General features: G+C 63.8%; 44 protein-coding genes, 5 tRNA genes, 1 rRNA gene and 1 pseudogene. 19 read left to right on the forward strand and 32 right to left on the reverse strand.

Annotated elements, in window-relative coordinates; translation table 11 throughout:
• The 9 genes from G394_RS0112310 to ftsH form a co-directional block, all read right to left on the reverse strand.
• Window positions 1-164, reverse strand: a 16S ribosomal RNA gene (locus G394_RS0112310); the annotation flags it as partial.
• Between the two features lie 322 nt (window positions 165-486).
• On the reverse strand, window positions 487-1,869 hold the full coding sequence (gene asnS, locus G394_RS0112315) for an asparagine--tRNA ligase (protein WP_028577906.1): 1,383 nt from the start codon (window positions 1,867-1,869) through the stop codon (window positions 487-489).
• A gap of 23 nt (window positions 1,870-1,892) precedes the next feature.
• Window positions 1,893-4,202: a replication restart helicase PriA gene (gene priA, locus G394_RS0112320; protein WP_028577907.1), complete on the reverse strand. Its 2,310-nt coding sequence runs from the start codon at window positions 4,200-4,202 to the stop codon at window positions 1,893-1,895.
• A 64-nt stretch (window positions 4,203-4,266) separates the two neighbouring features.
• On the reverse strand, window positions 4,267-5,139 hold the full coding sequence (galU, locus tag G394_RS0112325) for a UTP--glucose-1-phosphate uridylyltransferase GalU (protein ID WP_028577908.1): 873 nt from the start codon (window positions 5,137-5,139) through the stop codon (window positions 4,267-4,269).
• Between the two features lie 61 nt (window positions 5,140-5,200).
• Entirely contained in the window at window positions 5,201-6,550 is a 1,350-nt protein-coding gene (gene glmM, locus G394_RS0112330) for a phosphoglucosamine mutase (protein WP_028577909.1), read from the reverse strand.
• 11 nt (window positions 6,551-6,561) lie between these two features.
• Window positions 6,562-7,479 (reverse strand): CdaR family protein, encoded by a 918-nt coding sequence (locus G394_RS0112335; RefSeq protein ID WP_028577910.1) that lies wholly within the window; start codon window positions 7,477-7,479, stop codon window positions 6,562-6,564.
• Window positions 7,479-8,234: a diadenylate cyclase CdaA gene (gene cdaA, locus G394_RS0112340; RefSeq protein ID WP_028577911.1), complete on the reverse strand. Its 756-nt coding sequence runs from the start codon at window positions 8,232-8,234 to the stop codon at window positions 7,479-7,481. Before cdaA ends, G394_RS0112335 begins: the two co-directional genes overlap by 1 nt.
• A complete protein-coding gene (gene folP, locus G394_RS0112345; protein WP_028577912.1) occupies window positions 8,228-9,103 on the reverse strand; it encodes a dihydropteroate synthase in 876 nt (291 codons plus the stop codon). Before folP ends, cdaA begins: the two co-directional genes overlap by 7 nt.
• A 3-nt stretch (window positions 9,104-9,106) precedes the next feature.
• Window positions 9,107-11,020, reverse strand: a complete 1,914-nt coding sequence (gene ftsH / locus G394_RS0112350) for an ATP-dependent zinc metalloprotease FtsH (protein ID WP_028577913.1) — start codon at window positions 11,018-11,020, stop codon at window positions 9,107-9,109.
• 216 nt (window positions 11,021-11,236) lie between these two features.
• Between ftsH and G394_RS0112355 the strand changes: the two genes are divergently transcribed.
• A tRNA-Sec gene (locus G394_RS0112355) sits at window positions 11,237-11,330 on the forward strand.
• A gap of 129 nt (window positions 11,331-11,459) precedes the next feature.
• Here G394_RS0112355 and G394_RS19100 read toward each other — a convergent pair.
• The 8 genes from G394_RS19100 to G394_RS0112410 form a co-directional block, all read right to left on the reverse strand.
• The gene (locus G394_RS19100) at window positions 11,460-12,569 is read right to left on the reverse strand and encodes an amidohydrolase family protein (RefSeq protein ID WP_043775807.1); all 1,110 of its coding nucleotides are present in this window, start codon (window positions 12,567-12,569) and stop codon (window positions 11,460-11,462) included.
• Between the two features lie 78 nt (window positions 12,570-12,647).
• The gene (locus G394_RS0112380) at window positions 12,648-13,610 is read right to left on the reverse strand and encodes an ABC transporter substrate-binding protein (protein WP_028577916.1); all 963 of its coding nucleotides are present in this window, start codon (window positions 13,608-13,610) and stop codon (window positions 12,648-12,650) included.
• 28 nt (window positions 13,611-13,638) lie between these two features.
• Window positions 13,639-15,303 (reverse strand): methyl-accepting chemotaxis protein, encoded by a 1,665-nt coding sequence (locus G394_RS19105; protein WP_051307166.1) that lies wholly within the window; start codon window positions 15,301-15,303, stop codon window positions 13,639-13,641.
• Window positions 15,304-15,312: 9 nt separating this feature from the next.
• Window positions 15,313-15,780, reverse strand: a complete 468-nt coding sequence (locus tag G394_RS0112390) for a cytochrome c family protein (protein ID WP_028577917.1) — start codon at window positions 15,778-15,780, stop codon at window positions 15,313-15,315.
• 596 nt (window positions 15,781-16,376) lie between these two features.
• Entirely contained in the window at window positions 16,377-17,777 is a 1,401-nt protein-coding gene (argH, locus tag G394_RS0112395; protein WP_028577918.1) for an argininosuccinate lyase, read from the reverse strand.
• Window positions 17,778-17,780: 3 nt separating this feature from the next.
• Window positions 17,781-18,992, reverse strand: coding sequence for an argininosuccinate synthase (locus G394_RS0112400; protein WP_028577919.1), 1,212 nt, complete (start codon window positions 18,990-18,992; stop codon window positions 17,781-17,783).
• Window positions 18,993-19,028: 36 nt separating this feature from the next.
• Complete coding sequence (argF, locus tag G394_RS0112405) at window positions 19,029-19,925, reverse strand: ornithine carbamoyltransferase (protein WP_028577920.1); 897 nt, start codon at window positions 19,923-19,925, stop codon at window positions 19,029-19,031.
• Window positions 19,926-20,100: 175 nt separating this feature from the next.
• Window positions 20,101-20,727 carry a hypothetical protein gene (locus tag G394_RS0112410; RefSeq protein ID WP_028577921.1) on the reverse strand — a complete coding sequence of 209 codons (627 nt, stop codon included), beginning with the start codon at window positions 20,725-20,727 and terminating at the stop codon, window positions 20,101-20,103.
• Between the two features lie 76 nt (window positions 20,728-20,803).
• Between G394_RS0112410 and G394_RS0112415 the strand changes: the two genes are divergently transcribed.
• Window positions 20,804-22,456: a YcaO-like family protein gene (locus G394_RS0112415; RefSeq protein ID WP_051307167.1), complete on the forward strand. Its 1,653-nt coding sequence runs from the start codon at window positions 20,804-20,806 to the stop codon at window positions 22,454-22,456.
• Here the strand turns inward: G394_RS0112415 and ybeY are convergent.
• Together ybeY and G394_RS0112425 are read right to left on the reverse strand one after the other, a co-directional pair.
• On the reverse strand, window positions 22,431-22,874 hold the full coding sequence (gene ybeY, locus G394_RS0112420) for an rRNA maturation RNase YbeY (protein ID WP_028577923.1): 444 nt from the start codon (window positions 22,872-22,874) through the stop codon (window positions 22,431-22,433). The two genes, G394_RS0112415 and ybeY, sit on opposite strands and share 26 nt — an antisense overlap.
• On the reverse strand, window positions 22,874-23,854 hold the full coding sequence (locus G394_RS0112425) for a PhoH family protein (RefSeq protein WP_028577924.1): 981 nt from the start codon (window positions 23,852-23,854) through the stop codon (window positions 22,874-22,876). The genes ybeY and G394_RS0112425 overlap by 1 nt, the downstream gene beginning before the upstream one ends.
• Before the next feature lie 224 nt (window positions 23,855-24,078).
• Here G394_RS0112425 and G394_RS19110 point away from each other — a divergent pair, with 224 nt between their 5' ends.
• Window positions 24,079-24,378, forward strand: coding sequence for a hypothetical protein (locus G394_RS19110; RefSeq protein WP_028577925.1), 300 nt, complete (start codon window positions 24,079-24,081; stop codon window positions 24,376-24,378).
• Here the strand turns inward: G394_RS19110 and moaA are convergent.
• The 3 genes from moaA to dksA form a co-directional block, all read right to left on the reverse strand.
• Entirely contained in the window at window positions 24,375-25,367 is a 993-nt protein-coding gene (gene moaA / locus G394_RS0112435) for a GTP 3',8-cyclase MoaA (RefSeq protein WP_028577926.1), read from the reverse strand. The genes G394_RS19110 and moaA overlap by 4 nt on opposite strands.
• A gap of 60 nt (window positions 25,368-25,427) precedes the next feature.
• Window positions 25,428-26,924 (reverse strand): NFACT RNA binding domain-containing protein, encoded by a 1,497-nt coding sequence (locus G394_RS0112440; RefSeq protein WP_028577927.1) that lies wholly within the window; start codon window positions 26,922-26,924, stop codon window positions 25,428-25,430.
• Window positions 26,925-27,002: 78 nt separating this feature from the next.
• Window positions 27,003-27,365: an RNA polymerase-binding protein DksA gene (dksA, locus tag G394_RS0112445; RefSeq protein ID WP_028577928.1), complete on the reverse strand. Its 363-nt coding sequence runs from the start codon at window positions 27,363-27,365 to the stop codon at window positions 27,003-27,005.
• Window positions 27,366-27,554: 189 nt separating this feature from the next.
• On the opposite strand from dksA, the gene G394_RS0112450 reads away from it, so the two are divergent.
• The 4 genes from G394_RS0112450 (at window position 27,555) to G394_RS0112465 (ending at window position 27,967) form a co-directional block, all read left to right on the forward strand.
• Window positions 27,555-27,629, forward strand: a tRNA-Gly gene (locus tag G394_RS0112450).
• Between the two features lie 7 nt (window positions 27,630-27,636).
• A tRNA-Cys gene (locus G394_RS0112455) sits at window positions 27,637-27,711 on the forward strand.
• 6 nt (window positions 27,712-27,717) lie between these two features.
• Window positions 27,718-27,792 (forward strand) — tRNA-Gly (locus G394_RS0112460).
• Between the two features lie 100 nt (window positions 27,793-27,892).
• Window positions 27,893-27,967: transfer RNA gene (locus G394_RS0112465), tRNA-Gly, on the forward strand.
• Between the two features lie 58 nt (window positions 27,968-28,025).
• On the opposite strand, the gene G394_RS0112470 is transcribed toward G394_RS0112465, so the two are convergent.
• Window positions 28,026-29,528: a helicase HerA-like domain-containing protein gene (locus tag G394_RS0112470; protein ID WP_028577929.1), complete on the reverse strand. Its 1,503-nt coding sequence runs from the start codon at window positions 29,526-29,528 to the stop codon at window positions 28,026-28,028.
• 180 nt (window positions 29,529-29,708) lie between these two features.
• Between G394_RS0112470 and G394_RS0112475 the strand changes: the two genes are divergently transcribed.
• Genes G394_RS0112475 through G394_RS0112485 form a run of 3 tightly spaced genes read left to right on the forward strand, consistent with a single transcriptional unit; the run spans window position 29,709 to window position 33,447 of the window.
• Complete coding sequence (locus tag G394_RS0112475; RefSeq protein ID WP_028577930.1) at window positions 29,709-31,436, forward strand: YcaO-like family protein; 1,728 nt, start codon at window positions 29,709-29,711, stop codon at window positions 31,434-31,436.
• 10 nt (window positions 31,437-31,446) lie between these two features.
• Window positions 31,447-31,809 (forward strand): molybdenum cofactor biosynthesis protein MoaE, encoded by a 363-nt coding sequence (locus G394_RS0112480; protein ID WP_028577931.1) that lies wholly within the window; start codon window positions 31,447-31,449, stop codon window positions 31,807-31,809.
• Window positions 31,810-31,824: 15 nt separating this feature from the next.
• Window positions 31,825-33,447 carry an OpgD/OpgG family glucan biosynthesis protein gene (locus G394_RS0112485; RefSeq protein WP_028577932.1) on the forward strand — a complete coding sequence of 541 codons (1,623 nt, stop codon included), beginning with the start codon at window positions 31,825-31,827 and terminating at the stop codon, window positions 33,445-33,447.
• On the opposite strand, the gene G394_RS0112490 is transcribed toward G394_RS0112485, so the two are convergent.
• From G394_RS0112490 to G394_RS0112500, 4 genes and pseudogenes are all read right to left on the reverse strand, one after another.
• Entirely contained in the window at window positions 33,444-34,175 is a 732-nt protein-coding gene (locus G394_RS0112490; protein WP_028577933.1) for a DUF4123 domain-containing protein, read from the reverse strand. The genes G394_RS0112485 and G394_RS0112490 overlap by 4 nt on opposite strands.
• Before the next feature lie 530 nt (window positions 34,176-34,705).
• Window positions 34,706-37,903, reverse strand: a pseudogene (tssI, locus tag G394_RS20305) (type VI secretion system tip protein TssI/VgrG).
• 15 nt (window positions 37,904-37,918) lie between these two features.
• Entirely contained in the window at window positions 37,919-38,359 is a 441-nt protein-coding gene (locus G394_RS21235; RefSeq protein ID WP_156902607.1) for a hypothetical protein, read from the reverse strand.
• A 287-nt stretch (window positions 38,360-38,646) separates the two neighbouring features.
• Window positions 38,647-39,471 (reverse strand): glycosyltransferase family 2 protein, encoded by an 825-nt coding sequence (locus tag G394_RS0112500; RefSeq protein WP_028577934.1) that lies wholly within the window; start codon window positions 39,469-39,471, stop codon window positions 38,647-38,649.
• Here G394_RS0112500 and G394_RS0112505 point away from each other — a divergent pair.
• The 4 genes from G394_RS0112505 to G394_RS19120 all read left to right on the forward strand — a co-directional run bounded on the left by G394_RS0112505 (window position 39,470) and on the right by G394_RS19120 (window position 43,364).
• On the forward strand, window positions 39,470-40,570 hold the full coding sequence (locus G394_RS0112505; RefSeq protein ID WP_028577935.1) for a glycosyltransferase: 1,101 nt from the start codon (window positions 39,470-39,472) through the stop codon (window positions 40,568-40,570). The genes G394_RS0112500 and G394_RS0112505 overlap by 2 nt on opposite strands.
• Window positions 40,567-41,670, forward strand: coding sequence for a glycosyltransferase family 4 protein (locus tag G394_RS0112510; protein WP_028577936.1), 1,104 nt, complete (start codon window positions 40,567-40,569; stop codon window positions 41,668-41,670). Before G394_RS0112505 ends, G394_RS0112510 begins: the two co-directional genes overlap by 4 nt.
• Window positions 41,667-42,701 carry a glycosyltransferase family 9 protein gene (locus tag G394_RS0112515; RefSeq protein ID WP_028577937.1) on the forward strand — a complete coding sequence of 345 codons (1,035 nt, stop codon included), beginning with the start codon at window positions 41,667-41,669 and terminating at the stop codon, window positions 42,699-42,701. Before G394_RS0112510 ends, G394_RS0112515 begins: the two co-directional genes overlap by 4 nt.
• 102 nt (window positions 42,702-42,803) lie before the next feature.
• Window positions 42,804-43,364: a hypothetical protein gene (locus tag G394_RS19120; RefSeq protein WP_051307170.1), complete on the forward strand. Its 561-nt coding sequence runs from the start codon at window positions 42,804-42,806 to the stop codon at window positions 43,362-43,364.
• A gap of 11 nt (window positions 43,365-43,375) precedes the next feature.
• Here the strand turns inward: G394_RS19120 and G394_RS0112525 are convergent, their stop codons facing one another.
• The 3 genes from G394_RS0112525 to G394_RS0112535 form a co-directional block, all read right to left on the reverse strand.
• A complete protein-coding gene (locus G394_RS0112525; protein WP_028577938.1) occupies window positions 43,376-44,986 on the reverse strand; it encodes a DUF3369 domain-containing protein in 1,611 nt (536 codons plus the stop codon).
• Complete coding sequence (locus tag G394_RS0112530) at window positions 44,983-46,956, reverse strand: sensor histidine kinase (protein WP_028577939.1); 1,974 nt, start codon at window positions 46,954-46,956, stop codon at window positions 44,983-44,985. The genes G394_RS0112525 and G394_RS0112530 overlap by 4 nt, the downstream gene beginning before the upstream one ends.
• 137 nt (window positions 46,957-47,093) lie before the next feature.
• Complete coding sequence (locus tag G394_RS0112535) at window positions 47,094-48,767, reverse strand: Na/Pi cotransporter family protein (RefSeq protein ID WP_028577940.1); 1,674 nt, start codon at window positions 48,765-48,767, stop codon at window positions 47,094-47,096.
• 312 nt (window positions 48,768-49,079) lie between these two features.
• Here G394_RS0112535 and ppsA point away from each other — a divergent pair, with 312 nt between their 5' ends.
• The 4 genes from ppsA to G394_RS21535 all read left to right on the forward strand — a co-directional run bounded on the left by ppsA (window position 49,080) and on the right by G394_RS21535 (window position 55,183).
• The gene (gene ppsA, locus G394_RS0112540) at window positions 49,080-51,491 is read left to right on the forward strand and encodes a phosphoenolpyruvate synthase (protein WP_211226272.1); all 2,412 of its coding nucleotides are present in this window, start codon (window positions 49,080-49,082) and stop codon (window positions 51,489-51,491) included.
• A gap of 220 nt (window positions 51,492-51,711) precedes the next feature.
• Window positions 51,712-52,425 carry a response regulator gene (locus G394_RS0112545; RefSeq protein ID WP_051307177.1) on the forward strand — a complete coding sequence of 238 codons (714 nt, stop codon included), beginning with the start codon at window positions 51,712-51,714 and terminating at the stop codon, window positions 52,423-52,425.
• A 1-nt stretch (window position 52,426) separates the two neighbouring features.
• Complete coding sequence (locus G394_RS0112550) at window positions 52,427-53,746, forward strand: HAMP domain-containing sensor histidine kinase (protein WP_028577943.1); 1,320 nt, start codon at window positions 52,427-52,429, stop codon at window positions 53,744-53,746.
• Window positions 53,747-53,851: 105 nt separating this feature from the next.
• Window positions 53,852-55,183, forward strand: coding sequence for an HD-GYP domain-containing protein (locus tag G394_RS21535; protein WP_051307171.1), 1,332 nt, complete (start codon window positions 53,852-53,854; stop codon window positions 55,181-55,183).
• 53 nt (window positions 55,184-55,236) lie between these two features.
• On the opposite strand, the gene G394_RS0112560 is transcribed toward G394_RS21535, so the two are convergent.
• The gene (locus G394_RS0112560) at window positions 55,237-56,151 is read right to left on the reverse strand and encodes an EF-hand domain-containing protein (protein ID WP_028577945.1); all 915 of its coding nucleotides are present in this window, start codon (window positions 56,149-56,151) and stop codon (window positions 55,237-55,239) included.
• Between the two features lie 397 nt (window positions 56,152-56,548).
• Between G394_RS0112560 and G394_RS0112565 the strand changes: the two genes are divergently transcribed.
• A complete protein-coding gene (locus G394_RS0112565; RefSeq protein ID WP_028577946.1) occupies window positions 56,549-56,854 on the forward strand; it encodes a putative quinol monooxygenase in 306 nt (101 codons plus the stop codon).
• A 27-nt stretch (window positions 56,855-56,881) separates the two neighbouring features.
• On the opposite strand, the gene G394_RS0112570 is transcribed toward G394_RS0112565, so the two are convergent.
• Window positions 56,882-57,523: a YqaA family protein gene (locus tag G394_RS0112570; protein ID WP_084435616.1), complete on the reverse strand. Its 642-nt coding sequence runs from the start codon at window positions 57,521-57,523 to the stop codon at window positions 56,882-56,884.
• Between the last annotated feature and the right edge of the window lie 148 nt (window positions 57,524-57,671).

Consider the following 57,671-nt stretch of genomic DNA (forward strand, 5'->3'; position numbering starts at 1 on the left):
AGCTCCACTTTCGCGGAGTTATTCCAAATCCAAGGGCAGATTACCCACGCGTTACTCACCCGTGCGCCACTCTACTCAGGGCCGAAGCCCCTTTCTCGTACGACTTGCATGTGTTAGGCACGCCGCCAGCGTTCATTCTGAGCCAGAATCAAACTCTCCAGTTACGTATACTAGTAGAGCAACCTTGTTGCTCATAAAACCTTATCTAGCGTTCTATATGCTCCAACTCGCTATTTATTTGTCAAAGATCCTTGCCCAACCGGCAAGAGGAAATCGTCTCTATCGACTCACCCACTCACCGTCAAGCGCTTTTTTCTTCTTTTTTCAACTTGGCCTTTCAGACTCGTTTGCATCATGGCCAAGCGCTCATCTTTCCGCGCTGCGGTTCAGCAGCGCAGAAAGAGGCTTCTATGTGCGCGGCACCCGAATGTCAACAAGAAACATAAAATTTCTTTTTGTCATTCAAGTTCGGCATGTTAGAGCGAATCAAAACTCCAGGTGCCTCGGCGTGCGCGGAAAGGGAATGACATCGCGGATGTTGGCGATGCCCGTGACCAGCATGAGAAGGCGCTCGAAGCCCATGCCGAAACCGGCGTGCGGCACCGTGCCGAAACGGCGCAGATCCAGATACCACCAGTATTCTTCCTTGGGCAGGCCCAGTTCATCGATGCGGCGCTCAAGGACGTCGAGGCGCTCCTCCCTGGCGCTGCCGCCGATGAGTTCGCCGATGCGCGGCACCAGCACGTCCATGGCACCCACGGTCCGTCCGTCGTCATTGAGGCGCATGTAGAACGCCTTGATCTCCTTGGGGTAGTCGAACACGATGACGGGCTGCTTGAAGTGCTCCTCCGTCAGGTAGCGTTCATGCTCGGTCTGCAGGTCGGTCCCAAAATCCACCGGGAACTCGAAATTCCTGGGCGCTTTCTTGAGAATCCCGACGGCCTCTTCGTAAGGCAGGCGCACGAACGGCTTGGCCAGGATGTTGTCCAGGGTGGCCAGAAGCGTCTTGTCCACGAAGTTGGCGAAGAGGTCCAGGTCGTCGCGGCAGTTGTCTAGGAGATAGGTGATGAGCCACTTGATGCAGGACTCGCCCAGATCCATATTGTCGCTCAGGTCCGCGAAGGCCATCTCCGGCTCGATCATCCAGAACTCGGCGGCGTGCTTGGGCGTGTTGGAATTCTCGGCGCGGAAGGTCGGCCCGAAGGTGTAGACCCGGCCCAGGGCGCAGGCCAGGTTCTCGGCCGCAAGCTGCCCGGACACGGTCAGGGACGCCTCCTTGCCGAAGAAATCCTGGTCGAAGTCCGCCTTGCCACCCTTCTTGGGCACATCGCTCAGATTCAGGGTCGTGACCTGGAACATCTCGCCGGCGCCCTCGCAGTCCGACCCCGTGATGATGGGCGCGTGCACATGAAAGAATCCCTGCTCGTGGAAGAAGCGGTGCACGCCGTAGGACAGCTCGGCCCTGATGCGGTTCAGGGCGCCGAACTTGTTGGTGCGGGGACGCAGATGGGCGATGGTACGCAGATACTCGTCGGTGTGCCGCTTCTTCTGGAGCGGGTAGCTCGGGTCCGTCTCGCCCAGAATTTCCAGGCTGTGGGCCTTGAGCTCCCACTTCTGACCTTGCCCAGGAGATTCCACCAACGCTCCCTCCAGGCGGACCGCCGCGCCCGTCCCGACCTTCTCCATCAGTCCGAACCCCTTGGCCCCGGCATCGACGATGGCCTGCAGGTTCTTCAGGCACGAGCCGTCATTGATCTCAAGGAAGACGAACTCCTTGCTCTCGCGCTTGGTCCGCACCCAGCCCTGGACCACCAGCGACGGCACTTCAGACTCGGACAAAAGGACATCGGCCACTCTGATATTCTTCATTTTTCCCCTCGGGTATGAAACGGCTAGAGCATGTCCACGGGATCGAGATCCACGGACATGCGGACATTTTTTTCCGTACGCAGCGTCTTGCGCATCTCGGCGCACACGCCCCTGATGGCCGGCCAGCTGTCGGCCTTGAGCAGGCACTGGAAGCGCTTTCGCCCGCGCAGCACGGCCAGCGGCGCAGGCGCCGGCCCTAGAACCCTCACCCCGGACGCAGCCCCCAAGGCGCGGATACGCCCCCCGAAGCTCGCCAGCAGTTCGCCCTCGGGCTGGTCCGTTGGCAGGGAGATGCGCACCAGGGCCAGCTTGACGAAGGGCGGATAGCCCATGGCCCGGCGCAGGGCGATCTCCCTGTCGAAAAAACCTTCGTAATCGTTGTCGCGGATATACTGCCAGCAGTAGTGCCCGGGGTTCCTGGTCTGGATCAGCACCCGGCCGGGCTTGTCCCCGCGGCCGGCCCTGCCCGCGACCTGCACGAGCATCTGGAACGACCGTTCCGTAGCCCTGTAATCCGGAAGATTCAAGCCCAGGTCGCCGTCCACGACCACCACCAGGGTCACGTTCGGAAAGTGGTGCCCCTTGCTCAGCATCTGCGTGCCGACCAGGACCTGCGCCTCCTGCCTGGCGAAGGCCGACAGCGTGTCCTGCATGGAGCCCGCCCGCCGGGCCGTGTCGCGGTCCAGACGCAGGATGCGCGTGTCCTGGGGCAGCTCGTCGCGCAGGAACTCCTCAAGGCGCTCGGTCCCGGCCCCCAGGGGCAGAAACTCGTGGCCTTTGCACGACGGGCAGGACAGGGGAAAGAGCAGCGTGTAGCCGCAATAGTGGCACAGCAGCAGTTCGCGTCGCTTGTGCAGCGTCAGGGAGACCTGGCAATGCGGGCACTTGAGAGGCGTGTCGCACGACTCGCAGTAAAGGACGGGCGCGTAGCCGCGCCTGTTGTGCAGGATGATCGCCTGCTCCCCGGCCTGGATCGTCGCCACCAGGGCGTCACGCACGGATGTGGCGAAGGGCCCGTGTTCTGGAGGTTCGGAGCGCAGGTCCACCAGCGTGACCTCGGGCAACCGCGACTCGCCGATGCGGTTTGAAAGCGATTCCACCGCGATGCCGCCGCTGCGGGCCGCATGAAAGACCTTCACGTCCGGCGTGGCCGATCCCATGAGCAGAAGCCCCCCGCTGCGGGAGATGCGGCCGAAGGCCAGCTCCCTGGCCTGGTAGACCAGCCCTTCGTCCTGCTTGAAGGAGGCGTCGTGCTCCTCGTCGAGGATGACCAGCCCGGGCTCCAGCGGCAGAAAGAGGCTCGACCTGGTGCCGACGACGATGCAGGGCTCCGTCCTGCCGGCCAGCTCCGCAAACGTCCGCAGCCGCTCCCCGGCGGCCAGGTAGCCGTGAAACAGCCGCACCGGCGCCTCGGGCAGGGCTGAACGCACATCCTCGTACAGTTTCAGGGCGATGGCCACTTCCGGGGCCAGGAGCATGACATGCCGGCCAGCGCACAGGGCCCGCCTGGCAAGTTCCATGTACACGGCCGTCTTGCCGCTGCCCGTCACGCCGAAAAGCAGCGCCGATTCGGCCGCGTCGGCCTGAAGGAGCTCCCAGAACCCGCCCACGGCCCGTTCCTGTTCGGGCGTAAGGGTCAGCCGCACCGGGCCCGACGCACAGACGTCAGCGGTTTCAAACGCGGACTCGACTTCCCGGACCAGCCCCTTGCGCGCCAGCGTGCCCAGCACCTGCGCGACGCTTTTGCCGAAATGCCCGGCCAGGGCCTTGGAAGACGACACGCCGTGCACGTCCAGGTAGCGCAGGACGTCGAGCTGGGCCGTGGCCTGCGGGCGGACGGCCCAAGGCGGCTCCGACGTCAGGGAGTAGAGCCGCTCTGTCCGGCGCTGGGCCACGACGGGCGAGAATCCGCCATCCAGCCAAGCCACGGCCAGCCCGGCGCGGTCCCCGCTCCCGTCCAGTTCGCCCAAGGGGACGATCCGGCCGTCGCGGCCCCTGAAGGACGGGACCTCGCGCAGCGCCGACGGCAGCACGCGGGCCAGGATCCGTCCCGGCGCGTCCATCTGGCGCACGGAAAGGTCGCGGATGAAATCGAGGTAGGCTGGGGAGAAAAAAGGCTGCAGGTCCACGGGCCAGACCACGTCGCGGCACGCGCACCCTTCGGGTGCGGGCACGTCCGTCCCCACGATCACCCCAACCCGCAGCGACCGCCCCAAGGGGACGATCACGCGCACGCCCTCCCTCCACATCTCCCGCGGCAGGGACGCGGGCAGGGAATACGTCAGGGCGCTGTACGGGGCGCAGAGGAGGAGGACGGAACAGTACTGACTCATGGGCTCCACGAAAAAGAGAGGGGGAACGGACAGGACCGTTCCCCCGTGAGGATCGGGATGGCGTCTAGCGGGAAGGCGGGATCAGTTCGCGCAGGCGGGCGATGAGGTCGTAGCGCAGATCCTCGTCCTGCAGGGCGAAGTAGATGTTGGCGGTCAGGTAGTCCACCCAGTCGCCCACGTCGAAGCGCTGTCCGCGCAGCTTCACGGCCAGAAGGCGATTCTCCCGCGCCATGGACTGCAGGGCGTCGGTCAGCTGGATCTCGCCGGTGTGGTCGGGCTTCAAGCCTTCGAGATGCTTGAAGACCTCGGGCGTCAGCACGTAACGGCCCACCAGGGCCAGCCGCGACGGCGCGCTTTCCATGTCGGGCTTCTCCTTCACGCCGCGGATGCGATACAACCCGGGCGCAAACTCCTCGGCGTCGATGATGCCGTACTTGCTGACGCGGTCGCGCGGCACTTCCATGACGCCGACCACGGGCATGCGCTCGTTCTTCCAGACTTCGAGGAGCTGGTTGATGCCGGGGTCGCGGTTGAACATGAGGTCATCGCCGACCATGACGGCGAAGGGCTCGTCCTTGACGACCTCCTTCGCGCAGAGCACCGCATGGCCCAGGCCCAGTTGCTCTTTCTGGCGCACGACGATGATGTTGGCCATCATGGCCACCTTGCGCACCTCGGCCAGGAGATCCGTCTGCCCCTTGCGTTCCAGCAACTGCTCCAGGGCGAGGTTATAGTCGAAATGGTCCTCGATGATGCGCTTATTCTGGTTGTTTACGAACACCACGTCCGACAGGCCCGAGGCGATGGCCTCCTCCACGATATATTGGATGGAGGGTTTCCGGAACACCGGCAGAATTTCCTTGGGCACATTCTTGGTCGCCGGAAGTGATCTGGTTCCCCACCCTGCCACCGGAATGACAACTTTACGTACCTGCATGGATCGCTCCTTGTTTAAACCCGACGAGGGCGGGCTTCCCCCGCTCCTCAAAAATTCTATTTCAGTCCAGACCCGTCTCCACGGCCTGGGTCAGATCATCGCACAGGTCGTTGACCAGACATTCATCCTGGGCTTCGACCATGATGCGGGCCAGGGACTCGGTCCCGGAATAGCGCAGCAGAACGCGGCCCGTCCTGCCCAGACGCTCCTCCGCGTTCTTCACCGCCGCCTGGATGGAGGGCACGTCGGCGAAGGGGACTTTCCGCTTGACCTTCACGTTGACGAGCTTCTGGGGGAAAGGCGTCAACAGCCCGGCAATCTCGGAGATGGAACGCTGTCTGGCGACCATGATGCGCAGCAGCTGCAGCGCCGCCAAGGTCCCGTCGCCCGTGGTCGAATGCTCCATGAAGACCAGGTGGCCGGACTGTTCCCCGCCGAGAAGGTACCCGCCCTTGCGCATCTCCTCAACGACATACCGGTCGCCGACCCTGGTCCGCAACAGCCGGCCGCCGCGTTCCTGCATGAAGACCTCCAGGGCCATGTTGCTCATGACCGTGGCGACCAGGGTGTTGCCGGCGAGGGTCCCGCGGGACAGCATCTCGTCCGCGCACACGGCCATGATCTGATCCCCGTCGAGCACGGTGCCGTGCTCGTCGACCACGATGAGCCGATCGGCGTCCCCGTCCAGGGCCAGACCGATGTCGGCCCTGTGCTCCCGGATCTTGGCCGCGAGCCCCTCGGGGTGCAGGGAACCGCAGCCCCTGTTGATGTTCAGGCCGTCGGGCTCAACGCCGAGGGTCACGACCTTGGCGCCGAGCTCCTCGAAGATGAGCGGCGCGACGCGGTACGCGGCCCCGTGGGCGCAGTCGAGGACGATGGTCAGGCCGTCCAGGGTCATGCCCGCCGGAAAGCTGTGCTTGAGCTCGACGATGTAGCGCCCCGGGCTGTCCTGAATCTTCCTGGCCCGGCCGACCTGATCGTACGCCGGGTAGTCCCAGGCGAAGGCCGGGTCCGTGACCATGGCCGCGATCTCGTTCTCCGCCTCGTCGGCCAGCTTGAAGCCGTCCTTGTCGAAGAACTTGATGCCGTTGTCCATGTACGGGTTGTGGGAGGCGGAGATGACCACGCCCAAGTCGGCGCGCATGCTGCGCGTCAGAAAGCTGATGGCCGGGGTCGGCATGGGACCGACCAGGAAGACGTCCATGCCGGCGGCGCAGAAGCCCGAAGTCAGGGCAGATTCGAAGACGTACCCCGAAAGGCGTGTGTCCTTGCCGATGACGACCCTGTGCCGCCTGCTGCCGTTGCGGAAATACTGGCCCGCGGCCAATCCGAGACGCAGCACGAGTTCCGGCTGCATGGGGTGGCTGTTGACGCGCCCCCTGATTCCGTCCGTTCCAAAAAGCCTGCCCATCCGCTCTCCTCTTATGGGGTCAGCGACTCGTTGCGCTGCACGATGATTTCCACTTCCTCGGGCTTGGACTCCAGCAGTTCCACCCCGTCCGGAAAAAGGCGTTCGGGCTTGACGACGCTCTGCCCGAGGGCCGGATTTCCCCCGGGGTCCACCACCATGCGCAGCTGCTCCCGCCAATCCTTGTCCTTGAGGAGCCGCACCGGCACGAGCAGCCTGACCCGCACGAACTTGGGTTCCATGACGTACGTGAAGGCCGGGTACTCCACGGCTTCCAGGTTCACCTTGATCCAGATTTCCTGCTTGATGTGCCCGAAGTGCACGTCATAGCTGACCGAGGACACCGACGTGCGCACATCCGGGGGAAGCAGCAGGCGGGCCCGGCCCGACGCCGTCAGGCTGCCGTCCTCGGGGACCTGCACGCGCACCGTGGGGATTCTGTCCACCTTCTCCAAGGCGCTGGCAAACCCGGTCACCGTGACCTGATCCGGCACCACGGTGGCGTTCTTGAACTGCGTATCTTCGCCGGGCAGCCCTTCCCAGTCAAGGTGGACCGGCACGCTCTTGGAAACCATGACGTCGGCCACGAGTTCCAGGCGCGTCGGGTTGATCTCCACGACCTCCACCGCCGAAGTGATGGCCATGCTCTCGGGCACGAGCGGAATGACGTTGGGCCCGACCTGAACTTTGGCCAGATCGAGCTTGTAGGCCAGCCGGCCCGTGTTCAGGGACCGGACCTGGTTGCTCGTGCCCCGAATGCGCACCTGCAGCTTGCTGACCAGCCCGGAGGTGATCTCCATCTGTTGGGGGAGATTCACGAATTCGAGCGGCACCTCGAGCCACGTCTCGACCTTCTCCTGCCCCGAGACCACGTACCAGCACGCCAATGCCAGAAGCAGGGCCAGCGCTCTGTATTGCCAGTTATTCCACATTATTTCCTCAACGCAGCGGCAAGAACTTTCTTCAGGCGGACCTCATTGAGGCTGCTTGTGATCCGCCCGCCCACGGCCAGGGATATGCTGCCCCGCTCCTCGGACACGATGAGGGCCACGGAGTCGGTCTCCTCGGTCACGCCGATGGCCGCGCGATGCCGCGTGCCCAGCGCTGCCTCGTGCTTGAGGCCCACTGCCAGGGGCAGGATGCACGCCGCGGCCTCGATGCGGTTGTCGCGGATGATGACCGCTCCGTCGTGCAGGGGCGTGTCCTGATGAAAGATAGTCAGGAGCAGGTCCTTGCTGAAGGCGGCGTGCAGCTCGATGCCGCCCGAGACCACGTCTCCAAGGGGGATGTTGCGCTCGATGACGATGAGCGCCCCGGTCTTGCTCTTGGCCATCTGCACCAGGGCCAGTATGAGGTCGTCGAGGACCGCCGACTGCACGGTGTCCTTCTTGAAGATCGTGGTCGCGCCCATGACGGCCAGGGCCTTGCGGATGTCCCGGCGGAACAGGATGATGACCACAAGGAAGATGGAGCCCAGAAAATTGCCCAGCAGCCAGTTGAGCGTGTACAGGCCGAATTCCCCGGCCGCGAAGTAGGCGATGACGATGAGCAGCAGGCCGTAGATGACGGAAACGGCGCGGGTGCCCTTGATCAGCAGGATGATCCGGAAAAAGATGTAGCCCACCAGCAGGACGTCCAGGATGTCCTTCCAGGTGACTTGCAAATTGCCGATGGTGTAGCTCAGCACCCGACCTCCCCTTCTCCCGCCAATGCCCGCGCGACCATCAGGCCGTCGCGCGCCTCACGCACCTCATGCACGCGGTGGATGCGCACCCCCCGACCGTAGAGCGCCACCGTGGCCGCCAGGGTCGGGGCGTTGCGATCCCTGCCGTCGCGCCCCAGCAGGCCCTTCCACAGCGACTTGTTGGAAAGGCCCATGTACACCGGGCGCCCGAACTCGAAAAACCGCTCGATATTCCGCAGGATCTCCAGATTGTGCTCCAGGGTCTTGCCGAACCCGATGCCGGGGTCCAGAACCACGTTCCCTTCGGGCAGGCCGGCCCTGACCAAAAAATCAAGACGTGCGGCGAAAAAAGCTCTGACTTCGTCCACGACATCGTCGTATTTCGGCGCAACCTGCATGGTCCCCGGAGCGCCCTGGCTGTGCATGAGCACATAGCCGGGCCTCAGGTCGGCCACCACGTCCATGAGCCCCGGGTCCGCGCCCATGGCCGAAACGTCGTTGACGATGACGGCACCGGCTTCCAGGCAGGCCCTGGCCACGCGGGCCTTGGTCGTGTCGACGGACAGGACAGCGTCCGGGTGTGCCCGGAGCACCCCCTCGACCACCGGCAGGACGCGCTGCAGTTCGACGTCCGCCGGGACCACTTCAGCGAAGGGCCTGGTGCTCTCGCCGCCAATATCCAGAATGTCCGCGCCCTGGTCAAGAAGATGCAGCGCCTTGTCCACCAGCGCCCCGGTCCCGAAGGCGCTGCCGCCGTCGTAGAACGAGTCCGGTGTGGCGTTCAGGATTCCGACGACAAAAAAGGGGGCAGGACCGAGGGTCCTGCCCCTGAGCACATCCCAGGAGACGTTCTCTGCTCTCTCCCGGGACATGCGCTACTCGCCCGCCTTGTCGCCCGCGTCCCCCTCGTCCAGGGCGAAGCCCTCCTCGCCCGCTTCCGCGGACGAAGCAGCGGCCGCAGCACCGGCCGCGTTCCGGCCGCCGTTGCCCTGCGGGGCCAGGGGTTCTCCCTGGATGATCTTGGCCACCTCCTCTCCCGTGAGGGTCTCGCGTTCGATGAGGGACAGGGACAGGGCGTGCAGGAGTTCGATGTTGTCCTGCAGGATGGTCTTGGCGCGGTTGTAGGCGTCGCCCAGGATGCGCTTGACCTCGAGGTCGATGAGTTTGGCGGTCTCGTCGCTGTAGTCCTTGATGTGGGCCATGTCACGGCCCAGGAAGACCTCGTCGTCCTTCTTGCCCAGAGCCATGGGGCCGAACTCCTCGCTCATGCCCCATTCGCAGACCATGCGCTTGGCCATGGCCGTGGCGCGTTCGATGTCGTTGCCCGCACCCGTGGTGATGGAGTTGAAGACGAGTTCCTCGGCCGCCCGGCCGCCGAAGAGCACGGCCAGGTTGTTCTGGAGATAGGTCTTGGAGTAGGTGTGGCGGTCATCCACGGGCAGTTGCATGGTCACGCCCAAGGCGCGGCCGCGGGGGATGATGGACACCTTGTGGATGGGGTCCGTGCCCGGCAGGAACTTGGCCACCAAGGTGTGCCCGGCCTCGTGGTAGGCCGTGGTCTTCTTCTCCTCGTCGCTCAGGATCATGGAGCGTCGCTCCTTGCCCATCATGACCTTGTCCTTGGCCTCCTCGAAGTCGAGCATGGTGACCTTGTCCTGGCTCAGCTTGGCGGCGTGCAGGGCCGCCTCGTTGACCAGATTCTCGAGGTCCGCGCCGGAGAAGCCGGGCGTGCCGCGGGCCAGGACGTCGAGGTCCACCTCTGGCGACAGGGGGGTCTTTCTCGTGTGCACTTCAAGGATGCGCTTGCGGCCCTTGAGGTCGGGGTTGGGGACCACGACCTGACGGTCGAAGCGGCCCGGACGCAGCAGCGCCGGGTCGAGGACGTCGGGACGGTTGGTGGCGGCGATGAGGATGACGCCCTCGTTGGACTCGAAGCCGTCCATCTCGACGAGCATGGCATTCAAGGTCTGCTCGCGCTCGTCATGGCCGCCGCCCAGACCCGCGCCGCGCTGACGGCCCACGGCGTCGATCTCGTCGATGAAGATCAGACAGGGAGCGTTCTTCTTGCCCTGGATGAAGAGGTCGCGCACGCGGGCCGCGCCCACGCCCACAAACATCTCCACGAAGTCGGAGCCGGAGATGGAGAAGAAGGGCACCCCGGCCTCGCCGGCCACGGCCCGGGCCAGCAGGGTCTTGCCCGTGCCGGGACCTCCGACCAGCAGCACGCCCTTGGGGATGCGTCCGCCCAGACGCGTGAACTTCTTGGGGTTGCTCAGGAAGTCGACGATCTCCTGCAGTTCCTCCTTGGCCTCGTCCACGCCGGCCACGTCGGCGAAGGTGACCTTGGTCTCCTCCTGGGTGACCATTTTGGCCCTGGAGCGGCCGAAGGACATGGCCTTGCCTCCCCCCCCCTGCATCTGGCGCATGAAGAAGATCCACACGCCAATCAGAAGGAGCATGGGAAACCAGGAGATGAGCACCGTCATGTACCAGGGTGCGTCCTCCTCGGGCTCGGCCTTGACCTGCACGTTGTTCTTGACCAGCGTGTCGACCAGGGTCGGATCGTTGGGCGAATAGGAGCTGAAGCGCTGGTCGTTGACCAGCACGCCGGTGATTCGCGAACCTTGAATCTTGACGCTGGTGACCTCGCCCTGGCGGACCTTGGTCAGAAATTCCGTGTAGTTGAGATCATTGGGCGGCACGGGCGGCTGATTGAACAGGTTGAACAGGACAATCATGACCATGCAGATCGCGGCCCAGAGGACCAGATTCTTGGAAAAACTGTTCAAATGAGAAAACCTCCATAAGCCGGGTCGTCACAGGTCCCTCGCCACCGGCCGTCTTTGTCGTCATAGTGGGTTCATGCTTAGCTGAACGAGATGTGATTGTTAAGTTCAGTTTCAGGAATGACAAGCAAATTTTCGTAGAAATACGCCTTTTTTGAAAGGTCGCCCGAAAACCTTGATCATTGTGCGGGGCATTGATAGATACGTGCCTCCCAAGGGGGAAGCGTATCGTCACCGGTGTGGCGCCCGGTCTTCAAAACCGGTGGAAGGTCGAGAGGTCTTCGGTAGGTTCGACTCCTATACGCTTCCGCCACCCCTACGCATTGTCAGCCCGCTCCGCCCGTCTCGCACCTCTCCAGAAACCGACCTTATGCGATAGCCAACCGCTCCGCGCAGTTTGTACGTTCCTCATCCGTGGAGCGCGTCCGTCGATTGCGGGGTGCTATGCGGCAAAATCCTGCGGGAGAATGGCCCAGGCCGCGCGCCGGCCGGCCTGGAGGCTGCCGTACTCTCCGTCGATGCCGAGGATCTCCGCGGGATTGAGGGTCACCATGGCCAGGAGTTCGACCAGCGGCGTGCTCGAAGACAGCACGGTCTTCACGGCGCGCAGTTCCTCCCACAGGTCCAGATCGGTGTTGGAGGCGAGGGAATCCGTACCCAGGCACACGGGCACTCCGGCGGCTCGCAGGGCCGCGACAGAAGCCTCGCCCACGCCGATCCGGCTGTTGCTGCGCGGGCACAGGCAGACTCCCGCCCCGCTTCGCGCCAGGATGCCGATGTCGTCCGCGTCGATGTGGACGCAGTGCACGGCCAGCGTCCTGCCATCCAGCAGGCCAAGCTCGGACGCGTACGCAACGGCGCTCATCCCGGGCGAGACGAAGCCTTTGGGCAGGATGTGGCGGGCGCGCACAAATTCGGCAAACGCTCCTCCACGCCCCAGGAACAGTTCATTCTCCCCCGGCGCCTCGGCCAGGTGCAGGCTGAAGGGCAGGTCGCGCGAGACGCACCAGCCCTTGGCTTCCCGGGCCAGGTCCGGGGCCGTTGAATAGAGGGCGTGCACCGACGGGCTCCAAGGGCCGGGCCAGTCGGCAGAGGTGAAATCGGGCAGACCGCGACGGCCGGACACTTCGCGAAAAAGATGGCCGCCCATTCCTTCGGCCTCCAGGACGCCGCGGACCATCACCGCCTCCCGGCCGACAACGTCCGCCACGAAGCAGGTTCCGGAGTTCCGGGCCGCGGCCACTGCGCCCGCCACATCGGCCCGTGACACGCGTTGGTCGCGCAGGGCCGCGAACAGCCCGTCCGCCCAGGCTTCGAACCCCATGCCGACGGAAAACCTGCCCGCCAGATGGGACAGCTCCAGATGGGCGTGCGCGTTGATCAGCCCGGGCACCAGCGTCACGTCGCCCAGATCACGGCACGGCCCCGACGCCTCCTTCCAGGGGACGACAGCGACGATGCGACCGCCGTCGACCAGGATGCAGCCATCGACAATCTCGGGGCACCCGGGGTCCATGGTCAGGATGCGCGCCGCACGGTAGGCCGCCGTCATGTCCCCGCCATCCCGCAAGGCGGACCATAACAAAAGAGGCGGCCAAGCCGCCTCTTTTCAGAACACGTCGTTCCGCGGTTATTTGTAAATCTTGTCGGCATCCTTCAGCACGTCCTCGGGCACCTTCACGCCCATCTTCGCAGCGGCCTTCTGGTTGAGGTGCAGAACGAGTTCCTGCTGGGTCTCGACGCACGTGGTGCCGGGGTCGGCCTTGTCCACCAGCAGGCGCTTGGCCATGAGGCCCGTCTGATAGCCGTGCTGGTAGTAGTCGAAGGCCAGGGCTGCGACGGTGCCGCGCTGCACGGAATCGACGTCGGCAGAGAAGACGGGCAGCTTTTCCTGCTCACAGACCTTGATCACGGATTCCAGGGCCGAGATGACGGTGTTGTCCGTGGGCAGGTAGATGGCGTCGACCTTGCCGACCAGGGACTTGGCTGCCTGGTAGACGTCGCTGGTCTTGGCCACGGAGGCTCCGACGACCTCGAAGCCGGCCTTGGCACCTTCGGTCTGGACCATAGCCACGGTGGTCTTGGAATTGGCCTCGCCAGCGTTGTAGATCACCCCGAGCTTCTTGAGGTTCGGGAAAAACCGCAGGATCATGGCCATGTGCTTGTCCACGGGCAGCATGTCCGACACGCCCGTGATGTTCTTGCCCGGCTTCTGGAGATCATCCACCAGCCCCGCGCCGACCGGGTCCGTGATGGCCGTGAAGAGCAGCGGCGCCACGGCCAGGACGGGCGATTTCTTGGTCGCCACGGCGCAGGCCTGGGCCGAGGGAGTGGCGACGGCCAGAACCAGGTCCGGCTTCTCGCCGGCGATCTGGGCCGCGATCTGGTTGGCCGTGGCCATGTTGGCCTGGGCGTTGTGCACCGAGTACGTCGCGTTGACGCCCTGGGCCTTCAGACTGTCCTGGAAGCCCTTGAGCACGGCGTCCAGGGATGGATGTTCGACGAACTGATTCACGGAAATGGAGTACGTGGCGGCATGGCCCTGACAGACAAAGGCCAGGATGCACAGGACCGTCATGATGGCTTTCTTCATAATATTTCCTCGCTTGGATTCGTGGGGACTACCGGATGCGGAACATGTCCACGAGCCCTTTAAGCTGTTCGGAAAGCGCGCGCAACTCCTCGGCATGCTCCCGCACCGTGACGCCGTTGCGGGTCATGTCGGTGGCGGACGAACTCACTTCGGCGATCTGGCTGGTTATCTCGCCGGCCACGCCCGACGTCTGGCTCACGTTGTGGTTGACCTCGTCGAGGCCCTGGGAGGCCTGCCCGATGTTCTGGGCGATGTCGCGGGTCGTGACGGACTGCTCCTCCACGGCCGCGGCGATGGTCGTGACGATGGCGTCGATGTCGGTGATGACCTTGGTGATCTCGTTGATGCGCGTCACGGTCTGGTCGGTGGCGCCCTGGATGCCGCTGATCTTGCCCCGGATCTCGTCCGTGGCCGAAGCGGTCTGGTTGGCCAGTTCCTTGATCTCGTTGGCCACGACGGCAAACCCGCGTCCGGCTTCGCCCGCCCTGGCGGCCTCAATGGTCGCGTTCAGGGCCAGGAGGTTGGTCTGGGACGAGATGGCCGTGATGGTCTGGGTCACGGAGTGGATCTCGCGGGCCATGGCGCCCAGGTGGTCGACGTCGGCCGACGTCGCTTCGGCCGTGCTCACGGCCACCGCGGTGATCTCCTTGGCCCTGGCGGTGCTGCGCGAAATCTCGTCGATGGTCGCGCTCATTTCTTCGGAAGCGGCGGCCACGGTCGAGATGTTGACCGACGCCTGTTCGGTGGCCGCGGCCACGGAGCGCATGTTCGTGCTCATCTCCTCGGACGCGGCGGCCACGGCGTCGGAACGGGTCTGGTTGTCCGCGGCCACGTCGGCCACCGTCTCGGAAACCGATTTGAGCTGACCCGAAGCCACGGCCAGGGTGCCCACGCCGGAGATGATCTCCTGCATCATGGACCGCATATGATCCGTCATGGAGTTGACGCTCTGGGCCAACTGGCCGATCTGGTCCCGGCTTCTGGTATCCACGTGCACGGTCAGATCCCCATTGCTGATCTTTTCCGTGGCCTCGGCCACGTCACGGATGGGCACCAGGACGGCCCGCCGGAGGAAAAAGGACAGGCTGCCGAGGAGCACGACCAGGCCCGCGGCCATGATGCCGCCGACCTTGGACTGGTTGCTCAGCATCGCGTTCATCTGGGGCGAAATGTCCTGGGTCATGACCATGACCCCGAGCACCGGCTGGTTCGACCCGTGACAATGATGGCAGGACTCTTCGTTGGGGATGGACTTGATTTCAAGGAAGGCGGGTTTGCCGTCGATCTCGGTGATGGACTGGCTCATGCAGTCCTTGCGCAGGCAGTCTTCGAGCATGGTGGTCAGTTCCGCGCTCTTGACGAAGTCCGTGACCTCCTTGCGCAGGAACTGGTCCGAGGTGGAGTAGGTTACGTTGCCCTTGAAATTGGTCAGGTGGATTTCGATGTCTTCATAGCGCTGCCCCACTTCCGCAAACTTGCCTGTGGTGCCGGCGTTGTCGCCGATGGCCATGGGTTCACGGATGGCCATGGAGAGCATCTCCGAAATGCGGGCGGCGTTGACCTCGACCTCATGCAGGGTGCTGGCCCGCTGCATGAAAAAGGTTGCCGTGAACAGCGAGCCAAAAGTCAGGATGAGCACCGCAAAGGTGATGCCGAGGATCTTGGCGCCCAGGGATCTGCTGAATATGTTCATGGCGGCCTCCTAGTGGGCCCCGCCGTACAGCAGGGGCTTGAAGTTGAAGGCCTTGACGCGGCTCTCGTTGTGGCAACCCTGGCAGTCTTCCATGGTCAGCTTGCCCTTGATGAGCTCCGTATCGCCTCCGCTCTCGACATGGTCCCGGCCGGGGCCGTGGCACACTTCGCACCCTGCGTCCGCAACATGCGGCGTCTTCTCGTAGCTGACGAACCCGCCGGGCTTGCCGTAGCCAGTAGTATGGCAGCCGTAACACTGGGCCAACTCCGTTTCCGTCAAATCCGACGCCATGATCTTGATGGACTTGTCCGAATGGGCTTTTTTGGCGTATTTCGTGAAGTTGTCGTACTGTTCCTCGTGACAATCCTTGCAGGCCGCCGTGCCTACATACGAATTCTCCGCCAAGGCCGGCACAGGACACAACATGCACGCCAAGAAGACGACATGGCACACCTTGCGAACGATCTGAGCCTTCATCCCACCTCCTCGCATCAAACCGGCACGGTCAGTCCGTTTCCGATAAATTTTAATGCGTGTACGTACATTACTGTATGACGTCAATAACAGTCTAGGATCGCGGCAGAAATATTCGTGCACCGAAAATCCGGGCGCGCAAGGATGACGTGTGTCTGGCGCTGTCCCACCCGCCCCTGTCATACACCACGCGTCGGCGTTGCCCGCACCGTCATGGCGACGCATCGCCGCTACCATCCCGACTTCGCAAGCAGGCGTACGGCCGCATATCCCCGCCCCTACCCTGCCGGACTTGCCGCCCGTTGAAAAATTCAGCTTCATGTTACGATCCTCCCTTATGGTTCCTGCTCGATGACTTCTTGTTTATTGGAAAGGAGGAGGTGGATGATACTCGAAACAAAACGTATTTTCAGTTACAAATGGCTAATTGATTACACGCTGATCAGAACACATAACTACTTATAAATGAGTATGCGACGAACGATGGCAGCCGAACCACGGGTACGAAAAAGCCCCCGTCGACGATGCGGCGGGGGCTTTCGGTACGACGCGCGAGGCAGTAGGCGCGTTCGTGTGCTGTCCGTCAAAAAACGACGGCGCTAGACTTTCTCCGACAGCCAGGACGCGAGTTCGGAAATCTGCGCGCCGACAGAATCGGGTCCGGTGCCTCCGGGAACGTGCCGGCGGGCGACGGCATTATCGTAGTCGAGCACGGTGAAGACGTCCTCGCCGATGTCGGCCGAGAAACGCCGCAGATCCTCGATGTTCATGTCCTCAAGACCGATCCCGCGTTCCTCGGCGAAGGCCACGGCCGCGCCGGTGATGTGGTGGGCCTGGCGGAAGGGCACGCCCTTGGCCGCCAGGTAGTCGGCCAGTTCCGTGGCGTTAAGGAAGCCGGCCTTGAGAGCCCGGCGCATGCGCTCTGCGTTGAAGCCCAGTTCCGAAAGCATGCCGGCCATGATGGCCAGGGACGGCGACACCGTGTCGTGGGTGTCGAGGAAGGGTTCCTTGTCCTCCTGCATGTCGCGGTTGTAGGCCAGAGGCAGGCCCTTCATGAGGGTCAGCAGGCCCACGAGGTCGCCGTAGACGCGGCCCGTCTTGCCGCGCATGAGTTCGGCCACGTCGGGGTTCTTCTTCTGGGGCATGATGGACGAGCCCGTGGAGTAGGCGTCGGGCAGGCGCACGAAGCCGAACTGCGGGTTGGCCCAGATGATGATCTCCTCGCACAGCCGCGAGAGGTGCATCATGACGAGGCTCCCGCAGAAGACGGCCTCCAGCACGAAGTCGCGGTCCGAGACGGCGTCCATGCTGTTGGCGAAGGTGCCCCCAAGCCCCAGGGTCTCGGCCACCTGCGCCGGGTCGAGGGGATGCGTGGTGCCGGCCAGGGCCGCGGCCCCAAGAGGGGAGACTCGCACGCGCTTCAGTGCGTCGCGGACGCGGTCGTGGTCGCGGCGGAACATCTGGGCATAGGCCAGCAGGTGCTGGGCCAGGCTGACGGGCTGGGCCGGCTGGAAATGGGTGCAGCCGGGCAGCAGAACGCCCTGGTGCTCTTTGGCCCGCTGGACGAGGGTGTCGACCAGCGCCTTCAGGTTATCGGCCCATTCGTCCAGGCAGGCGGCCACGAAAAGCCGGAAATCGAGCGCAACCTGGTCGTTGCGTGAGCGCCCGGTGTGCAGTTTCTGACCCGGCGTGCCGACGAGCTCCGTCAGGCGGTGCTCGATGTTCATGTGCACGTCTTCGAGGTCCTGCCGCCAGACGAAGGTCCCGGCCTTTATCTCGGCCCGGATCTGCTCAAGGCCCTGATGGATGGCCTCGCAGTCGGACGGGGTGATGATGCCCTGCTCCGCCAGCATGGAAGCGTGGGCCTTGGAGCCGTCGATGTCCTGGGCGCACAGCCGCGAATCGAAGCCCACGGAGCACGTGTAGCGCTCGACCAGGGGGGCGGTGTCCCCGCTGAACCGGCCGCCCCACAATTTCTTTTCCTTGGATGCCGTGCTCATGGCCTAGCCCTTGATCTTGTTCAGGAACGGCTGGCGGGCCTGCAGGCGCAGGCCGTGCAGCTTGATGAAGCCGGCCGCGTCGGCCTGGTTGTAGACCTCGTCCTTCTCGAAGGTGGCCAGCTCCGGGTTGTAGAGTGAGTACGGGGACTTGCGGCCAAGAGGGTACACGCCGCCCTTGTAGAGCTTGAGGCGCACCGTGCCGGTGACCGTTTCCTGGGCCTTGTCCATGAAGGCCTGCAGGGCCTCGCGCTCGGGCGCGAACCAGTAGCCGTTGTAAACCATTTCGGCGTAGCGCGGGATGAGGGTGTCGCGCAGGTGCAGCAGCTCGCGGTCCATGCACACGCCCTCCAGGTCGCGGTGGGCACGCTGCAGGATGGCCCCGCCCGGGGTCTCGTACACGCCGCGGGACTTCATGCCCACGAAGCGGTTCTCGACCATATCCAGGCGGCCGATGCCGTGGCGTCCGCCCAGCTCGTTCAGGGCGGCGAGCATCTTGGCCGGGGACAGGGTCTGGCCGTTCAGGGCCACGGGGTTGCCCTTCTCGAAATCAAGCGTGATGACCTCGGCCTTGTCGGGCGCCTGCTCGGGGTCGACGCTCATGAGGTAGGTGCCCGGGCCGGGTTCGGACCACGGGTCTTCCAGTTCACCACCCTCGAAACTCAGGTGCAGGAGGTTGCGGTCGCAGGAATACGGCTTCTCCTTGGTCACGGGCACCGGGATGCCGTTTTCCTTGCAGAATTCCAGAAGCTGCGTGCGGGAATTGAGATCCCACTCGCGCCAGGGGGCGATGGTCTTCAGGTGGGGGGCCAGGGCCAGGGTGGACAGCTCGAAGCGGACCTGGTCGTTGCCCTTGCCCGTGGCACCGTGGGCCACGGCCTGGGCCCCTTCGGCCAGGGCGATCTCGACCATCTTCTTGGCGATGAGGGGCCGCGCGATGGACGTGCCGAGGAGATAGCCGCCCTCGTAGACGGCGTTGGCCCGGAACATGGGGAAGACGTAGTCGGCGACGAACTCCTCCTGCAGGTCCACCACGTAGGCTTTGGTGGCGCCGGTATTGAGGGCCTTGTCCTCCAGGCCGTCGAGTTCCTCGCCCTGACCCAGGTCGGCGGTCATGGTGACGACCTCGCACTCATAGGTCTTCTTGATCCACTTGAGGATGGCGGAGGTGTCGAGACCGCCGGAATAGGCCAGCACGACTTTTTCGATCTTGCGCATGAAAACTTCTCCTTTATGTAGAGCGGACTGGCCGCCTCAGCTGTAAATCCATTCCAGGATGGCCTTCTGCATGTGCAGACGGTTCTCGGCCTGGTCGAAAACGATGGACCTGGGCCCCTCGAAGACCTCCTCGCTGACCTCCTCGCCGCGATGGGCGGGCAGGCAGTGCAGCACCTTGGCCGACGGGTCGGCCAGGGACAGGAGCTCCTCGTTGACCTGATACCCGGCAAAGGCCTTCTCGCGGCGCTTCTGCTCGGCTTCCTGGCCCATGGACGCCCAGACGTCGGTGTTGACGAAATGGGACCCGGCGATGGCAGCCTTGGGGTCGTCGGTGATGTAGACCTTGGCGCCCATCTTGAGGGCTCGTTCCAGAATCTCGGTCCTGGGCATGTAGCCCTCGGGGCAGGCCAGGTTCAGCTGGAAGCCGAAGTAGATGCTGGCGTTGATCCAGGAGTGGGCCATGTTGTTGCCGTCGCCGATCCAGGACACGACGAGGTCTTTGAAATTCGTGGTCCGCTCGAAGATGGTCAGCATGTCGCTCATGACCTGACAGGGGTGGTAGAGGTCCGTCAAAGCGTTGACCACCGGAATGGAGCCCCAGCGGGCCAATTCCTCGACATTTTTCTGGGCGAAGGTGCGCACGACCATGCCCTGCACGTAGCGGGACAGGACCCGGGCCGTGTCGGCCAAGGGTTCGCTACGGCCCAGCTGGGAGTCGGCCGGCGTCATGAAGATGGTGCTGCCGCCCAGGTGGCGGATGCCGACGTCGAAAGAAACGCGCGTGCGCGTGGAGGCCTTCTCGAAGATCATGGCCAGGGTTTTGCCGGCCAGCAGCGTGGACCGGTAGTCCGTGTCCTTCATCTCCTTGGCCCGCCGGACAAGGTCCATGGCCTCCGTGGCCTTGAGATCCAGTATGGATAGAAAGTGCTTCATGGTGTCACCCGATCATCCGGAGATACGGTTTGAATGTTGCGTGCGTGAACGCAAAAAAATTTTTTCCTACAAAGCTTGTTCATGGTTTGTAAAGGGAATTGCAACACCACGAAATAAAAATGAAAAAGCCGACGAAAACACGTCGGCTCGCGAGTGGTCGGAAGCTGTGCCGGCGCTATGGGCGCAGGTGGTGGACGAAGCCGTCGGCCATGCTCAGGGACAGGGCGCGCATGACGGCGTAGGTGGGGTTCTCGGGCAGGCGCACCTGGCTGCGAACCACGACGTAGTCCTTGGCAGGCCCGGCCTCCATGGCCGCGGCCTGGGCCGCGGACCAGATCAGGGTCCCGTCGGGTACCCAGTACACCTCGGCCGTGACGCCGACGGATGTCCGGCCCGTACCGCCGCCCTCGTAGAACTGGGAGACGTTGCCCGTGACCAGAATGTTGGCGCCCTTGGCCCTGGCCGCGGACATGGCCGCGTCCAGCCCGGCCCAGGGCTTCGAGGAATCGTACTCCATGGCCCCGAAGACACGGCGCTCAAGCCACGCGCGCCGGAAGACGTCGGCCATCTCCCGGCCCACGTCCTTGCGCACGGCGATGTCCTGGCGCAGGGCGAAGGGAACGATCAGGGCCCGGTAACCCGTGTCGGGCATGGACGCGGGCGTCACCGCCTCGACCAGTTCACCCATCAGAATCTCGGCGTCATCCTGATAGTCGATCCCATAAAGGTTCACATCGTAACGATCCATGGACGCGCACCCCGCCACGAGCAGGACGCAGGCGCAGAGAAGGAAAAATTTCATGACAGCATCTCCTTGGCAGGCGATTTCAAGCAAGATAGGTACCAATGGCCCGATACAACACGCAAGGAGCTTCGACGTGACCCCGACCATGCGCTACCGGCTCGCCCATCAGGACAGTCTCCTGGGGGTGGCCTACTTCACCCCCGAACCCGCCGAACCCCTGCCCCTTGAGCAATGTCTGGACCACGTCCGCAGGCTGCCCGGCGACGAGTTCATGCGCGCCCACGTCCGGCCGCTGCTGGCCGCCATGGCCCCGGCGAAACTGCGCGCCCTCTTCGAGGCCGCCGACGAGACGGTCCGCGCCCTGGTCCTCGAGACCGTGCTCCTGACCCCGGGGCTGGGGGACCTGTGGCCGGAAATGCGCCCCGCACTCGACGGACTCAAAGGCCGCACGCCCCAGCTCTTCCTGGCCAGCGCCGCCCTGCCCGACCATGACCTGCATGCGGGGACGAGCCGGCTTCTGGCCGCGAACATCTTCGAACACGCACCCCTGCCCGCCGAGCCGGCCGACGACGCATTAGACGCCGCGCCCGATACCCCGGTGGCGGACCCGACCCGCATCCGGGCATCCCTGGATCTGCCCGCCCCCTGCCCCAGGCGGCCCGCCGAGGCCACCCGCGCCCTGGCCGAGGAACGGCTCTACGGCCTGGGCGTCCTGGACGGGCCCGAGATGCGCCATCACGCCTCCCTGGCCCCATGGGGCCTGCTGCGCCGCTGGCGGCTGGACCGCGCCACGCGCTGCGGCGCCTTCGACCACCGCCTGCAGGGGCTCATGACCAGCTACGGACGCGGCCTGACCATGGACGACGCCCGCGTCTCCCTGGCCATGGAGATCGTCGAGCGCTACAGTTCCTTCGCCGACATCCGCGACATGCGCGTCTCGGGCAGCCAGGACGACGGAGAGATCCGGGTCGCGCCCTTCGGTGCCCTGGGCGGCGAGGCCCTGGACCCGAACGCCATGCGCCTGGAAGTCCCGTACGCGGACCAGCCCCTGCACTGGATCGCGGGCCGGGGCCGCCGCGGCGAGACCAGGCTCGTCCCGCTGCAGGCCGTGTACCTCTTCACCAACCTCGACGAAGTCCGCCTCTTCAGCGGACTGGGCTCCACGGGCCTGGCCTCGGGCAACACGCCCGAGGAGGCCAAGGTCAGCGGACTGCTGGAAGTCATCGAGCGCGACGCCGAGGCCGTCAGGGTCTTCGACCCGGCGCGCTGTTTCCGCGTGGAGAGCCGCGACGACGCAGTGCGGGAGCTTCTGGAACGATACCGGGAGCAGGGCGTCGACCCCGTCTTCCAGGATCTGACCACGGAACTGGGCGTGCCTTGCTACAAGTGCTTCGTGCATCTGGCCGAAGGCGGACTGGTCAAGGCTACTGGCGCGTCCCTTTCGGGCCGCCGCGCAGCCCTCTCGGCCCTGACCGAGACGCCCTTCCCCTTTCCCGGAGGCCCGGCTTCGGCCGAGGGCCCGCGCGACCTCCCGGTGCGCCTGCTCGAAGACCTGCCGGACCACTCGACGGGCTCGGCCGCAGGCGACCTGGCCCTGCTCGAGGCCATCCTGGAGGACAAGGGATACGAACCCGTCTACGTCAACCTGACGAAAAGGGAACTGCGGCTGCCCGTGTACCGGGCCATCGTGCCTGGTCTTGAGATCGTCTCGGACTTCGACCGCTTCACGCGCGTGGGCCCCCGCCTGTGGCGGGACGTGCTCAGATCGAGGGGAAGATGCGGGTGACGGACGCTTCCGGGTCGGAGCGGACCGCGGTCACGGCCAGGTCCGTCAGATCGTCCATCTCCGGGCCGTGGTCGTGGCCCATGAGGTGCAGCAGGCCGTGGGCCAGCAGGCGGACGGTGTATTCGTGGGGGTCCTGGTTGTAGAGGCGCGTCTCGCGGGCCAGGGTGTCCACGGACAGGACGAGGTCCCCGAGCCAGTCGCCCTCGCCGCCGGGGAAGCTCAGGATGTTGGTGGGCCCCAGGCAGCCCATGAAGGAACCGTTCAGTTCGGCCATCTCCCGGTCGTCCACCAGGCGCAGGGAGAGTTCCCACCCGTCCAGGCCGAAGCACCCGGCCAGGCCCTCGAAAATCTCCATGAGCTCCGGCCCCGAAAGGGGAAAGCGCGGGTCCGCGGGGACGCATTGCTCCAGATGCAGCATCAGCCCCTGCCCTCCCGGGCCAGCGCGGCCTGACGGTGCCGGTCGTAGGCGCGCACGATGCGCCCGACCAGGGGATGGCGAATGACGTCGTCCTCGGCGAAGTGGATCATGGCCACGCCCTGGACGCCCTCGAGGACCTCCACGGCCTGCACCAGGCCCGAGCCCACGTGTGCGGGCAGGTCGATCTGGGTTACGTCGCCCGTGACCACGGCCCGCGAGCCGTAGCCCAGCCGCGTGAGGAACATCTTCATCTGCTCGGGGGAGGTGTTCTGGGCCTCGTCGAGGATGACGAAGGCGTTGTTCAACGTCCGGCCGCGCATGAAGGCCAGGGGCGCGATCTCGATGGCCCCGGCCGCGATCATCTCCTGCACCCGGGCGTAGTCGAGCATGTCGTTCAGGGCGTCGTAAAGGGGCCGCAGGTAGGGGTTGACCTTCTCGACCAGGTCGCCGGGCAGGAAACCGAGCTTCTCGCCGGCCTCCACGGCCGGGCGCGTCAGGACCAGGCGCTTGACCTTCTTCTGCAGGAAGAGGGACACGCCCACGGCCACGGCCAGGTAGGTCTTGCCCGTGCCGGCCGGGCCGATGCCCAGTGTCAGGTCCAGCTCGCGCATGGCGTGCAGGTACTCGCGCTGGGTCACGGTCTTGGGGCAGACGGTCTTGCGCGGGGAGACCGTGAACAGGGCCTCCTGATAGTATTTCTTGAGCGGCGTGGACGGGTCGCGCAGCATGATGCGCAGGCTCTGCTCGATGTCGCGGTCGAAGAGCTGGTGCCCGCCGCGGACCAAGTCATAGATCTGGGCGAAGTAGCGGCAAACCAGATGCACCATGTCATGGTCGTCGCCGAAAACAGAAAGCTCGCTGCCGCGGCTCTCCACGGTCACGCCCGTGATCCCGGCCACGGTCTCGAGATGGGCGTTGCCGGGCCCGAAGACCTCGCGGGCGAAGTCCGGATTCTCGAAGGTTATGTCCTGTCTCTCCATGCGTCCTCATGCTGCGCCGAAAAGGCCGCCCCGGCGGGGCGACGGCCGCGCATTTGCAAAACCGTGCGGAGTTCCGTAGAGGAATTCTTCCGCACCTACATACCGAAAAGTGAAGCATCACAGGCCGCGAGGCCTCATATCATATGAAAGACGACAAACGAACCACTGACAACCTGCCGGCCGTCAGGCCGGAAACGCAGCTTGCTTTCCAGGAAGCAAGAAGCATGGTGAGGAAAGCATTCGTGACGGCCATCAAGACCAATCTCGCATTTCTTGCCTGCTCCGGCCTCTACGCCTACCGCTCCGGGCAGCGCTTCTGGGAACAGAAGGGCAGCTCGTGGTGGGCCAGGACCCGCGCCTTCTCAAAGACCGCATACCTGGCCCTGCAGGAGGACGCCTTCGGCTCGGACATCCGAATCGAAACCCTCGACTTGGACAAGGTGCTGGAGGGCAGTCGCCCGACCCTGTCCATCCCGGCCACGCCCGAAGCCGTGGACGACCTGATTCGCCCGAAAAAGCCCTAGCCGCCGATGGCCGTCATGGCCCGGTCGCAGACCTGGTTGGTCTGGCGGTCCTGCAGCAGCCGGTAGCCCATGGGCTTCTCCTGATTGGCCCTGGCGAAGAGTTCGAGCAATTCCTGGGTGGAGTGCTGCGGGTCTCGCAGGATGGAGCGCACGTCGTACTCCTTATCGGAAAAGAGGCACGTCCGCAGCTTGCCGTCCGAGGTGACCCGGAAGCGGTTGCAGCTCTCGCAGAAATGGTTGCTGACAGCCGAAATGACGCCGATGCGCCCGGACCCGCCGGCAATGCGGTACATCTTGGCCGGGCCGCTGTTGCGCGAGGCCTCGCGCACCTCGTCCAGGGGCACGAGCTCTTCCACCGCCGCGACGATGTCCTTGGCCGGCCAGTAGTTGTCGCGGCTCCAGCGCGACTGGTAGCCGATGGGCATGAACTCGATGAAACGCACGTCCACGCCGAGATCACGCGCAAAATCCACGAATTCCGGCAACTCGTCGTCGTTGATGCCCTTCAGGGCCACGACGTTGATCTTGACCCGCATCCCGGCCGCAAGACAGGCGTCGATACCCGCCCGGACCAGTCCATACGCGTCGACGCCGGTGATTTCCTCGAACTTCGCGCGCTGCAGGGTGTCCAGAGAGATGTTCAGACAGGCCACCCCGGCCTCCCGCAGCTCCTGCACACGCCCGGCCAGCATGGTGCCGTTGGTGGTGATGCGCAGGTCAAGGGACGGGTACTTGGCGTGCAGGCGGGCCAGAAAGGGGATGAAGCCCTTGCGGGCGAACGGCTCGCCGCCCGTGAGACGAACCTTCTCGACGCCGGCGATCTTGGCCACGTCCACCAGCTCGAACATCTCCTCGAAGGTCAGAATCTGCTCATGGGGCAGGAATACCCATTCGCTCTGGGGCCTGCAGTACAGGCAGCGCAGGTTGCAACGGTCGGTTATGCTCAGCCGCAGGTAGCTCACCTTGCGGCCGTGGGAATCGATAAGCATGGACACCTCGCAAAGGTAGTGTGGCCGCAAGACCTAAGTCTTCCCGCGGCGCATGTAAAGTCAGCTCCCCATATCGAGGCGCAGCCGTTCTTCGAGGGCGGGATCGATGACCGGCCGAACCATTCGCAGAACCTTGTCGACGCCGACCATGCCCAGGTTCGCCCCCTTGATGGTCCGCACGTCCCTGACCAGGCACAGCAGCACATCGCCGCGGTCGGCCATCTTCAGGTGACTTGCCAGGGCGGCCAGGGCGGCGGCCTCCTGGATGGTCCGCTCGGGGACCTCCTGGGCCGGGAAATCTCGCCTGACCACGACATGGGCGCCGGGTCCGTCCTGGGCGTGCAGCCAGTAGTCGAAGGGGCTGGCCGCCTTGGTCAAAAGCTGGTGATTGGCTTGGGCGCTGCGGCCGCGCAGGATGAGGAAGCCGTCGGAGGAGCGGTAGGTCCCGACCTTGATGCCCCTGTATTTGGCGGGCAAAGGGCTCGGCGCGGCCGGCGTCAAGGACGTGTCGGACGGCGTGGCCGGCGCGACGCGGCCCGCCCGCGCATCGTCAAGTTCCCGGCGCAGGGCCTGGATCCTGGCGGCGACGATGCCCATGCCCCGCTCGCCCTTGGCCGCGCGGGCAAAAAATCTGGTCATGTTCTCACGCACGGTCACTCCGGGATCCAGGCGGAGTTCCACCTCCCCACCATTCCCGTCGCAGAGCCGGACCACTGCCAGACGGGCGTCCTTGTCCAGGCCGTGTAGGTGGGCCTGCAACGCGAGCCCCTTTTCGCGCATGGCGACCATCTCCCCGAGGCGGGAGCGGTCCGCCTCCACCCGCGCCAGGGCGCGCTCGATGCGCCGGATGTTGCGGGACCTCGCGTCGTCCTCCCCGCCGTGCGCCCTGGCCATGTCGGCCAGGGTCCGGCCGTGGGCCTGCTGCGCAGCCTCCAGGACGCTTGCGCAGGCGCCGCCGCCTTCAAGGGGCCAAAGGCTGACCTGGCTGCGGCCGCGGTGGTCCAGCCCGAAATAGAATGTCCCGACGGCGCCGCTCTCGATATCCCGCAACAGGCTCCGCGCCTGCTCCTCGGGGATGGAACGCAGCCGGTTGCGCAGGGGCGGCGTGAGATGCGGCAGTTCGCGCCACAGCCCGTCCTCGCCGATGATCCGCTCAAGCTCCGGCCAGACGGGTGCGACGCCGAACTCCGGCGGCAGGGAATCAACCAGGGCGGGCGCCGCCGCGAGATCGAGGACGAGCCAGCGCCCCTCGCCGGCGGAAAGCTCCAGGGCCAGACGCCGCCGGGGCCAGTCAGAGACGATCCCGTGCACGCGCCGGTCCCGCAGGCGCTTGCGCAGCCACATGGCTCGGCCCGAAGGGGACGGGGGATTTTCCGGTTTGTGCGGGGAAATGAAGAGAAAGGGGGTGGGCTTGCCGGTGCACAGCACGAGATGCCCCGCCCGGCCCATGCTGAAGGTCCAGGTGTCGGGCAAGGGGGCGAAAACCTTCTCGATGCGCAGGCCCCGAATGCGCGCGGCCAGTTCCTCGGCCACGAAGCGAAAAACGCTGGCGTCCATGCGTGTCCTTCAAACAACAAAAAAAAGCGCGTGCCGGAACGGTACGCGCCTTGATGAACATGAAGACCCGGGGCGACCCTAGTCGCCGCGCAGACGCTCTTCCTCTTCCCGGCGACTCTTGCACTCGATGCACAGCGTGGTCATGGGGCGGGCCTTGAGGCGCGGAATCCCGATGTCCTCGCCGCAGTCCTCGCAGACGCCGAAGGAGCCGTCGTCGATGCGGTCCAGGGCCTCGTTGATCTTCTTGATCAGCTTGCGGTCCCGGTCGCGCAGGCGCAGGGTGAAGGTGCGGTCGGACTCGGCCGAGGCCCTGTCGGCGGGATCGGAGTAATACTCCACGTTGTCCGACATTTCCTCGATGGTCGCCTCGCCCTGACGCTGGATGTCGTCAATCATCTTGGTCAAATATTCTCTGAAGAACTCAAGGTCCTTGGCTTCCATGATATGTCCTCCTGCAGGCCAGTTGCCTAGGGAGAGAGTTACTATTCACTGCACACCAAAAAGTAAACCCCCTGCGGACTCCGACGGACAATTTCAATAATAATAAGCTTTCTCGCTGCGGGTGAAAAGAAAAAATCAGATTTTGGTTGACAGCCGACACCGCCCTTTATAAACACGGCTTCTCGTTGAGCGGGAGTAACTCAGTGGTAGAGTGCAACCTTGCCAAGGTTGAAGTCGCGGGTTCAAATCCCGTTTCCCGCTCCACAGAAATGGCGGCATAGCCAAGTGGTAAGGCAGAGGTCTGCAAAACCTCCATTCTCCAGTTCAAATCTGGATGCCGCCTCCACAAGCCGCGGGAGTAACTCAGTGGTAGAGTGCAACCTTGCCAAGGTTGAAGTCGCGGGTTCAAATCCCGTTTCCCGCTCCAGAAGACAAAGGCCGGTTCGACCGGCCTTTTCTTTTTTCGACGGACCGAAAATAATGCTTGCCTCCCGGCCGGCATCCTATTAGGAGACCACTCTTCGAACGCGGGAGTAACTCAGTGGTAGAGTGCAACCTTGCCAAGGTTGAAGTCGCGGGTTCAAATCCCGTTTCCCGCTCCATGCGACGATAAAGGCCGGTTTCCCGGCCTTTTTTCTTTTCCCGCCCAGAATGCCGCGGCTACTTGCGGCCCCCGAAGATGGAGCCGAGCACACCGCGCAGGATCTGCCGCCCAAGCTGCGTCCCTATGGTCCGCGCCGCGCTCTTGACCATGGCCTCCCCCAGTCCCTGGCGGCGGGAAGTTCCCGTCAGCCAGTCGAAGGTCCCGCCCCGGGCCGCTTCCTCCTTCTCGCGCGCCGCCGATTCGGCCAGGTCGCGGGCCTGATCCTCCTTGGTCCTGGCCCTGGCCTGCAGAAGTTCGAAGGCCGACTCGCGGTCGACCATGGCGTCGTAGCGGCCCTTGAGGGGCGAACGGCCGAGAATCTGGGCGCGCTCGGGCTCCGTCAGAGGACCGATCCGGGACTGCGGCGGCCGCACCAGCACCCGCTCGACCACGCCGGGGCGCCCCTTGTCGTCGAGGACGGACACGAGTGCTTCTCCGGTCCCCAGTTCCGTGATGGCCGCGGCCGTGTCGAAGGCCGGGTTGGCCCGGAAGCTCTCGGCCACGCTGCGCACGGTCTTCTGCTCCCTGGGGGTGTAGGCCCGCAGGGCGTGCTGGATCTTGAGCCCGAGCTGCCCCAGGACCTCGTCCGGGATGTCGGCCGGCGACTGGGTGACGAAGTAGACGCCCACGCCCTTGGAGCGGATCAGGCGCACGACCTGCTCGATCTTGTCGATCAGGGCCTTGGGCGCGTTGTCGAAAAGCAGGTGCGCTTCGTCGAAGAAGAAGACGAGGCTCGGGCGCTCGGGGTTGCCGACCTCGGGCAGCTGCTCGAAGAGCTCCGACAGCAGCCACAGCAGAAACGTCGCGTAAATCTTGGGCGAGCGGGCCATGAGGCCGGCCGCGTCCAGGATCGAGATCACCCCGCGTCCGGAAAAATCCGTGTGCATGAGATCCGCCAGGGCCAGGGCCGGCTCGCCGAAGAAGACGTCCCCGCCCTGCTCCTCCAGCACCAGGAGCTGCCGCTGAATGGCCCCGACGCTGGCCGGGCTGATGTTGCCGAAGGTCCCGCGAAGTTCGGCTGCGTTCTCGGCCATGAAGGACAGCATGGCCCGCAGGTCTTTGAGGTCCAGAAGCAGCAGACCCTGCTCGTCGGCGATGCGGAAGCAGGCGTACATGATGCCCGTCTGGGTTTCGTTGAGCTCCATGAGCGTCGAGAGCAGCAGGGGCCCCATCTCCGAGACGCTGGTCCTGAGCGGATGCCCCGAAACGCCGAATACGTCCCAGAAGACCGTCGGGTTGCCCTCGAAGGCGAACCCCTCGGCAGGCATGCGGGCCAAACGTTCCTCGACCTTCGGATGGGGATTGCCGGGCGCGGCGATGCCGGACAGGTCGCCCTTGATGTCCGCGGCGAAAACCGGGACGCCCATGCGCGAGAAGCTCTCGGCCAGGACTTGCAGGGTGATGGTCTTGCCGGTGCCCGTAGCCCCGGTCACCAGCCCGTGCCGGTTGCCCATGGCGGCCAGCTGGTACACTCCGGCCCCGTCCGCTCCGCCGAGAAGAAAGCGTTGTCCGTCGATCATGTGGCGCTCCTTGTGGATCGGATTGAGACTAATTTTTGTTTTTTAGCACACCGAGGCCCGAATACAAAGCCCATTGACTTGTGCGCGAAGCCCCGCCACAACGGCGTTCTGCGGATTCCCCGACCGGCTCCACGGCGGCCCGGAACCGCGCCAACCCAAACCGTTTCAATTCGGACCATTATGATCAAAATAAACCCTTGCCCCAAGGGCTACGTCACGGACCTGGACAAGACCTGCACACCCGAGGAGACCGTCGCCAGGGCCCGCGAAGCCCTGTCCCGCTCCGGCAAACGCATCCTGGCCCAGACCCGGCGCATCGACACCGGCCGGCTGGGCATCCCCGTCTTCATGTCCATCTGCGGCGAGGACGCGCGCGAGATCATGCCCACCCGCAAGCAGATGGGCAAAGGCGCCTCCCCGGCCCAGGCCGAGGCCTCGGCACTGATGGAACTGGCCGAGCGCTTCAGCTACTTCTCCTTCTGGAACGACCCCGCGAACTTCCGGCCCATGACCTGGTCCCAGGCCCGCAACCGGTTCGGCGACAACCTGCTGCCCATATCCTTCCTGATCCAGTCCGTGGCCGACAAGGCAGGCGAAGAGGACGCGGCCCGCATCCTGGACCTCCTGCCGTGGAGCTTCACGCAGGTCACGGACATCGGCACGGGAAGGGAGTACATGGCGCCCCTGGACTGGTTCAAGAAGCTCAACGAGTTCAACGGTTCCTCGGCCGGCAACACCCTGGAGGAATCCATGCTCCAGGGCGGCTGCGAGCTTGTCGAGCGCCACGTCTGCGCCGTGGTCGACCGCACGCGGCAGGAGACCCCGAACATCGACCCGGCCTCCTTCACGGACCCGGTGCTGGTCGAGCTCTACGACAAGTTCATCCGCAACGGACTCAAAGTCTGGCTCAAGGATTTCAGCCTCGGCCTGCCCGTGCCCACGGTGGCGGCCCTGGTTTTTGACCCGGCCACCTTCCCGCACAAAAGCGAGATCGTCTTCACCGCCGGCACGGCCTCGTCGCCCCAGAAGGCGGCCATCCGCGCCCTGACCGAGATCGCCCAGCTCGGCGGCGACTTCGAGAGCTGCAGCAACTACGAGGCCTCGGGCCTGCCCAAGTTCACCCACCCCGACCAGTTCGGCTGGCTGACGTCGGGCCCAACTGTCTCCATTGACTCCCACCCGGTAAACCAGGACGCGGACATCGCCACGGAGCTCATGAACTTTTGCGCGCGGCTCAGGGAGCAGGGCTTCACGTTCTTCTCCGTCGACACCACGCAGCCGGGCCTGGGCATCCCGGCCAACTACAACTTCATCCCGGGCTTCCTGTTCCGGGAGCGCACGCCCATGGCCTCCCTGGGCCTCTTCGTCGGCCGCATCCTGGCCGAGGACATGGCCCCGGACCAGGCCGAAGCCGGCCTGTCCGTGCTGGAAGAAGTCTATCCCGACGCCCACTACCTGCCCTTCTTCCGTGGCCTGGTCGCCCTGCGTCAGGGCGAGATCGACCGGGCTGCCAGCTGGTTCGCCGCGGCCGAGCCGCAGCAGCCCGAACGCGACGACCGCGGTCTGGCCGCCTTCTACCAGGCCTACGCCCTGTCCCAGCAGGGCCTGTGGGCCGAGACCATCCCGCACCTGGATCGGGCCGTGGACCACTGCCCCGAGGTCAAGGAGTACTTCAACCTGCGCGGGGTGGCCTATTTCAAGCAACAGCATTACGCAGGCGCCGCGGCCAATTTCGAGCTGGCCCTGAGCCTGGACAGCGGCTCGGCCATGGACCTTGCCAACCTCGGCCTGTGCCATAAATTCATGAACAATGCGGACAAGGCGCGGGAACTGCTGGGCGAAGCCCTGCGGCTCGACCCGGGCCTGGACTTCGCACGCAACCACCTGAACGAACTGGAAGCCCGATAAGGAGGCCTTCATGGACATCAGCAAGAAAATAGCGGAACTCAAGACCGAACCGGGATTCCGGGAGAACGTCGGCATGGTCCTGGTCCACAACGGTGTGGTCCGGGCCTGGTCCCGCAAGGACAAGGGCAAGGTCGGCCGTGTGAAGATCGAGGTCGATCAGGCCAAGGTCGAGACTATCCGCAAGGAGATCGAGGCCCGCCCGGGCATCTTCCGCGCGGTGGCCGAGGCCAGAAGCGGCGAGTACGTGCCGGGCGACGACCTGCTCTTCCTCATCGTGGCCGGCGACATCCGCGAAAACGTCAAGCCCGCCCTCGCGGACCTCCTGGACCGCGTCAAGTCCGAGGCCGTGACCAAACAGGAACTTTCGGAATAACCGGAGAAACGAAACATGAAGCGTCAGTCCCTTTCCACCCTGCTCTGCACGATCCTCCTTGGCGCATCCCTTGTCCTGTCCACGGCCGCCTTCGCCGCCACGGACCTGCCGACGCCCACCGGCGGAACCAATTTCGACTACGCCTGGCTCAAGGGCCGCGCCCGCCATCTGGCGGAACAGCCCTATGTGGACCATGCCGGCGAAATCCCGGAATCCCTCAAGAACCTGAGCTGGGACGCCTACATGCAGCTGGCCTTCGACTCGGAGCACGCTCTGTGGAAGAGCGACGCATCCCTGTTCCGGGCCGAGCTGTTCCACCTGGGCCTCTTCTTCAAGACGCCCATCACCATCTATGAACTGCAGGACGGGAAGGTCAAAGAGATCGACTACACCCCCGACCTCTTCACCTACGGAAAGTCCGGCGTCAAAGGAAAGGACCTGCCCAAGAACCTCGGCTTTGCCGGCTTTCGCCTGCGCTACCACACGGACTGGACCCGCGACCTGATCGCCTTCCTGGGCGCCAGCTACTTCCGCGCCGTGGGCGGCGAGATGCAGTACGGCATGTCCGCGCGCGGCTTGGCCGTCGACACGGCCCTGCCGCGTGACGAGGAGTTCCCGACCTTCACCCATTTCTGGCTGGAAAAACCCCGTCCGGGGAGCGACACGGCCACGGTCTACGCCCTGCTGGACTCGCCCAGCGTGACCGGCGCGTACCGTTTCGACATCCGCCCCGGCCAGATGCTGACCATGCGCGTCGATGCGGCCGTCTACCCCCGCAAGTCCATCGAGCGCCTCGGCATCGCCCCCCTGACCAGCATGTTCATGGTCGGCGAGAACGACCGCCGCATGAACCACGACTGGCGCCCCGAACTGCACGACTCCGACGGCCTGGCCATGCACAACGGCAACGGCGAGTGGATCTGGCGGCCCCTGAACAACCCGCCCTTCCTGCGCTTCAACGCCTACATGGACCACAACCCGCGCGGCTTCGGCCTGGTTCAGCGCGACCAGAACTTCGACCACTACCAGGATGACGGCGTGTTCTACGACAAGCGCCCGAGCGTCTGGATCGAGCCCATCGGCCAGTGGGGCACCGGCTCCGTGCAGCTGGTGGAGATCGCCAACCTCGACGAGACCTTCGACAACATCGTGGCCTTCTGGAACCCGGCCGAGCCCGTCCAGGCCGGCCAGGAACTGCTCTACAGCTACAACATGTACTGGGGCACCACGCCTCCGTCCCAGACGAAGCTGGGCAAGGTCGTGGACACCTTCACGGGCCTGGGCGGCGTGGTCGGCGTCATCCGCAAGTACTACAGCCAGCGCTTCGCCGTGGACTTCTCCGGAGGCGATCTGGCCATGATCGGCAAGGACACCAAGATCAAGCCGGTCCTGGAGACCTCGGCCGGCCGCATCGAGATCACCTCGGTCCGTCCCCAGCACGCCATAAACGGCTTCCGCTGCATGTTCGACGTCGTGCCCCCGGACGACACCCAGACCCCCATCAACCTGCGCCTCTACCTGGAGGCCGACGGCCGTTCCCTGACCGAAACCTGGATCTATCAGTGGACGCCGCCCGCCGCAGGCGACCGCCATCTCTACAACCCGGGCCACCTGGAAAAACAGCCGGGCGCCAACTAGTCGCAAAAAGGGCAGGTCCTCGGGCCTGCCCTTTCCTTTTCCCCTATCACGACGGGTGGATGCACTTCGGAGTTCACGACCTCCGTACGTAGTATTCCCGCACAGTGGTGAAGTTCTTCATGATCGCGTCCTTCCCTGAAGATCTCGGCGTGGCGCGGGCTGAAGTAGTACCATGGACAGGGATTGATGGTGCCGTTCATTGCGGCGGACTCGCCGGGCCGGTCGATACGCACCCAGCCCCCCTCCACCGTGCGGGTCGGGACGAGCCGCATCGGGCCCAGAAGCAACTGCGTCTCTTCGGGCATGACGGCGCAGATGTGCGCCAGAATTCTTCCGTCCCAGACGCGGAAGATGAGGTTTTCTCCTTCCGTCCTGACCATAAGCAAGCTTCGCAGGTGGGCCAGGATGTCTTCGGATGTCGCGTCCGAGGCAACAACCATGCCCCATCCTTTGGGGTCGTGTTCCTCGAGCCAGTCGAGGACCGGAGAGTCAGGCGTCAAGGGAGCGAAGCGGGGGGAGAGTTCGTGCATGTGCTCCAGGCAGGAATCGAAGAAGAGCAGCGTTGTTTGTCTGTCGGGCTCCAGGGCGTAGAGTTGCGCAAGCGCGTCAGGGTGACAGCCTGGGTCCAGGACAAGCCAGGCGCTCCAGCCTTTGCTCAGGACTTCTTCAAGGACGTCTTTGGGATCGCAAATTTTTCGCCCTGCAATCGTATTGACTGCTTCATGCATGATATTTCTCTTTATACACGGTCAATTTTGCAAAATTTGAGCAAGTATTTGCCAAATATTAACAATTATCAAGTGGTGGTAAAAGAGGAACACTCCCTTAAGAAAGAGGCTACTGATGTCTGTAGTCTCCATGATTTTGACGGAATTTCACGATGAATAACAATCAATGATTTCAGTCATCTATTCCCATGGCCTTGAAGGCATGCCTCTTTGAATCCATTCATGATATTCAACAAGTATGTCGTATTTATTTATAAAGTAAATTCCAGAGATAGATATAATACATATTAATAACATAAATATAGAATTTCTGCGAGTGTTTACGATGAATAAATTTGCAGAGTAAAAAATAGCGATGCATATAAATATATATATAAATTTTAGAGGATTGATTCCAATATGATTAGATTCAAAAATTATTTTGTAAAAAAATATCGCAGTGAATATAATATATATAAATACAAAAATATAAAATAATGCAAAATAAAATTTTAAATATATTCGCGCTAATTCCTCCTTGTATGTATTTTTCATGGAGAAAACCTCTTTTCTGGAATTGGCATTCCTGTTGATCCTTCTCCGTTTCCAATGTTTTTTCCTCTTTTGTAAGCTCTGATGTATAACGGATCGTCTCCAAAAGAATCATGACGATCAAAAAAGTCGTATTGTTCAAAGAAGTATGCGTATCCCATTGTTCCGTATGTAAAAACTTTTTGCATCGAAGAAAATGCTTGTGCAGGAGACCAGCCCTCCCTTTCTACTCCTGTATTACAACCATGTATCCATAAAGAACCATTTGCTTTCCATGGTAAAATTTCAAGCGAATTTATCTCAGAAAATTGCAGAGTTGTTTCACCGGCAAGAGGATCATTTGCAAACGGATCGTTAGGATCTGCTCGAAACTCCAGCCCCTGATTACGGCCTGACCCTAAACTTGCATGAGTAAATATCCTTCCTTCTACAATATTAAAATTGTTATTAATTGATTTTTTGTATATAGTGCTCCACGCTTTCTTAAATTGAGGCTCTGACTTGACGCTAATACTCATATAAAGAGTATCGTCTTGCATCCCTTCATGTAATCCTAAGCTTTTTCTCCATGTTTCTGCAGCTTTTTTGAATGCGTTGTCGTCCACGTCAAAGTATATTGAAAAGAACATATTTCCTGATTTACTGTGGGAATATTGATTATCTATAGTATAGCATGTCGTTGCGTCATCAGTTTTACTTGATTGTGGCACGGTTGCCCCAGCGTCATATCCAGTATCCCGTTCCAAGGGGCATAACTTGACGACAGCCTCATCGAGTTCATGGGCTTTGTTGAAAATCACGTTTTGACAGAACGGCACCTGCCCTTCCTCCGGCACGAGGCTGTCCAAGGGCAACAGCGGTTTCGCCCCCGTGCCCGAGCCGGGGCTACCGCCGGAGTTGATCTTGACCCTAGCCCCGACAATGGTCACCCCCGAGGGGTCGAGCTTGATGAAGCTGCCGCCGGCGTTGACGGTCAGCTCCGTGCCGGCTTCGATGACGGTTTTCATCCCGGCCTTGATGTGGGTCTCGTCGCCGGCCCGGAGCAGCCATTTGTCGCCGATCCGGGCATGGCCGGTTCCCTTGACCGTCAGGTGGTCGTCGGCCAGCAGCTCGACCTTGCGGTCCTTCTCGACGGTCTGGTGATCCTCGCCCTGCACGAGGGAGTAGGAGAAATGGTCGATGGTGCGATGCTGGTCGCGCAGGACGCGCTCCTTCCAATCGTTCTTGACGTGCACGTTCACGTCCTTCTCGGCGTGGACGTAGATCTCCTCCTGACCCTTCCTGTCCTCGACCCGCAGCTCGTTGAAGCCGTTCCCGCCCGGCGAGGACAGGGATTTGAAGACCGTGCGCGTCTTGTGTTCGGGGAGAAAATACGGGACCGGGTTGGCGGAGTTGTAGACCCGGCCCGTAACGATGGGCCGGTCCGGGTCGCCCTCCAGGAAGGAGACGACGACCTCGTGACCGATCCGGGGGATGGCCATGGTCCCGTACTGGCCGCCGGCCCAGCCCTGGGACACGCGGATCCAGCAGGTCGTGTTCTCGTCGTATCCGCCCAGCCTGTCCCAGTGGAATTGCACTTTCACCCGGCCGTACCGGTCCGGGAAAATCTCCTCGCCTTCCGGGCCGGTCACGATGGCCGTCTGATCCCCGAGGACGCGGTTCTTGGGATGCTCCGACGCGGGCACGAAACGCGTCGAGTCGGGGATGGCCAGCAGCCTGGCCCCGTAGCTCATGCCCCGGTCCGGGGCCTCGTGCTCCAGCACCTGGGGCTGCTCGCCCCGGTGTTCGACCCGCACGACCCACCAGTGGGCGTTGAGTTCCTGACGCTGGTGGCCGAACATCTCGAACACGAAACCAGGGTTCATCCTGGACACGTCGGTTTCGGCCTCGATCCACAGGCCCAGGCTCAACTGGCGCAGCAACTCGAGGTGGGCGTAGCGCTTGCCCTCCCGTTGCAACTGGTAGAGGTGCGGGTAGCGTTAGCGTTCGAGGGTCATTCCGGCCGGGACAGGGGCCTTGACGTGGCTCGTTTCACGCTCGCCTACCTCCAGGTTCAGCCGCGTCTTCTCGAAATTCCAGTCGCGGTAGGTGGACGAGTCGCTGCTGATGGCCTGGCCGAGAAGGACGCGCCTTATGGTTGCCGTGTCCACGACGGTCCCCGCGCCGGGATGGAAACGCAGCCGGCTCTCGCCCCCGATCCTGGGGCCGCCCTCGCGGTCCGAAAAGCACAGCACATGCCGGTCCGGGCCGTGCTCGAAGTAGAAATAGACGCCCTCCTCCTCGCACAGACGGGAGATGAAGTGCAGGCTCGTCTCGCCGTACTGCACGCAGTACTCGCGGGCGGCGTAGTCGTGGAAGCACTTGAAGGCGTAGCTGTCGCCCGTGAAGTTCTGTTCCTTCAAAACCTGCTCGATGATCTGGAGCACGTTCATGTTCTGAAAGATGCGGTGGTCCGTGGTCAGGCCCAGGAACCACAGACGGGGGACCAGCAGGCAGCGGTAGTGGGTGCGGAGATTGGCGGTATGCAACTGCCTGAAATGTCGGACGACGCCGTGGACGTAGCGGGCGCCGCCGCTCCGGTCCACGATGGTGAGGCAGGCGGGCCGGCCGAGGAGGCCGGAGAAATCCAGGAATGACGATTCGTGGGTCAGTTCGATCTCGAACTCGTAGGGCCGATGCACCTCCTCGGTGCCGGAGAAGGCGAAGACCCCGAAATCGGGCCCGCCCTCGACCTCGAAAGTGAACCAGGGACTGTTGGCGCTGTTATCCCACCATTGCTGTGGGTTGATGATTTCCCCGTCAGCATTTTTCATCTGGTAATTGACATGCTGCGAGTAGTGATCGCTGCCTTTTGGCCCCCTTCCTCCCATAGTTCCCAGCGGAGTTCCTACACGTGTCTGCTGGCCGTTCCGAACGAGTTGGGTGTCCGTGTGAAGAAACTGGTGCAGGTTGCCTTTGTCGTCGCGAATTCCGATTGTGCCGTATTGCCCACCACCCGGAGGCATTTCCACTGTTCCGGACACGGGCGAGTGCAGAGCCGGATGGTTCAGGTTGACCCCTGTCTGGCCTCCTTCGTAGTTGAAATCCACTCCACCGTGAGGCCCGGATGGGCGTGCTTCCCCGAAGGGCGCCGTTGTGTGAGCCGAATTTCCGGCCTGTTCAGGAAGAATGGTGTCGATAGTTTTTTTGAAAGGCATATCACTCCCCCGATTTTATATTGAATCGTCTTCTATCATATATAGATTCCAGCATTTATTTTTTTTAAAATGATATTTCACAAGAAGCCCTGTGTCGTCTTTCGATCTGATTATTTCAGCATTATTCTTATCAATCTGAACTATTTTTAATTTTTGCTTATCTTCATTCAATATATCAAATGAAGGTATTATTGGATATTTTATATCTTTTTTATCAATTGATTTTTTAATCTTTTGAGGAATTGAATAAGACTCTGTATCAATGAGTGAAATTATAACATGATTGTTTGAGTGTTGTTTTTGGAAATACTGATTATTTATGAATATATTGGAAAATTCATAAAAATCATCTGATAAAAATGCGTTATCTTCTGTAGAATTGCCGCATTCATATGAAAATGCAGTGCTATTTATGAAAAAAATCAATGAAATTAACGCGATGAGATATGTTTTCACAGCTTTTCCTTCATGGCGCGTTGCATCAGGGTCTTTTGGCGGGAGTGAGGAACATGAGCCGCCCTCATGGCTTTGGCCTCCGCGGGAAGGGAATCGGACGCTATTCCCGGCGCGGACGGACAGGCATGGACGTATCATGTCTCGCAGGAGCATGACATTGGGAACGGTTCTATATGTCGTCGGGAAAAGTATGCATCAACAAGGCGGGTGAAATGGGGAGACTGGTGCGTTGACGTGAAATCGAAATTGTGTGTCGAAAGATCCGGAAGTGAACTCCTGCCGGGAATTCACGGCAGGAAAGGCGCCGCCAGCTCCCGAACCCGCAACGCCTCCTCGTCCTTGCCGTACTTGATGCAGCCCTGGGCGTAGAGCCGTACCCGCTCCCGCAGGGACGCCACGGCCAGGGCCCGCTGCTCGGCGGTCAGATCCATGGTCCGCAACAGGTCGATGACGGCGTAGACGCGGTACAGGTCCAGGCCGATGATGCGCCGCGACAGCTGGTCCGCGTGCCCACCGGTCTTGACGACCAGGGCCTCGGGGACCAGGCCGACCGCATGGCGGACCCCGACCCGCAGCCACAGACTGTAGTCCTCGCAGGCCGTAAGCCGTTCGTCGAAGGGGCCGAGCTCCCCCCACAGGCCGCGCGAGAACATGACGCACGACGGGCTGATCAGGCACAGTTCCAGGGATTTCTCCAGAAACCACCCGGCGGGCTTGGCGTGCTTGAAGCGCGGGTTGACCCGCACCCCGTCGCGAATCCAGATCTCGTCGGTCTGGCAGATCTGCAGGCCGCTTTCGGCCATGAAGCGGACCTGCCGCTCAAGCTTTTCCGGCATCCAGTAATCGTCCGAGTCCAGGAGCGCGATGTACCTGCCCCGGCTGGCGGCGATGCCCAGGTTGCGGGCGGAGCTCACCCCTTTATTTTCCTGACGCATTCCCGTAAGCCGGGGATCGTCGAATCCGGCCAGGACCTCCGCGGTGCGGTCGGTGGAGCCGTCGTCGACGACGATGAGCTCCAGGTCGGACCGGCTCTGCGCCAGCACCGAGGCCACGGCCCGGCCCAGAACCTCCGCCCGGTTGTGGGTGGGAATAATTACGGAAACACATGTCATGAGATGCATCCAGGTCGTCAATGTGCGGTGGTTCAACGCCACCGCGTGGTACGCCATGTTCCTCGGCCGCCTGCTGATCGAGGCCGGACACGAGGTGCTCGTCCTCGGCCTGCCCGGCACCCTCTCGGCCCGCAAGGGCGAGGAGTGGGGGCTGCCCATGAAGCTCATGGACCTGAACACGGCCACGCCCTGGGGCATAGCCGCGCTCTACGCCGAACTCAAGGGCCTGGTGCGGGAGTTCCGGCCCGACGTGGTCAACTGCCACCGCGGCGAATCCTTCCTGCTGTGGGGACTGCTGCGCAAGGAACTGGGCTCCTTCGGGCTGGTCCGCACCCGCGGCGACCAGCGCCTGCCCAAGGCCAATTTCGTCAACCGCTGGCTGCATAACGATGTCAGCGACGCGGTCATCACCACCAATTCGCCCATGACCCGCCATTTCCTGGACGCCTTCGGCATGGCGCCGTCCAGGCTGCACGAGATCCTCGGCGGCGTGGACACCACCGCCTTTCACCCCGACGCCGAAGCCAGGGAGCGCATCCGGGCTGAACTGGGCTACGGGGAACACGATTTCGTGGTCGGGCTCCTGGGCCGTTTCGACCGCGTCAAGGGCCAGCTTGAGCTGATCAAGGCCGTGAGCCGGCTGCGCCGCGAGGGGGCGGGGAGTCTGCGCCTCCTCCTGCTGGGCTTCGACTCGGCCACGCCGGAGGCAACCGTGCGCGGCTGGATCGCCGAGCACGGCGTCGAGGACGTGACGACCATCACCGGCAAACGCCCGGACATCCCCGCCTGTCTGAACGCCCTGGACCTGGGCGTGGTGGCCTCCCTGTGGTCCGAGACCATCGCCCGGGCGGCCCTGGAAATCATGGCCACGGGTGTTCCCCTGATCGGCACGGACGTGGGCGTCATGCCCGACCTGCTCGAACCCGCGGCCCTCTTCCCGGCCGGTGACGTGGAAGCCATGGCCCTGCGCATCCGCGCGGCCATGACAGACCCGAGCCTGATGACGGCCCTGCGCGAGGGCCAGTGCCGCCGCATGGGAGGCCTTTCGGAGCAGGCCTTCCTGACCCACACCCTGGCCGTGTACGAGGGACTGCGATGAAGCGCGTCGCCCTGCTGCTGCCCACCCTGAGCCGCTACGGAGGAGCCGAGCAGTTCGGTTTCCGCCTGGCCGGATACCTGGCCGCGTGCGGCGACTTCGACGTGACCTTCGTCTGCGCGAAGCAGGACGGAGAGGCGCCCGAGGGCGTGCGCGTCATCCGCGTCGGCCGGCCCGTGCCGGGCAAATTCGGCAAGACCCTGTGGTTCGTCCTGGCCGCCGAAGCCGTGCGCCGCAGGGAGAAATTCGACGTGACCATCGGTCTGGGCAAGACGCTCTTCCAGGACATCGCGCGCCTGTCCGGAGGACCCACCGGACCGTTCTGGGACCATTCCATCAAGGCCTTCGACGAAGGTCTGCCGCGCACCGTCAAAAGCCTCTCCCGCCGCCTCTCGCCGGGCAAGCAGCTCTCCGCGGCCGTCGAGCGTCTGATGATTCGCAACACCCGGCTACTCGTGGCCAACTCCCACTTCGTGCGCGACCTGACCGTGGCGACCTTTTCCTACCTCAAGGCCGAGAACATCCCCGTCATCTACAACCAGCCCGATCTCGGCCGCTTCCGCCCCGGCCGGCCGGAGGACAAACCGGCCCTGCGCGAACGCTTCGGCCTCCCGGCCCAGGGAGAACTGATCGTCACGGCGGGCACCAATTTCCGCCTGAAAGGTGTGCACATCCTCATCCGCGCCCTGAGCAGGCTGCCCGCCTCCTTCCGCCTGGCCGTGGCCGGCGGGCGGGGCAGCTCCGAAATGCTCGCCCTGGCCGGTTTCCTGGGCGTCGCGGACAGGGTCCGCTTCCTGGGCCGCGTCGACGACATGCCGGCCCTGTATCAGGCCGGGGACATCTTCGTGCTGAACACCTTCTACGACGCCTGCGCCAACGCCGTGCTCGAAGCCCTGGCCTGCGGCCTGCCCGTCGTCTCCACGGCCTACAACGGCAGCTCCGCCTTCCTGCGTCCCGACGCGGTCCTGCCCGACCCGACCGACCACACGGGACTCGCCGGACGCATCGAGGCCCTCGTCCACGGCGGCTCCACGGCCAGAACCGATTTCAACCCGCCCCGCGGCCTCGAGCCCTACGCGGAACTCATCCGGAAGTTTGCATGACGGACCTTTCCTCCTTCAACCCCGCACGCATCCTCGTCTGCCAGCTGCGCCAGATCGGCGACGTGCTGCTGACCACCCCGTCCATCCGCCTGTTGCACGAACGATTTCCTGGCGCGGCCATCGACGTCTTCACCGAAAAGAAGTGCGTCCCGGTCCTGGAAAACAACCCCCACGTGCGCCGGGTCTGGGCCCTGGACAAGAAAGCCTTGCCGAACTTCCTGGCGGAGCTGCGCTATTACGCCCGCATCGCCGCCGAAAACTACGACCTCGTGGTGGACTTCCAGCAACTGCCCCGCTGCCGCTTCGTGACCCTCCTGAGCCGCGCCCAGGTCCGCCTGACCTATCCGCCGCCGTGGTACAACCGGCTCCTCTACACCCACTGGGCAGCTCCGACTCCTGGGTATTCGGGCAAATTCCGGGCCGGCATCCTTGCGCCGCTAGGCATCGTCTGGAACGGCCAGGCCCCGGAGCTGTTCCTGACCGACGAGGAAAAGCGCTGGGCCAAAACCTATCTGGCCGGTTTCGGTCTGGAGCGCGGTCGATTCATCACCCTCGACCCGACCCACCGCCGCTCCACCCGCCTCTGGCCCGCCCGTCACTATGCGGACATGGTCGCCAAGGTCCACGCGGCGCGCCCGGACCTGCGCTTCTTCATCCTCTTCGGTCCCGGCGAGGAAGCCATGGCCCGGGAGGTGCTGGAGCACTGCCCCGTTCCTGAAGCCTGCGTCCTGCCGGACGCGGTCATCGGTCTGCGGCAGATGGCGGCCGTGCAGTCCATGGCGCGGCTGCACGTGGGAAACTGTTCCGGACCGCGCCACTTCGCGGTCTCCGTGAACACGCCGACCCTGACCATTCTCGGCGCCACGGGCGGAGGCTGGCGCTTCCCCTCCGACGCGCACAGCGACATCTTCGAAGACCTGCCCTGCCGCCCCTGCAACGCAAATTTCTGCGCACGCAAGGACCACGCCTGCCTCGAAAACCTTCCCCCACGCCGTGTCGCCGACCGGGTTCTGGAAATCCTGGGGGACTGAGCGCCCGGGACGGGCGGCGTATTGCCCCCAACACGATTCGCGTCTATTGGTACAGCGGCTGGATGCCACTCCGTCCCGAAATTTCACCCAAGGAGCGACCTCATGAAAAAAACCATCCTCGCCATCTGCATACTCCTGTGCTGCGCGGGCCAGGCCATGGCCGACGCCCTGGACACCTTTCTCGACAACGTGAACGTCCAGGCCGCCGGAGACCGTCATGGCGCCATCGCCAACATCGGCTCCCATTTCGGGGTGCCCTCCTCCGACGTCGAACTTCTCATGGGCACCACCGGCAGCCTGGCCGACGCCTTCATGGTCCTTCAGCTCGGACGCTGGACTGGCCTGAGCCGCGACAGGATCATGGGCGTGTACGGTTCCAGAAAGGGGCAGGGCTGGGGCGTCATGGCCAAGGAACTCGGCATCAAGCCCGGCTCGGCTGAGTTCCACGCCCTCAAGAACGGGGACTTCGGCTACGACCCGCGCCGTCCCTACGACGACAAGGGTGACGCCTCGAAAAAAGGCGGGGCCGCGGACAGGGGAGGCAAACCGGACAAGGCTGAAAATTCCGACAAGGGCGGCGGCAAAGGGAACAAAAAAGGTCCCGGCAACAACGACAACCTGCTGCCCTCGGACCAGGGCGGCGGCAAAGGAAAGAAGAAGTAACGCCCCAGCCTTTACTCGGGACGGTTTGCACCGTCCCGAGCCGCTTCTCGAGCCGTGTAGCAGACCCCGCACTCGTCGTGGTACTGCTCCCAGATGGCCATGAATTCCTCACGATTCTCCAGCAGGATATCGACCAGGCACGGGTCGAAATGCCTGCCGCTCTCCTCCAGAAAATGCGCGAACACCTGGTCCCAGTTCCAGGCCTCGTGATAGACCCGCTTGTTGGACAGGGCGTCGAAGACATCGGCCACGGCGACGATGCGGCCGTGGACGTGAATCTCCTCCTCCCTGAGCCCCTGCGGATAGCCGTTGCCGTCCCAACGTTCATGGTGCAGCAGCACGATGCGGGCCGCCGTCTGGATGATGGGGCTCGTTGAACGGCTCAGGAGTTCGTAGCCGCGCCGCACGTGGCTCTTGATGACCTCGAACTCCGCGGGCGTCAGGGGGCCCGGCTTGTTCAGGATGGAGTCGGGGATGCCGATCTTGCCCAGGTCGTGGGCCGTGGAGGCGATCTTGAGCATCTCCGCCTCCTCCTCGGGCAGGCCGTACTTGAGAGCCATGAGGCGCACATACTCCGACACGCGGCGCACGTGGCTGCCGGTCTCGGCGGAGCGGCACTCCATGGTTTCGGCGATGTGGAAGATGACCTCCTTCTGGGTGTCTTCGATGCCCTTGTTCAGGAAAAGGTTGTCGAAGGCCAGGGAGACGTTGGTGAAGAAGAGTTCGAGCAGATCGTGGTCGTTCTCGTCCAGTTCCCGGCCGACCTCGAAATAGAGGAAATTTTCCGAACCTGTCCTGCTCTTGAAGTACCAGGCGCACTTGCCGTCCTCGCAATAGAAGCCGTGGGCCCTGCTCCTGGCCCTGTCCAACGCCTTGTGCACCGTCTCCCCACGCACGTCCTCGATGGGGCGCTCCACAAACTCGCAGAACTCCCCCGTGGCCGCCAGAACGATGGAGCGGCCCTTGATCCCCGAGGCGGCAAGGCCCGAGGCGTGGCTGTAGACGGCGTCCTTCCTGAGCTGGAGGATGGCCGTCAGCTGGCTCAGCACCCCGCAGCCGAGCTTCTGCAGGGACTGACGCTCAAAGATGTCCGAGGAGGCTTCGATGATGCGCTTGAGACCCTGGCGGTTGTCTTCGATGGTCGTGATGAAGCTGTAGCTGCGCAGGGCCGAGACGATGGTCACGAGCATCTTTTCCAGGGTCAGTTCGGTCTTCTCCTTGTAGTCATCGATGTCGTATTCGAGGATGACCTTGGCCGCGGGCGCCTTGCCGGGCTGACCCGTGCGCAGGATGATGCGCACGGCGAGGTTCCTGAGCTCCTCCCGGATGTGGCGGACGAGCTGCAGGCCGCTGTCGTCGGTCTCCATGACCACGTCCAGGAGGATGACGGCGATGTCGTCGTGCTCGCGCAGCACGGCCTTGGCCTCCTCGGCGCTGTAGGCGTGCAGGAAGCCGAACGCGCGTCCATGGTACTCCTGTCCCGAGAGCATGTAGACGGTGACGCTGTGGACATCGGCCTCGTCGTCCACGATCAGGATCTTCCAGGGCTCCTCGGCCGTCCCCGGAGCCGGTCCGGCCTGCCGCTCCTCTTCCTTGAACAGGATTTCGTCGTTGTCGGTCATGCCTCTCCTTGCCCCACGGGCACGCGCACCTGGAATGTCGTGCCGTGGCCCGGCGCGCTGCAGCAGGTGACGGTCCCGCCCAGGGTGCGGGTGACGATGTTGAAGACGATGTGCAGGCCCAGGCCCGTGGAGCCCTTGGCCCGCGCCGTGGTGTAGAACGGTTCGAAAATCTTGTCCTGCACCTCGGGCGGCATGCCCCGCCCGTCGTCGGAATAGGTCAGATTGAGGGAGCCGCCGACCCGCGCGATCCCGATGCGGATGAGCCCGGCCTGACCCTCGTCATAGGCGTGGGTCAGCGAGTTGACGATGAAATTGGTCAGGATCTGCGACAAGGCGCCAGGGTAGCTCTCTACGACCAGGTCCTCGTCGCAGTCCACCTCGACCTTGTGCCTGGTCTTCTTGAGCTTGGGGCGCAGGCTCAGGAGCACCTGCCCGACATACTCGCTGACGTTGAAACTCCTGCGGTTCTCGGAGATCTGGTCCGCGGCGACCATCTTGAAGCTGCGGATCAGGTCCGAGGCCCGGTTCAGGTTGAGCAGGCTCATCTCCAAGCCTTCCCGCGTGGAATCGAGGTATTCCGAAAGGTCCGAACGCTTCATCTCGCCGCGGCCGAAAAGGTCGCTCAGGACGCGGTTCTTTTCGGCCATGGTCGAGGTGGCCGACAGGGCCACGCCCACGGGGGTGTTGATCTCGTGGGCAACGCCCGCCACCAGTCCGCCGAGGGCCGCCAATTTTTCGGACATGACCAGCTGGCCCTGGGCCTGGCGCAGGTTCTCCAGGGCGGACTGCAGGTCCGCGTTGGCCTTGGCCAATTCCGCGGTGCGCGTGAAGACGCGCTCCTCCAGCTCCGAGTTCAGGAGGCAGCATTCCTCCTCGGCCCGCCTCCTGTCTAAATCGTGCCCTTCGAGGCTCGACGCCATGCGGTCGAAGGCCGCCGCCAGCCGCCCGAGCTCGCCGTCGGTGTGATCAAGGCCAGTGCGGGTGCTCAGATCGCCCGTGCCCAGGCGATCCGTGGCCGTCATGAGGCGATCGAGCCGCCGCAAAATCGCGTGCTCCCCCACGAACCAGGCCACCGCCAAAGCCAGCGCCGCGGCCAGGGCCAGGGAAACGAAGTTCCAGATCAGCGCCCGCCTGGCCGAGGACAGGGCCTGGCCCTCGGGCTGCCCGAGACGGATCATCAGCCCCTGCAGGGGGGTACCCTCAAAATCGAGGCGTTTGAAGCTGTAGAGCCTGCGCACGCCGTCCACGCCCCTTTCCAGGAAGGTGCCCTCCTCCCTGTCGCCCGACATACGCGCGATCATCCGTGGCAGATCGGGCACCCAAGTGTATTTCTGCGTTTCGGGAAAACGCGTCAGCCGGATACCCTCGGCATCCGTCAGCGTGAAGATCGAACCTTCGGGGAGATGGAAGTCGTCGAAAACCTTGCTGAAGTAGTTCAGATCGAAAGAGGCCGCCAGGACGCCGCCCACCCGTCCCGCACGGTCGGCCACGGGCTGGGCGAATTCCATGACGACATGCCGCGTGGCGTCCACCAGGTGGTAGGGACCCATGGCGAAACGGCCGGTCTGCGTGGCTTCCTTGAAAAAAGGCTCGTTTTCGATGCTCGAAAAGGAGTCCGCCGGGAAAACAGCCACGATGCGGCCCGTGGTGTCGGACAGGGCCAGGGCCACGTACGCCGGGTGGGCGGAGAGCATTTCTTCGAGCAGAAGCTGGGCGCCCAGGGGATCAAGCTGCTGCACCTCGCGCGCCTTGGCCAGGGTCGCCAGCAGGAGACGCGCGTCCGCAATGATCTGCTCATGGTGCCGGGCCATGAGCTGAATCTGCCTCAGGGCCGAGCTCTCGGCGCTTTGGATCGTGTTCTCGCGCAGGGTGTACCCCGTGACGAGCATGATGCCCAGGGCAGGCAGAATGGCCGTCAGAACCAGGAAAATGAGGCTGGCCCGTATGGAGGAGAAGGCAGGAATTCGCATTGTCCCTCCGGCAGACCGCAGAGACCGGTTTCGGTTCTCGTGCGTGTCTGCAGGAAGGATATAGGCCGGAAAGGAATGTCGCAAGACATTCCCGCGCAACGTGCGTCAGGCGGAAACGTTTTTGCGCATCGGGCGGATCAGCGCTGCATGGCCACGGTGCGGGCGATGGAGTAGCAGTAGTCCCCGATCTTCTCCAGCCTGGCGAGCAGGTTGATGAAGGCCAGGCCGCCCTCAATGCCGCACTTGCCGACCTTCAGGCGCTCGATGTGCGCGTCGCGCATGGTTTCCCGCATGGCATCGATGGCCCGCTCCGTGTCCTCGGCCCGGGCCATGAGGCCTTCGGGCTGCTTGATGAGAGCCTGGTTGATCATATTCAGGAACTCGTCGACCTTGGCCGAGATGACGAAGAGGTCACCCATGGCGTTCTCGCTGAAGCGCAGCTCCTTGTCCACGATGTCCTCGCACAGGAGGCCAAGAGCCTCCACCGCATCGCCAATCCTTTCGAGGTTGTTGACGATGCGTATCTGCTCCGCGATATCGTTCGAGATCTCCTCGTTGAGCTCGCTTTGCATCGTCTTGGCCAGGAAGGTCGAAATTGCCTTGTGCGCGTCATTGATGTGGGTCTCGAAACGCTGCCGCATCTTCACGGTGCGGTGGTCACGCTTTTCCAGGCTCTCCAGGGCGTTGGCGTAGGCCGCGTTGACCGTTATCGACATGCGGTGGATTTCGCCGCGCACCTGGGCCAGGGCGGCGACGGGGTTGTCCTCGACGTGCTGATCGAAGACCGGCAGGCGGAACAGGTCGTCGCCGGCAGTCTTGTCCTTGGGCGAGCACCAAGTGCCCACCCGGATGAGCGCGGGCAGGAAAACGAGAAAGACCAGGGCATTAGTCAGGTTGAACAGGGTATGGCCGTTGGCCAGATATCTGCCAACATACGGGTATTCCCCGTTGACCTGCATGTCCCAGGGCTGCGCGCCGGTCAGATGGACGCTGACCCATTCGACCCCCTGTAGGAAAAACGGGAAGATGGCCAGCATGATGCAGACGCCGAGCACATTGAACATCGTGTTGGACCTGGCCGCCCGGTGGGAGTCGCTACAGCTCGACCCGATGGTCGCCAGTTCGGCGGTGATGGTCGTGCCGATGTTCTCGCCCAGCACCAGGGCCATTGCCGAGGGAAAGTCGAGAAGCCCCTGCGTGGCCAGGGTCATGGTCAGACCGACCGTGGCCGACGAGGACTGCAGGATCATGGTCAGGATGCAGCCCGTGGCCACGCACAGAAGCACCCCGCCCATGGAGGACGCGTCGAACTTGGTGAAAAAGGCGATGAATTCGGGATCCGCGCGCAACGGCTTCAACCCGTCGCCCATGACGGTCATGCCGAAAAAGAGCAGGCCGAAGCCGAGGATGACTTCGCCGAGATAGCGATACTTCTTGCGCGGGGAAAAATACTTCAGGGGCACGCCGATGGTGATGGCCGGCAGCGCCAGGCTCGACAGCTTGAAGGCGATGAGCTGGGCGGTCATGGTCGTGCCGACGTTGCAGCCGAGCATGACACCAACGGCCTGGTTCAGGCTCATGAGGCCGGCCGAGACGAAACTGATGAGCATGACCGTGGTGGCCGACGACGATTGGACCAGGGCCGTGACGGCAGCACCCGTGGCGAATCCGACGACCCGGTTGTTGGAGACGGCCTTGAGGACGTTGCGGATCCTGTTGCCCGCGGCCATCTGCAGGCCTTCGGTCATGAACTTCATGCCCAGGATGAAAATGCCGAGGCCCCCAAGGGTCTGAATCAAAACATCAAACATGTGGTATCCGTGATCCTTGTGTTACATTCGTATGACAGCGAACCGAAATCCGAATTTCTGTAGAGTATCTCCGGCGGTAAGAAAAGATTTTTTACGATTCTGAAACAGGCCTGAATCAAAACGGACATTTTCAAATTTTTTCAGCAGGATCAGATTGTTACAACTTGATGACGCGTCCGTTTGCAGTCATTTCCGACAAAACAGATCAGAAAGTTTTCCGACAAATCGCGCGCCGAGTTGCGAAAATCCCCCGGGGCTGGCATGGTTGAACCGAAAAACCGCAGCCTGATTCGCACCCCAAGGAGGATGCCCGTGGACAAACAACAAGCCTTCGTTCTCTGGTTCGACGAGATCGGTATCGAGGACGTGCCGCTGGTGGGCGGCAAGAACGCGAGCCTGGGCGAGATGTACCGCAACCTGATGGCCAAGGGCGTGCCCGTGCCCGGCGGCTTCGCCGTCACCGCCCGGGGGTACCGGCACCTGCTGGACAGTTCCGGCGCCATGGACAGGATCAGGGGCATCCTGCAGGGCCTCGACACCCACGACATGGACAACCTGATGGAACGGGGCAGTCGCATCCGCTCCCTGATCCGCGGCCTGGAGTTCCCGGCAGACCTGCAGGGCGCCATCGCCGAGGCCTACCGCAAGCTGGAGGCGCAGTACGGCCAGGGCGTGGACGTGGCCGTGCGCTCTTCGGCCACGGCCGAGGACCTGCCCGACGCCAGCTTCGCCGGCCAGCAGGAAACCTACCTCAACATCCGCGGCGTGGAGGATCTCCTGGACGCCTGCCAGCGCTGTTTCGCCTCCCTCTTCACCAACCGCGCCATCTCCTACCGCCAGGACAAGGGCTTCGACCACTTCTCCATCGCCCTGTCCATCGCCGTGCAGAAGATGGTCCGCTCGGACCTCTCGGCCAGCGGCGTCATGTTCTCCATCGACACGGAGACGGGCTTCCGCGACGCCGTGTTCCTGACCGGCGCCTGGGGCCTGGGCGAGAACGTGGTCCAGGGCGCCGTCAACCCGGATGAATGGTACGTCTTCAAGCCGACCCTCAGGCAGGGGTTCAAGCCCATCATCATGAAGCGCGTGGGCGGCAAGGCCATCAAGATGATCTACACCACCGACGCCAAGGCCCCGACCAAGAACGTGGCCGTGCCCGAGGAGGACCGCCGCCGCCTGGTCCTGTCCGACGACGAGGTCGTGGCCCTGGCCCGCATGGCCTGCACCATCGAGGAGCACTACAGCGCCATCCGCGGCCAGTTCACGCCCATGGATATCGAATGGGCCAAGGACGGCCAGACGGGCGAGCTGTTCATCGTCCAGGCCCGGCCCGAGACCGTGCATTCCCTCAAGGACCGGGCGACCCTGAAGAAGTACGTCCTGATGGAAAAGGGCGAGGTCCTGGTCCAAGGGCAGTCCGTGGGCGAACTCATCGGCCAGGGGCCCGTGCAGGTCATCAAGTCGGCGAGCATGATCCACGCCTTCCGCAAGGGCGAGGTTCTGGTCACGGACATGACGGACCCGGACTGGGAGCCCATCATGAAGATCGCCTCGGCCATCGTCACCAACCGCGGCGGCCGGACCTGCCACGCGGCCATCGTCAGCCGCGAGCTCGGCATCCCCTGCATCGTCGGCACAGGGAACGCCACCACGCGCCTGAACCAGGGCGCGGACGTGACCGTGGACTGCTCCGAAGGGTCCGTGGGCACGGTCTACCGGGGCCTTTTGCCCTTCGAGGTGCAGGAGACGAACCTGAAAGCCCTGCCCAAGCCGAAGACCAAGATCATGATGAACCTGGCGAGCCCCGAACAGGCCTTCGAGAAGAGTTTCATCCCCAACGAGGGCGTGGGCCTGGCGCGCGAGGAGTTCATCATCAGCTCCTACATCAAGATCCACCCCCTGGCCCTCTTGAACTACGAGACCCTGCCGGACGAGATCCTGAAGCGCGCCATCGCCGACATGACCTCGGGCTACGCGGACAAGGCCGAGTATTTCGTGGACAAGCTGGCCGAGGGGGTCGGGATGCTGGCCGCGGCCTTTTACCCCAAGCAGGTCATCGTGCGCCTGTCGGACTTCAAGTCCAACGAGTACGCCAACCTCATCGGCGGCAGGCTCTTCGAGCCGGACGAGGAGAACCCCATGATCGGCTGGCGCGGGGCGTCGCGGTACTACTCGGACGGGTACAGGGAGGCCTTCGGCCTGGAGTGCCGGGCCATGAAGAAGATCCGCGAGGACATGGGCCTGACCAACGTCGAGATCATGATCCCCTTCCCGCGCACCGTGGAGGAGGCCAAAAAAGTCATCGAGACCATGGCCGGGTACGGCCTGAGGCAGGGCGAGAACGGCCTCAAGGTCATCGGCATGTGCGAGATCCCGTCCAACGTCATCCTGGCCGAGGAGTTTCTCGAGGTCTTCGACGGCTTCTCCATCGGCACCAACGACCTGACCCAGCTCATCCTGGGCGTGGACCGTGACTCGTCCCTGGTGGCCCACGTCTATGACGAGCGCAACCCGGCCGTGAAGAAGTTCGTGCGCCAGGTCATCGAGGTGGCGGTGAAAAAGGGCAAGTACATCGGCATCTGCGGCCAGGCGCCCAGCGACTACCCGGAGTTCGCCGAGTTCGTGGTCGAGTGCGGCATCGGCTCCATGTCCCTGAACCCCGACACGGTCATCAAGACGACCCTCATCGTGGCCGAACTGGAAAAACGGCTGGGCATTTCCTGACCGGTCCGTCACGGCCGGCGCCGGATCCCTCCCTGCGGAGGGCGGCGCCGGTCGGGGCGACCTCGACAGCGCCGTCGCGTCAGCGTAGCATTCGGACCTGCAGGCGAAACGGACCCGACCGACCCTCGGCTTCGAACCGGCACGCCCCTTTACACTTTTTTACACCCGCCCGGACGCGGCGGGGGTGCGCCGCGCCGTTTTTTTCCGCATAATCCCGAACATGACCCACCACGCCACCCTCCCATCGGGAAGCAACATCCTCATGGTCGACGACGACCGGGAACTGTGCCGTCTGCTGCAGGAATACTGCGCCATGGAAGGGCTGCCCCTGCGCGCGGTCCACAACGGCGAAGCCGGGGTGCTCATGGCCTTGAGCGGCAGTTTCGACCTCGTCATCCTCGACGTCATGATGCCCGGCATGTCGGGCACGGAGGCCCTGCGTCGCATCAGACTCCAAAGCATGGTGCCCGTACTCATGCTCACGGCCATGGGTGACGACGAGGACCGTATCCTGGGCCTGGAACTGGGCGCCGACGACTACGTACCCAAGCCCTGCACGCCGCGCGAGCTCGTGGCCCGCATCAGGGCCATCCTGCGCCGCATGGGCCAATCCCATGACGGGCTCCAGGACATCCTCTCCAATGGCGACATCCGTCTCTGGCCGGGCAGGCGCACGGCCGAGGTGAACGGGCGCCCCCTGTCCCTGACCGGGGCGGAATTCTCCATCCTCACCGTTCTGACCCGGCGCGCCGGACAGCCCGTCAGCCGCGAAACCCTCTCCGAGGAAGGCCTGGGCCGTCCCGTGACGCGCTTCGACCGCAGCCTGGACGTGCACCTGTCGAGCATCCGCCACAAGCTGGGGCCCGGACGGGACGGGCGCCCCCGCATCCAGACGCTGCGCGGCCGGGGCTACCAGCTGCTGCAGGACGAATGACATGGGCCGCCTGTTCTGGAAGTGCTTCGCGGCCACGTGGCTCACGCTCATCCTGGCCGGTGCGGCCACCTTCTTCGGGATGCGCCTGTACCGCCTGGCCGAGGACCCCGAACACCTCCTCATGCACGGGCCGAGGGTCGGGTTCGAGCTGGACATGGCGAAGGTCGTGCTCAGACATGCCGGTCCCAAGGCCCTGGCTCACGCCCTGGACGAAACCGGCAGCTCGATGCTGGTCATCGGGCCCACGGGCCTCGACATCCGGGGACGCGTCCCCGACGCCGGTCTGGCAGCCGCAGCCCTGAACAGTTCCGGGTCATCCCTTCCGGACGGCGTCGTCCGCGTCGACACGGCGTCGGGCGTCCACACGCTGCTCATCCCCGGCGCCCCCCCGTCGCTCGACCCCGCGAAAGGCCCGCCCCCGCCTCCCCCGTCGCCAGGGGAGCCTCTGGCCTTTGCGCTCGTGGCCAGCGTCCTGCTCTCGGCCCTGCTGGCCTGGTATCTGGCCCGACCGGTGAAGGAGCTGCGCGGGGCCTTCTCCGCCATGGCCGAGGGCCGCCTGGACACCCGCGTGGGAGATGCCATGCCCCGGGGCGACGAATTTGCCGACCTCGGCCGTTCCTTCGACCGCATGGCCGAAAAGCTGCAAACAATCATCCTGGCCCAGCGACGCCTGCTGCACGACGTGTCGCACGAGCTGCGTTCGCCCCTGGGCCGGCTGCAGGTGGCCCTGGGCATCGCCCGCCGCGACCCATCCAGGGCGGACTGCGTCCTGGAGCGCATGGAGCTTGAGGTCGAGCGGCTGAGTGGGCTCATCGGCGAGATCCTGTCCCTGACGCGACTCAACTCGGGCGTGGAAACCGAGCTGGCGGAGCGCATCGACCTGGGGGAACTGGCCGAGGGCCTCGTGCATGACGCGCGTTTCGAGGCCAGCGGCAGGGGCTGCGAGGTACGTCTGGAGGAACTGGCCCGGATTCATGTCCATGGCCGGACTCGCCTCCTTTCCCGGGCGTTGGAGAACGTGATACGCAACGGTCTCAGGTTTTCGCCCCCCGGAGGGGAGCTGACCGTTGAAGTCGGCTTCAGCGACGGGTGGGCCGTGATCCGCGTCTGCGATCAAGGTCCCGGCATTCCGGAAAAGGACATCGCGGCGGTCTTCGAGCCCTTCGCCCGCGGCCGCAACACAGGCGAGGCCGACGGTTTCGGCCTCGGCCTGGCCATCGCGCGAGGGGCCGTCGAACTGCACGGCGGGGCCATCGAAGCGGCCAATCGGGAGGAAGGCGGGCTGCGCGTCGAGATCCGCCTGCCCTCGGTCATCCCTTGAGCAAGAGCGGCCACACGATCCGGGACATGACAACATGCTCCGGAACGGATACATCAGGCAGGAACACAATCTCCGTTCCGTTTCCATGCATACCCGGAGCAATGCATGCCTTCGTCCCGGAACATCCCCCTCGTGACCTACGTACGGCGGACCCTCGTCGCCCGCCTGGCGTTCATGGCCGCGGTCATCGCGCTGGGCATGGCCGTGCTGGCCTATATGGCCGAGGAACGCATGCTGGCGCGGGAAGTCGTCTTCGAGGCCCGGATCGGGATCGAGGAACTGGCCGACCGCACGCGGGAACTCATGGTCATGGACAACCTGCGGCCCAGGGAGGCCTTCCGCAAGACCCTGGCCGAACTCGCCGCCTCCAGGCCGAAAAGAAGAAACGGCAAAGTCGTCTACGCAGGGTTTTCCAAGCCCGACATCGAAGGCGCCGAGGAGTATCTGGACAGGACGTTCGTGCTCCATCAGGCCGTATGGGATTACGTGCACTCCGGCAGGGCGCCGCACGCCGGGCCGGGGGAAGCATGGTCGCAGACGACCGTCATCGCGGACCTGCTCTGCGTCCATGCGGTGCTGCCCCTCGGCGACCCCGCGCGCAACGAGACCGGGCAGGCCGAGATCGTCTTCGTCCCGTCCCCGGAAATCCTGGCCGCCATGAACAGGAAGTCCTTCATGACGGCGGGCATCGTTGTGCTCATCACCCTGGCCACCACGGGACTGCTCTACCCCGTGGTCCTGCGCCTGACCGACCGTCTGGTGGCCTTCTCCCGCAACATGCAGGCCGCCAACTTCGAGACCCTGTCCCTGCTGGGCTGCGTCGTCGCCAAACGCGACAGCGACACCGACGACCACAACTACCGGGTGACCCTCTACGCGCTGCACATGGGGGAAGCCATGGGCCTGGACGCGGACCAGATGCGCGCCCTGACCAAGGGCGCGTTCCTGCATGACGTGGGCAAGATCGCCATCAGGGACGACATCCTGCTCAAGCCCGGCAGGCTCACCCGGGAGGAATTCGAGATCATGAAGACCCATGTCCGCCACGGCCTGGACGTCATCGACCGCTCGACGTGGCTGCGCGACGCGCGGGACGTGGTCGGCGGGCACCACGAAAAGTTCGACGGCGAGGGCTACCCCGGCCGGCTGGAGGGTGCGGACATCCCCCTGACCGCCCGCGTCTTCGCCGTGGCCGACGTCTTCGACGCCCTGACCTCCCGCCGCCCCTACAAGGCGCCCCTGAGCCGCGCCGAGGCCCTGGGCATCCTGATCCGCGGGCGCGGCAAGCACTTCGACCCCGAAGTCGTGGACATTTTCGCCGCCATGGCCAAGGACCTGCACGAGCGCTATGCGCACAAGACGGGGAGCGACCTCAAGGCCGAACTCATCGACATGTCCTGGAGGTATTTCCAGGCCGACGCGGAAACCCTGGTCTGACACGACGCGACCGCCGCCCGGAGGCCCGCGCGGCGGCCGCGCCTGGGGTCCCCTTACGCCCTGACGGAAAACCCGTTTCCCGACAGGGCGGACATGCCGTCCTCCCCCATCATCCTGTACATTTCGAATCTCGAAGCAGCCAATGCCTGCGAGGCGCCCGCCCCGGAAGACGTCCTGCCCCGGCCGGCCGCGCCGCGCCCGGCGAACTCGGCCGCCGAGACGAGGCCGTCCCCGTCGGTGTCGAGGGACTGCAGAACCTCTTCTGCATCGACATCCGCGCCGGTGGCCTCGTTCCGCTCAGCCACCGCCGCGGCCAGTTCCGTCGCATCCACCACGCCGTCCTGGTTGGTGTCGGCCGCGTCGAAGATTTCCTGACCGCCGCCCGATGACGGCATGTTTCCGCCGCCCATGGGCATGTCGGCATTGTTGCGGCGCAGGGACTCGAGCCCGGCCGCATGCTCGGCCTCGGTCACCAGCCCGTCGCCGTCGGCGTCCATGGCGGCGAACAGCTCCGCCGCGTTTACGTCCCCGCCCTGGGCCTTGTTTTTGGCGACGACGGCCGCCGTCAGCTCCTCTTCGGTGATGTTCCCGTCCCCGTCGGCGTCCGTCTGCGCAAAAAGTTCCTGGGCCAGTGACGAGGCGCTCATGCCGAGATTCGTCATCATGCTGGCCTGGGCCAGATCCTTGTGCAGTGCGGCCAGTCCTTCCTCGTGCTCGTCCTCGGTCACGAGGCCGTCGCCGTCGCCGTCCAGGGCGGCGAACAGTTCCTCTGCGTCGGGCCCCTGTCCGTTCCCGGCTTTGGCCGCAAGCGCCGCCTTCAGCTCCTCCTGGTCGATGGCGCCGCTGCCGTCGGCGTCCGTGGAAGAAAAAAGTTCCGGCGCCATCCTGGACGGGTCGGGCCTGGACCTGCCGCCCCAAATGGACGCCATGCTCTGGGAGAACCCAGGCGAGTCTATACCGCTGATCATGACTGACTCCCTTGTCAGAAGTTCATGGGCAGAAAAAGAAGGCCCACGGCGGGCCGTCCCTTCCTGCCTGAAAGCGGCAGCAACTCACGGTCCCATTCGGGGGCCTTGGACGTAAAGTTATCTGTAGCTGGGTAAAGATCGCCGCAAAGGCGACGCGAGACGCACGTGTCCGTCTGCTGCCGCCGACATTGCGACACCCTGCATTCTGCACGAACGCCTTATATTTACACGGAAAATTCGAGAGAAGAAGGGCGCACGACTTTGCCACCCCGACTCCCGGACAAGCTGGACGGCCCAAGCTCCTCCTTGCCTGACGCGGTGCACATCCGATAGCACGGCCCATGGGCGCCGTCCGGCGCCCGCAGAATTTCACCGCGCACGCTGCAGGAGGCCGCTCATGTTCGTCGTCATCGTCGATATCGCCGTCAAAAGGGATTTCATCGAGCAGTTCCGGGAGGCGGTCATCCGCCAGGGGAACAATTCACTGACCCTGGAGGAGGGGTGCCTGGGCTTCGACATCCTGCAGGATCCGGCGGACCCTGCCCGCTTCACGCTCTACGAATCCTATCTCGACAGCCGGACCTTCCACGACGTGCACCGCGCCACACCGCACTTCGCGGATTACGCGGCGACGACCTCGGACTGGGTGGAAAGCAAGAGCCTGCGGGCCATGACCAAGATCTGGCCTCTGGAAGACGATTGACGGGGCCGTCCGCGGTTGCGGACGGCGCTATTTCAGATATTTGATGGCGGCGAAGCCGAGGACGGCCAGAACCGCGAGAGCCGTGGCGGCCAGTTCGAAATGGCGCTCCATGAAGGGCTTGATGCGCGCGCCGAACATGCGGATAAGCCCCGCCACGAGAAAGAAGCGCATGGCCCGACCCAGGACCGAGGCCAGGACGAACTGCGCCAGGTCGAAACGCATCATGCCCGAAGCGATGGTGAAGACCTTGTAGGGGATGGGGGTCACGGCAGCGATGAGCACGCCGAAGAAACCGAAGTTCTCGTACCACGCCTTGACCATCTCGACCACGGCCTCGCCATGGTACATGCGCACGATGGGCAGGCCCACGGTTTCCCACAGCCCCCAGCCGATGAAGTACCCCAGCAGGCCGCCCACCACGGAGGCGGCCGTGCACCACAGGGCCAGACTGAGCCAGCGGCGCGGGTTGCAGAAGCACAGGGCGATGAGCAGGACGTCCGGCGGCACGGGGAAGAAAGAACTCTCGGCGAAGGACAGGATGATCAGCGCCGGCAGGGCATAGGGCGTGGCCGCCCAATGCAGGGTCCAGTAGTAGAGCTTGCGCAGGGGGTTGCGCGTGGCGCGGGCCCGGGCCAGGTCGTCCTGGGGCAGTGTGTCGTGACATTTCATGGCCGCGGCACATCAGCATAAAAGACCGAAAATCACAACCGCAAAGCGCGGTTGCCCGCAACCCTCCGCTTTTCTTTGGATCATCCGGGTTGAGCGTCCAGGCTATCATCGGATGCCCACTGACGTCGTTGAACGTTAATCCGAGCGC

It is taken from the genome of Desulfomicrobium escambiense DSM 10707 (assembly GCF_000428825.1).
GTDB lineage: Bacteria > Desulfobacterota > Desulfovibrionia > Desulfovibrionales > Desulfomicrobiaceae > Desulfomicrobium > Desulfomicrobium escambiense.

Excerpts from the sequence above, each read along its gene's own strand:
- G394_RS0112410 (WP_028577921.1), bottom strand. The coding sequence starts at position 20,727 with ATGAAATTTTTCCTTCTCTGCGCCTGCGTCCTGCTCGTGGCGGGGTGC.
- G394_RS0112510 (WP_028577936.1), top strand. The coding sequence starts at position 40,567 with ATGAAGCGCGTCGCCCTGCTGCTGCCCACCCTGAGCCGCTACGGAGGA.
- G394_RS0112560 (WP_028577945.1), bottom strand. The coding sequence starts at position 56,151 with ATGATCAGCGGTATAGACTCGCCTGGGTTCTCCCAGAGCATGGCGTCC.
- G394_RS0112335 (WP_028577910.1), bottom strand. The coding sequence starts at position 7,479 with ATGTGGAATAACTGGCAATACAGAGCGCTGGCCCTGCTTCTGGCATTG.
- asnS (WP_028577906.1), bottom strand. The coding sequence starts at position 1,869 with ATGAAGAATATCAGAGTGGCCGATGTCCTTTTGTCCGAGTCTGAAGTG.
- dksA (WP_028577928.1), bottom strand. The coding sequence starts at position 27,365 with ATGGAAGCCAAGGACCTTGAGTTCTTCAGAGAATATTTGACCAAGATG.
- G394_RS0112550 (WP_028577943.1), top strand. The coding sequence starts at position 52,427 with ATGGGCCGCCTGTTCTGGAAGTGCTTCGCGGCCACGTGGCTCACGCTC.
- G394_RS0112530 (WP_028577939.1), bottom strand. The coding sequence starts at position 46,956 with ATGCGAATTCCTGCCTTCTCCTCCATACGGGCCAGCCTCATTTTCCTG.
- G394_RS0112565 (WP_028577946.1), top strand. The coding sequence starts at position 56,549 with ATGTTCGTCGTCATCGTCGATATCGCCGTCAAAAGGGATTTCATCGAG.
- G394_RS0112525 (WP_028577938.1), bottom strand. The coding sequence starts at position 44,986 with ATGACCGACAACGACGAAATCCTGTTCAAGGAAGAGGAGCGGCAGGCC.
- folP (WP_028577912.1), bottom strand. The coding sequence starts at position 9,103 with ATGTCCCGGGAGAGAGCAGAGAACGTCTCCTGGGATGTGCTCAGGGGC.
- G394_RS19110 (WP_028577925.1), top strand. The coding sequence starts at position 24,079 with ATGGTGAGGAAAGCATTCGTGACGGCCATCAAGACCAATCTCGCATTT.
- G394_RS0112500 (WP_028577934.1), bottom strand. The coding sequence starts at position 39,471 with ATGACATGTGTTTCCGTAATTATTCCCACCCACAACCGGGCGGAGGTT.
- argF (WP_028577920.1), bottom strand. The coding sequence starts at position 19,925 with ATGAAGCACTTTCTATCCATACTGGATCTCAAGGCCACGGAGGCCATG.
- G394_RS0112470 (WP_028577929.1), bottom strand. The coding sequence starts at position 29,528 with ATGATCGACGGACAACGCTTTCTTCTCGGCGGAGCGGACGGGGCCGGA.
- glmM (WP_028577909.1), bottom strand. The coding sequence starts at position 6,550 with ATGGGCAGGCTTTTTGGAACGGACGGAATCAGGGGGCGCGTCAACAGC.
- moaA (WP_028577926.1), bottom strand. The coding sequence starts at position 25,367 with ATGCTTATCGATTCCCACGGCCGCAAGGTGAGCTACCTGCGGCTGAGC.
- G394_RS19105 (WP_051307166.1), bottom strand. The coding sequence starts at position 15,303 with ATGAACATATTCAGCAGATCCCTGGGCGCCAAGATCCTCGGCATCACC.
- G394_RS0112490 (WP_028577933.1), bottom strand. The coding sequence starts at position 34,175 with ATGCATGAAGCAGTCAATACGATTGCAGGGCGAAAAATTTGCGATCCC.
- G394_RS0112390 (WP_028577917.1), bottom strand. The coding sequence starts at position 15,780 with ATGAAGGCTCAGATCGTTCGCAAGGTGTGCCATGTCGTCTTCTTGGCG.
- G394_RS0112515 (WP_028577937.1), top strand. The coding sequence starts at position 41,667 with ATGACGGACCTTTCCTCCTTCAACCCCGCACGCATCCTCGTCTGCCAG.
- ybeY (WP_028577923.1), bottom strand. The coding sequence starts at position 22,874 with ATGCTGCATCTGGAGCAATGCGTCCCCGCGGACCCGCGCTTTCCCCTT.
- G394_RS21535 (WP_051307171.1), top strand. The coding sequence starts at position 53,852 with ATGCCTTCGTCCCGGAACATCCCCCTCGTGACCTACGTACGGCGGACC.
- G394_RS0112545 (WP_051307177.1), top strand. The coding sequence starts at position 51,712 with ATGACCCACCACGCCACCCTCCCATCGGGAAGCAACATCCTCATGGTC.
- G394_RS0112480 (WP_028577931.1), top strand. The coding sequence starts at position 31,447 with ATGGACATCAGCAAGAAAATAGCGGAACTCAAGACCGAACCGGGATTC.
- G394_RS19120 (WP_051307170.1), top strand. The coding sequence starts at position 42,804 with ATGAAAAAAACCATCCTCGCCATCTGCATACTCCTGTGCTGCGCGGGC.
- G394_RS0112440 (WP_028577927.1), bottom strand. The coding sequence starts at position 26,924 with ATGGACGCCAGCGTTTTTCGCTTCGTGGCCGAGGAACTGGCCGCGCGC.
- priA (WP_028577907.1), bottom strand. The coding sequence starts at position 4,202 with ATGAGTCAGTACTGTTCCGTCCTCCTCCTCTGCGCCCCGTACAGCGCC.
- G394_RS0112425 (WP_028577924.1), bottom strand. The coding sequence starts at position 23,854 with ATGGAGAGACAGGACATAACCTTCGAGAATCCGGACTTCGCCCGCGAG.
- G394_RS0112400 (WP_028577919.1), bottom strand. The coding sequence starts at position 18,992 with ATGCGCAAGATCGAAAAAGTCGTGCTGGCCTATTCCGGCGGTCTCGAC.
- G394_RS19100 (WP_043775807.1), bottom strand. The coding sequence starts at position 12,569 with ATGACGGCGGCCTACCGTGCGGCGCGCATCCTGACCATGGACCCCGGG.
- G394_RS0112570 (WP_084435616.1), bottom strand. The coding sequence starts at position 57,523 with ATGAAATGTCACGACACACTGCCCCAGGACGACCTGGCCCGGGCCCGC.
- galU (WP_028577908.1), bottom strand. The coding sequence starts at position 5,139 with ATGCAGGTACGTAAAGTTGTCATTCCGGTGGCAGGGTGGGGAACCAGA.
- argH (WP_028577918.1), bottom strand. The coding sequence starts at position 17,777 with ATGAGCACGGCATCCAAGGAAAAGAAATTGTGGGGCGGCCGGTTCAGC.
- G394_RS0112475 (WP_028577930.1), top strand. The coding sequence starts at position 29,709 with ATGATCAAAATAAACCCTTGCCCCAAGGGCTACGTCACGGACCTGGAC.
- G394_RS0112380 (WP_028577916.1), bottom strand. The coding sequence starts at position 13,610 with ATGAAGAAAGCCATCATGACGGTCCTGTGCATCCTGGCCTTTGTCTGT.
- G394_RS0112535 (WP_028577940.1), bottom strand. The coding sequence starts at position 48,767 with ATGTTTGATGTTTTGATTCAGACCCTTGGGGGCCTCGGCATTTTCATC.
- G394_RS0112505 (WP_028577935.1), top strand. The coding sequence starts at position 39,470 with ATGAGATGCATCCAGGTCGTCAATGTGCGGTGGTTCAACGCCACCGCG.
- G394_RS0112485 (WP_028577932.1), top strand. The coding sequence starts at position 31,825 with ATGAAGCGTCAGTCCCTTTCCACCCTGCTCTGCACGATCCTCCTTGGC.